Origin of the sequence: Flavobacterium helocola (genome assembly GCF_038289885.1) — a bacterium.
GTDB lineage: Bacteria > Bacteroidota > Bacteroidia > Flavobacteriales > Flavobacteriaceae > Flavobacterium > Flavobacterium cheniae.
The window spans coordinates 115344-173014 of the sequence record NZ_JBBYHT010000002.1; the positions used below are offsets into that span (position 1 = coordinate 115344).

The 57671-nt window shown below is 32.4% G+C and carries 58 protein-coding genes, 3 tRNA genes and 1 riboswitch (2 of these 62 cut by a window edge); of the genes, 22 read left to right on the top strand and 39 right to left on the bottom strand.

Going from position 1 to position 57671, the window contains the following annotated elements:
* The 5 genes from AAEO58_RS05435 to AAEO58_RS05455 all read left to right on the top strand — a co-directional run.
* On the top strand, positions 1-422 hold the 3' portion of the coding sequence (locus AAEO58_RS05435; protein ID WP_341682550.1) for a hypothetical protein. 154 nt of this gene lie to the left of the window's left edge; the window shows 422 of its 576 coding nt (coding positions 155-576); its start codon lies off the left edge, out of view; its stop codon occupies positions 420-422.
* A 124-nt stretch (positions 423-546) separates the two neighbouring features.
* On the top strand, positions 547-2400 hold the full coding sequence (locus AAEO58_RS05440) for a DNA topoisomerase IV subunit B (protein WP_291138803.1): 1854 nt from the start codon (positions 547-549) through the stop codon (positions 2398-2400).
* Positions 2401-2403: 3 nt separating this feature from the next.
* Positions 2404-2958 carry a hypothetical protein gene (locus AAEO58_RS05445; RefSeq protein ID WP_341682551.1) on the top strand — a complete coding sequence of 185 codons (555 nt, stop codon included), beginning with the start codon at positions 2404-2406 and terminating at the stop codon, positions 2956-2958.
* Positions 2959-2988: 30 nt separating this feature from the next.
* Positions 2989-5703, top strand: a complete 2715-nt coding sequence (locus tag AAEO58_RS05450) for a DNA gyrase/topoisomerase IV subunit A (protein ID WP_341682552.1) — start codon at positions 2989-2991, stop codon at positions 5701-5703.
* 115 nt (positions 5704-5818) lie between these two features.
* Positions 5819-7492, top strand: coding sequence for a formate--tetrahydrofolate ligase (locus AAEO58_RS05455; protein WP_341682553.1), 1674 nt, complete (start codon positions 5819-5821; stop codon positions 7490-7492).
* A gap of 67 nt (positions 7493-7559) precedes the next feature.
* On the opposite strand, the gene AAEO58_RS05460 is transcribed toward AAEO58_RS05455, so the two are convergent.
* From AAEO58_RS05460 to AAEO58_RS05500, 9 genes are all read right to left on the bottom strand, one after another.
* Positions 7560-8330 (bottom strand): TerC family protein, encoded by a 771-nt coding sequence (locus AAEO58_RS05460; RefSeq protein ID WP_341682554.1) that lies wholly within the window; start codon positions 8328-8330, stop codon positions 7560-7562.
* Between the two features lie 33 nt (positions 8331-8363).
* Positions 8364-8750 carry a DNA topoisomerase IV gene (locus AAEO58_RS05465; protein ID WP_133607770.1) on the bottom strand — a complete coding sequence of 129 codons (387 nt, stop codon included), beginning with the start codon at positions 8748-8750 and terminating at the stop codon, positions 8364-8366.
* Between the two features lie 18 nt (positions 8751-8768).
* On the bottom strand, positions 8769-9005 hold the full coding sequence (locus AAEO58_RS05470) for a DUF6095 family protein (protein WP_133607768.1): 237 nt from the start codon (positions 9003-9005) through the stop codon (positions 8769-8771).
* Complete coding sequence (locus AAEO58_RS05475) at positions 9005-9469, bottom strand: hypothetical protein (RefSeq protein WP_341682555.1); 465 nt, start codon at positions 9467-9469, stop codon at positions 9005-9007. The genes AAEO58_RS05470 and AAEO58_RS05475 overlap by 1 nt, the downstream gene beginning before the upstream one ends.
* Before the next feature lie 8 nt (positions 9470-9477).
* Entirely contained in the window at positions 9478-10296 is an 819-nt protein-coding gene (gene murQ / locus AAEO58_RS05480) for an N-acetylmuramic acid 6-phosphate etherase (RefSeq protein WP_341682556.1), read from the bottom strand.
* Positions 10297-10300: 4 nt separating this feature from the next.
* Positions 10301-10681, bottom strand: a complete 381-nt coding sequence (locus AAEO58_RS05485; protein WP_324068856.1) for a PH domain-containing protein — start codon at positions 10679-10681, stop codon at positions 10301-10303.
* A 170-nt stretch (positions 10682-10851) separates the two neighbouring features.
* Entirely contained in the window at positions 10852-11316 is a 465-nt protein-coding gene (locus tag AAEO58_RS05490) for a hypothetical protein (RefSeq protein WP_341682557.1), read from the bottom strand.
* A gap of 68 nt (positions 11317-11384) precedes the next feature.
* Positions 11385-12119, bottom strand: coding sequence for a ZIP family metal transporter (locus AAEO58_RS05495; protein WP_341682558.1), 735 nt, complete (start codon positions 12117-12119; stop codon positions 11385-11387).
* On the bottom strand, positions 12119-12862 hold the full coding sequence (locus AAEO58_RS05500; protein WP_341682559.1) for an SAM-dependent methyltransferase: 744 nt from the start codon (positions 12860-12862) through the stop codon (positions 12119-12121). The genes AAEO58_RS05495 and AAEO58_RS05500 overlap by 1 nt, the downstream gene beginning before the upstream one ends.
* Positions 12863-12972: 110 nt before the next feature.
* Between AAEO58_RS05500 and AAEO58_RS05505 the strand changes: the two genes are divergently transcribed.
* Complete coding sequence (locus AAEO58_RS05505) at positions 12973-14136, top strand: THUMP domain-containing class I SAM-dependent RNA methyltransferase (protein WP_341682560.1); 1164 nt, start codon at positions 12973-12975, stop codon at positions 14134-14136.
* A gap of 83 nt (positions 14137-14219) precedes the next feature.
* On the top strand, positions 14220-14453 hold the full coding sequence (locus AAEO58_RS05510; protein WP_133607754.1) for a hypothetical protein: 234 nt from the start codon (positions 14220-14222) through the stop codon (positions 14451-14453).
* A gap of 38 nt (positions 14454-14491) precedes the next feature.
* On the opposite strand, the gene AAEO58_RS05515 is transcribed toward AAEO58_RS05510, so the two are convergent.
* Complete coding sequence (locus tag AAEO58_RS05515) at positions 14492-14671, bottom strand: hypothetical protein (protein WP_341682561.1); 180 nt, start codon at positions 14669-14671, stop codon at positions 14492-14494.
* 66 nt (positions 14672-14737) lie between these two features.
* On the bottom strand, positions 14738-15205 hold the full coding sequence (locus AAEO58_RS05520) for a hypothetical protein (RefSeq protein WP_341682562.1): 468 nt from the start codon (positions 15203-15205) through the stop codon (positions 14738-14740).
* A gap of 401 nt (positions 15206-15606) precedes the next feature.
* Here AAEO58_RS05520 and AAEO58_RS05525 point away from each other — a divergent pair, with 401 nt between their 5' ends.
* Entirely contained in the window at positions 15607-19647 is a 4041-nt protein-coding gene (locus AAEO58_RS05525; protein WP_341682563.1) for a choice-of-anchor L domain-containing protein, read from the top strand.
* A gap of 73 nt (positions 19648-19720) precedes the next feature.
* Here the strand turns inward: AAEO58_RS05525 and AAEO58_RS05530 are convergent, their stop codons facing one another.
* The 4 genes from AAEO58_RS05530 to rlmD form a co-directional block, all read right to left on the bottom strand.
* Positions 19721-20287: an outer membrane protein gene (locus tag AAEO58_RS05530; RefSeq protein ID WP_341682564.1), complete on the bottom strand. Its 567-nt coding sequence runs from the start codon at positions 20285-20287 to the stop codon at positions 19721-19723.
* Position 20288: 1 nt separating this feature from the next.
* Entirely contained in the window at positions 20289-20996 is a 708-nt protein-coding gene (locus tag AAEO58_RS05535; RefSeq protein ID WP_341682565.1) for a DUF6048 family protein, read from the bottom strand.
* Positions 20977-21480, bottom strand: coding sequence for a DUF6452 family protein (locus tag AAEO58_RS05540; RefSeq protein ID WP_341682566.1), 504 nt, complete (start codon positions 21478-21480; stop codon positions 20977-20979). The genes AAEO58_RS05535 and AAEO58_RS05540 overlap by 20 nt, the downstream gene beginning before the upstream one ends.
* A 74-nt stretch (positions 21481-21554) precedes the next feature.
* On the bottom strand, positions 21555-22967 hold the full coding sequence (rlmD, locus tag AAEO58_RS05545; protein ID WP_341682567.1) for a 23S rRNA (uracil(1939)-C(5))-methyltransferase RlmD: 1413 nt from the start codon (positions 22965-22967) through the stop codon (positions 21555-21557).
* A 122-nt stretch (positions 22968-23089) separates the two neighbouring features.
* Between rlmD and AAEO58_RS05550 the strand changes: the two genes are divergently transcribed.
* The 3 genes from AAEO58_RS05550 (at position 23090) to rocD (ending at position 25785) form a co-directional block, all read left to right on the top strand.
* On the top strand, positions 23090-23788 hold the full coding sequence (locus tag AAEO58_RS05550; protein WP_341682568.1) for a DUF1003 domain-containing protein: 699 nt from the start codon (positions 23090-23092) through the stop codon (positions 23786-23788).
* A 31-nt stretch (positions 23789-23819) separates the two neighbouring features.
* A complete protein-coding gene (locus tag AAEO58_RS05555) occupies positions 23820-24359 on the top strand; it encodes a DUF1697 domain-containing protein (RefSeq protein ID WP_133607736.1) in 540 nt (179 codons plus the stop codon).
* 145 nt (positions 24360-24504) lie between these two features.
* Complete coding sequence (gene rocD, locus AAEO58_RS05560) at positions 24505-25785, top strand: ornithine--oxo-acid transaminase (RefSeq protein WP_133607734.1); 1281 nt, start codon at positions 24505-24507, stop codon at positions 25783-25785.
* A gap of 220 nt (positions 25786-26005) precedes the next feature.
* Here rocD and AAEO58_RS05565 read toward each other — a convergent pair whose 3' ends face one another.
* From AAEO58_RS05565 to AAEO58_RS05580, 4 genes are all read right to left on the bottom strand, one after another.
* Positions 26006-26875: a hypothetical protein gene (locus tag AAEO58_RS05565; protein WP_341682569.1), complete on the bottom strand. Its 870-nt coding sequence runs from the start codon at positions 26873-26875 to the stop codon at positions 26006-26008.
* Between the two features lie 319 nt (positions 26876-27194).
* Positions 27195-27866, bottom strand: a complete 672-nt coding sequence (locus AAEO58_RS05570; protein ID WP_341682570.1) for a hypothetical protein — start codon at positions 27864-27866, stop codon at positions 27195-27197.
* Between the two features lie 43 nt (positions 27867-27909).
* The gene (locus AAEO58_RS05575; RefSeq protein ID WP_341682571.1) at positions 27910-28449 is read right to left on the bottom strand and encodes a YceI family protein; all 540 of its coding nucleotides are present in this window, start codon (positions 28447-28449) and stop codon (positions 27910-27912) included.
* Between the two features lie 15 nt (positions 28450-28464).
* Complete coding sequence (locus tag AAEO58_RS05580; RefSeq protein ID WP_341682572.1) at positions 28465-28821, bottom strand: c-type cytochrome; 357 nt, start codon at positions 28819-28821, stop codon at positions 28465-28467.
* A 26-nt stretch (positions 28822-28847) separates the two neighbouring features.
* Between AAEO58_RS05580 and AAEO58_RS05585 the strand changes: the two genes are divergently transcribed.
* From AAEO58_RS05585 to AAEO58_RS05600, 4 genes are read left to right on the top strand one after another with little or no spacing between them, the layout of a single operon-like run.
* Positions 28848-29252 carry an OB-fold protein gene (locus tag AAEO58_RS05585; RefSeq protein WP_341682573.1) on the top strand — a complete coding sequence of 135 codons (405 nt, stop codon included), beginning with the start codon at positions 28848-28850 and terminating at the stop codon, positions 29250-29252.
* A gap of 11 nt (positions 29253-29263) precedes the next feature.
* On the top strand, positions 29264-29779 hold the full coding sequence (locus tag AAEO58_RS05590; protein WP_341682574.1) for an ankyrin repeat domain-containing protein: 516 nt from the start codon (positions 29264-29266) through the stop codon (positions 29777-29779).
* 3 nt (positions 29780-29782) lie between these two features.
* Entirely contained in the window at positions 29783-30550 is a 768-nt protein-coding gene (locus AAEO58_RS05595) for a T9SS type A sorting domain-containing protein (protein WP_341682575.1), read from the top strand.
* 10 nt (positions 30551-30560) lie between these two features.
* Complete coding sequence (locus tag AAEO58_RS05600; protein ID WP_341682576.1) at positions 30561-31439, top strand: DUF5777 family beta-barrel protein; 879 nt, start codon at positions 30561-30563, stop codon at positions 31437-31439.
* Positions 31440-31474: 35 nt separating this feature from the next.
* On the opposite strand, the gene AAEO58_RS05605 is transcribed toward AAEO58_RS05600, so the two are convergent.
* From AAEO58_RS05605 to AAEO58_RS05640, 8 genes are all read right to left on the bottom strand, one after another.
* Positions 31475-33619, bottom strand: coding sequence for a DUF3857 domain-containing protein (locus AAEO58_RS05605; RefSeq protein WP_341682577.1), 2145 nt, complete (start codon positions 33617-33619; stop codon positions 31475-31477).
* Between the two features lie 9 nt (positions 33620-33628).
* A complete protein-coding gene (locus AAEO58_RS05610) occupies positions 33629-35536 on the bottom strand; it encodes a transglutaminase-like domain-containing protein (RefSeq protein WP_341682578.1) in 1908 nt (635 codons plus the stop codon).
* A gap of 101 nt (positions 35537-35637) precedes the next feature.
* The gene (locus tag AAEO58_RS05615; protein WP_341682579.1) at positions 35638-37698 is read right to left on the bottom strand and encodes an FG-GAP-like repeat-containing protein; all 2061 of its coding nucleotides are present in this window, start codon (positions 37696-37698) and stop codon (positions 35638-35640) included.
* A gap of 31 nt (positions 37699-37729) precedes the next feature.
* The gene (locus AAEO58_RS05620) at positions 37730-38854 is read right to left on the bottom strand and encodes a hypothetical protein (protein WP_341682580.1); all 1125 of its coding nucleotides are present in this window, start codon (positions 38852-38854) and stop codon (positions 37730-37732) included.
* A 78-nt stretch (positions 38855-38932) separates the two neighbouring features.
* Positions 38933-39490: an acyl-CoA thioesterase gene (locus tag AAEO58_RS05625; RefSeq protein ID WP_290821647.1), complete on the bottom strand. Its 558-nt coding sequence runs from the start codon at positions 39488-39490 to the stop codon at positions 38933-38935.
* Positions 39491-39868: a 6-phosphogluconate dehydrogenase gene (locus AAEO58_RS05630; protein ID WP_341682581.1), complete on the bottom strand. Its 378-nt coding sequence runs from the start codon at positions 39866-39868 to the stop codon at positions 39491-39493.
* A 3-nt stretch (positions 39869-39871) separates the two neighbouring features.
* Complete coding sequence (locus tag AAEO58_RS05635; protein ID WP_341682582.1) at positions 39872-41251, bottom strand: DNA recombination protein RmuC; 1380 nt, start codon at positions 41249-41251, stop codon at positions 39872-39874.
* A gap of 49 nt (positions 41252-41300) precedes the next feature.
* Complete coding sequence (locus tag AAEO58_RS05640; RefSeq protein ID WP_341682583.1) at positions 41301-43502, bottom strand: TonB-dependent receptor; 2202 nt, start codon at positions 43500-43502, stop codon at positions 41301-41303.
* Positions 43503-43593: 91 nt separating this feature from the next.
* Between AAEO58_RS05640 and AAEO58_RS05645 the strand changes: the two genes are divergently transcribed.
* The gene (locus AAEO58_RS05645; RefSeq protein WP_262317774.1) at positions 43594-44160 is read left to right on the top strand and encodes a pseudouridine synthase; all 567 of its coding nucleotides are present in this window, start codon (positions 43594-43596) and stop codon (positions 44158-44160) included.
* 58 nt (positions 44161-44218) lie between these two features.
* On the opposite strand, the gene AAEO58_RS05650 is transcribed toward AAEO58_RS05645, so the two are convergent.
* From AAEO58_RS05650 to AAEO58_RS05670, 5 genes are all read right to left on the bottom strand, one after another.
* Positions 44219-44980, bottom strand: a complete 762-nt coding sequence (locus AAEO58_RS05650) for a dienelactone hydrolase family protein (RefSeq protein WP_341682584.1) — start codon at positions 44978-44980, stop codon at positions 44219-44221.
* A gap of 69 nt (positions 44981-45049) precedes the next feature.
* Positions 45050-45835, bottom strand: coding sequence for an ABC transporter ATP-binding protein (locus AAEO58_RS05655; RefSeq protein ID WP_341682585.1), 786 nt, complete (start codon positions 45833-45835; stop codon positions 45050-45052).
* An 85-nt stretch (positions 45836-45920) separates the two neighbouring features.
* Positions 45921-46331, bottom strand: coding sequence for a GxxExxY protein (locus tag AAEO58_RS05660; protein ID WP_341682586.1), 411 nt, complete (start codon positions 46329-46331; stop codon positions 45921-45923).
* Between the two features lie 131 nt (positions 46332-46462).
* Entirely contained in the window at positions 46463-47488 is a 1026-nt protein-coding gene (locus AAEO58_RS05665) for a FecCD family ABC transporter permease (RefSeq protein ID WP_341682587.1), read from the bottom strand.
* 25 nt (positions 47489-47513) lie between these two features.
* Positions 47514-48644 (bottom strand): ABC transporter substrate-binding protein, encoded by a 1131-nt coding sequence (locus AAEO58_RS05670; RefSeq protein ID WP_341682588.1) that lies wholly within the window; start codon positions 48642-48644, stop codon positions 47514-47516.
* Positions 48645-48907: 263 nt separating this feature from the next.
* Positions 48908-49110, top strand: a riboswitch (cobalamin riboswitch).
* A gap of 81 nt (positions 49111-49191) precedes the next feature.
* On the opposite strand from AAEO58_RS05670, the gene AAEO58_RS05675 reads away from it, so the two are divergent.
* The 5 genes from AAEO58_RS05675 to AAEO58_RS05695 all read left to right on the top strand — a co-directional run bounded on the left by AAEO58_RS05675 (position 49192) and on the right by AAEO58_RS05695 (position 53258).
* Positions 49192-51132 (top strand): TonB-dependent receptor plug domain-containing protein, encoded by a 1941-nt coding sequence (locus AAEO58_RS05675; RefSeq protein ID WP_341682589.1) that lies wholly within the window; start codon positions 49192-49194, stop codon positions 51130-51132.
* A gap of 114 nt (positions 51133-51246) precedes the next feature.
* Positions 51247-51762, top strand: a complete 516-nt coding sequence (locus AAEO58_RS05680) for an RNA polymerase sigma factor (protein WP_341682590.1) — start codon at positions 51247-51249, stop codon at positions 51760-51762.
* Entirely contained in the window at positions 51743-52186 is a 444-nt protein-coding gene (locus AAEO58_RS05685; protein WP_341682591.1) for a hypothetical protein, read from the top strand. Before AAEO58_RS05680 ends, AAEO58_RS05685 begins: the two co-directional genes overlap by 20 nt.
* 7 nt (positions 52187-52193) lie before the next feature.
* Positions 52194-52721, top strand: a complete 528-nt coding sequence (locus tag AAEO58_RS05690) for a DUF4252 domain-containing protein (protein WP_341682592.1) — start codon at positions 52194-52196, stop codon at positions 52719-52721.
* A gap of 3 nt (positions 52722-52724) precedes the next feature.
* Complete coding sequence (locus AAEO58_RS05695; protein ID WP_341682593.1) at positions 52725-53258, top strand: DUF4252 domain-containing protein; 534 nt, start codon at positions 52725-52727, stop codon at positions 53256-53258.
* 25 nt (positions 53259-53283) lie between these two features.
* Here the strand turns inward: AAEO58_RS05695 and AAEO58_RS05700 are convergent, their stop codons facing one another.
* The 7 genes from AAEO58_RS05700 to AAEO58_RS05730 all read right to left on the bottom strand — a co-directional run bounded on the left by AAEO58_RS05700 (position 53284) and on the right by AAEO58_RS05730 (position 57528).
* Positions 53284-53727: a sterol desaturase family protein gene (locus tag AAEO58_RS05700; protein ID WP_133607679.1), complete on the bottom strand. Its 444-nt coding sequence runs from the start codon at positions 53725-53727 to the stop codon at positions 53284-53286.
* A gap of 93 nt (positions 53728-53820) precedes the next feature.
* On the bottom strand, positions 53821-54660 hold the full coding sequence (locus AAEO58_RS05705; protein ID WP_341682594.1) for a phytoene/squalene synthase family protein: 840 nt from the start codon (positions 54658-54660) through the stop codon (positions 53821-53823).
* Positions 54661-54662: 2 nt separating this feature from the next.
* Positions 54663-56123: a phytoene desaturase family protein gene (locus AAEO58_RS05710; protein ID WP_341682595.1), complete on the bottom strand. Its 1461-nt coding sequence runs from the start codon at positions 56121-56123 to the stop codon at positions 54663-54665.
* Between the two features lie 55 nt (positions 56124-56178).
* Complete coding sequence (locus tag AAEO58_RS05715; protein ID WP_341682596.1) at positions 56179-57078, bottom strand: MerR family transcriptional regulator; 900 nt, start codon at positions 57076-57078, stop codon at positions 56179-56181.
* A 144-nt stretch (positions 57079-57222) separates the two neighbouring features.
* Positions 57223-57305: transfer RNA gene (locus AAEO58_RS05720), tRNA-Leu, on the bottom strand.
* Between the two features lie 46 nt (positions 57306-57351).
* Positions 57352-57424 (bottom strand) — tRNA-Lys (locus tag AAEO58_RS05725).
* A gap of 31 nt (positions 57425-57455) precedes the next feature.
* Positions 57456-57528 (bottom strand) — tRNA-Lys (locus AAEO58_RS05730).
* Positions 57529-57657: 129 nt separating this feature from the next.
* On the opposite strand from AAEO58_RS05730, the gene AAEO58_RS05735 reads away from it, so the two are divergent.
* On the top strand, positions 57658-57671 hold the beginning of the coding sequence (locus AAEO58_RS05735; RefSeq protein ID WP_341682597.1) for a shikimate kinase. It continues 502 nt past the right edge of the window; only the first 14 of its 516 coding nucleotides appear in the window; it begins with the start codon at positions 57658-57660; the stop codon falls past the right edge of the window.

Below are 57671 nucleotides of genomic sequence, written 5' to 3' on the forward strand. Positions count from 1 at the left end.
CAGATACAATATACCGAGTTTATCCTCAAATGATAAATGTTACAGCTGATTATGACGGAGATTGTGTAAATAATGCTTGTGAAGTTACTTTTAAGTTTTCGTTTACAGACCAACAAATTGTAATATATAATGCGATTGGTGCAGGAATTGAGAATTTAGGTGATATTAATAAAGATGGTTTTTCAGAATTTTCTATTTTTCCACATTGGTACATCGGTTGTTGGGGAAAGATTCAATATTTTACTTTCAAGAATAACGAATGGAAAAATTTCGGTTTTGCTCGTGCAAACATATGTGAAGAATTTACTTTTGAGAAACATTTGAAAATTATTTCATCTAAGAAAATTAAAGTTATGGAAATCTATCCAAACAAAGATTATTCTGAAATGATACAAAGATATAAAACACTAAAATTGGATTAATTTTTTTCTTTTTTCTTTCCTCTTTTTTCTATCTTCTTAACCATATTTTGTCAATAACTTCTCGGTTTCTGGCTTCCAATCTTTGGAGATATGTGCTATATTGCACAAAATCCAAAATCTGTCTATGTTAGAGCAAAATCAATATACTGAAGACAATATACGTTCCCTCGATTGGAAAGAACACATTCGTATGCGTCCCGGTATGTATATCGGAAAACTAGGTGATGGTTCTTCGCCCGATGATGGTATTTATATTTTATTAAAAGAAGTATTGGATAACTGTATCGATGAATTTGTCATGGGTGCAGGAAAAACCATCGAAGTTACCATTAAAGACAAACTCGTTACGGTGCGCGATTATGGTCGAGGCATTCCGTTAGGGAAAGTCGTTGATGTAGTTTCCAAAATGAATACAGGTGGAAAATACGATTCCAAAGCCTTCAAAAAATCCGTAGGTTTAAATGGTGTCGGAACAAAAGCTGTAAATGCACTTTCTAATTATTTCCGAGTAGAATCGGTACGTGATAACCAACAAAAAGCAGCGGAATTCTCTGCCGGAAATCTAACTTTAGAAGAAGACGTTCAAGAAACAACCAAGCGTAAAGGAACTAAGGTTTCGTTTATTGCCGATGAAGCGATTTTCAAGAACTACAAATACCGAAATGAGTACATCATCAAGATGCTCAAAAATTACTGTTATCTAAATACGGGATTAACCATTTATTACAATGGCGAAAAGTATTTTTCAGATAACGGTTTAAAAGATTTATTAGAGGAAGCCATTCACGAAGACGATATGGTGTATCCAACGATTCATTTGTTGGGCGACGATATCGAAGTAGCTATTACACACAGTAAATCACAATATTCAGAAGAATATCATTCGTTTGTCAACGGACAAAATACCACACAAGGAGGAACGCATTTAGGAGCTTTTCGCGAAGCAATTGTAAAAACCATCAAAGAGTTTTACAACAAACCTTTTGAAGCTTCTGATATTCGTAAATCGATTGTTTCTGCAGTTTCGGTTAAAGTGGAAGAACCTGTTTTCGAATCGCAAACCAAAACCAAATTAGGTTCAACCGATATTGGTCCGAATGGGCCTTCGGTACGTTCGTTTGTGAATGATTTCATCAAAACGAAGTTAGACAATTTTTTACATAAAAATCCGGAAGTTGCTGATGCGTTATTGCGTAAGATTTTACAAGCCGAACGCGAACGTAAAGAGCTTTCAGGAATTAGAAAATTAGCCAAAGACCGAGCTAAAAAAGCCAGTCTTCACAATAAAAAATTACGCGATTGTCGTGTGCATTTAACTGATGCTAAAAACCCAAGAAGTTTAGAAAGTACCCTTTTTATTACCGAGGGAGATTCGGCTTCGGGTTCCATTACGAAGAGTCGTGATGTTAATACACAAGCGGTGTTCAGTTTACGTGGTAAGCCTTTGAACTCGTATGGAATGACTAAGAAAATCGTATACGAAAACGAAGAATTCAATTTATTACAGGCCGCATTAAACATCGAGGAAGACATGGGCGATTTACGTTACAACAATATCGTAATTGCAACCGATGCCGATGTCGATGGTATGCACATTCGCTTGTTGTTGATTACGTTTTTCTTGCAGTTTTTCCCTGAGTTGATTAAAGACGGACATTTGTATATTTTACAAACGCCTTTGTTCCGTGTGCGAAATAAAAAAGAAACGATTTATTGCTACAGTGAAGAAGAACGAGTAAACGCCATAGAAAAGTTAAAGCCAAAACCAGAAATCACCCGATTCAAAGGATTAGGAGAAATTTCGCCAGATGAGTTCAAACATTTCATTGGGCAAGACATTCGATTAGATCCAGTCATGTTAGATAAAGCCACTTCTATTGAAACCTTGTTAGAGTTCTACATGGGTAAAAACACCCCAGACCGACAAGAGTTTATCATTAACAATTTGAAAGTGGAGTTGGATGTTGTTGAAAAGTAGGTTATGAGATATTTAGTTTTGTTATTTATACCCATTTTCTTTTTTTCGTGTAAAAGCGAAAATGAAGAAGCAGTTGAGTTTTTTGCAAAGGAGGTTACGAAAGTGAAAATTTGGTCATATCCTGCAAGAGGTTTGTGGGACGTTGAAGATGGTAAAGAAAGACAAGGAATAAAGATTTTAAACAATAAAATTCAATTAGATACAACAAAAATAATTGACAACATTGAATTGAATAGCAATCAAAAAAAGGAATTTTTTGCACTTTTAAAAAATGATATTTGCGGTAATTCAGGAACTCATGCAGCATGTTATATTCCTAGGCATTTAATTCATTTTTACGATAAAAATGAAAAATTAATTGGGTTTTATGAATTTTGTATTGAATGTGGTGGAAGTGTTGAATCAGAAACGCTAAAAAATATTCCTGCTTTTTGTATAGAAAAGGGAACTGAAATGGAGCAATTGTTAAAAAGTTTTGGTTTAAAAATTACAAGTGATAAATCACGTGAAATCAAAGCGATTGAAAAAGAATTAGGAAACCAATTACTTGGTAAATAAATAATATACTGAAAATAATTCAGCATAAAAATGAAAGACGAAGAAGAAGATAACATCATTCCAAACGAAGACGAAAATTTCGATAATCAAGACAATTCTCCTAACGAGGAAGGTTTTGAAGATATTCGTGTTTCAACGGGACATCATTTTTACGAAAACAACGAAAACCCAGAAGACACCATTACCAAAGTTACAGGAATGTACAAAGATTGGTTTTTGGACTATGCTTCGTATGTAATTCTAGAACGTGCAGTTCCTGCGATTGAAGATGGTTTTAAACCGGTGCAACGTCGTATCATGCACTCCATGAAAGAGTTAGATGATGGTCGTTACAATAAAGTGGCGAATATCGTGGGTCACACCATGCAATATCATCCTCACGGAGATGCGAGTATTGGTGACGCCATGGTTCAAATTGGGCAAAAAGACCTAATCATCGACATGCAAGGAAACTGGGGAAATATCTTAACAGGAGATAGTGCCGCAGCTTCCCGTTACATTGAAGCCCGAATTTCAAAATTTGGTCACGATGTGTTGTATTCGCCAAAAATCACCGAATGGGGAATGTCATACGATGGTCGTCGTGCCGAACCAATTAATCTTCCAGTAAAGTTTCCATTGTTGTTAGCTCAAGGCGCAGAAGGTATTGCCGTAGGTTTATCGACCAAAGTGTTACCTCACAATTTTAACGAATTAATAGATTCGTCTATCAAAATATTAAAAGGGAAACCTTTTACCTTGTTTCCCGATTTTCCAACCGCAGGTATTGCTGATGTTTCCAATTATAATGATGGATTACGTGGCGGTCGTGTGCGTGTGCGTGCAAAAATTGGTCAATTAGACAAACAAACATTAGTGATTACCCAAATTCCGTTTTCAACCAATACGTCTACGTTGATTGATAGTATTTTGAAAGCCAACGAAAAAGGGAAAATCAAAATCAAGAAAATTGAAGATAACACGGCTGCTGAGGTTGAAATTTTAATTCATTTGCCAGCTGGTGTTTCACCTGATAAAACTATTGATGCGTTATATGCGTTCACGGCTTGTGAAACTTCGGTTGCGCCTTTAGGATGTGTTATTGAAAACCACAAACCGTTGTTTATTGGGGTTTCTGATATGTTAAAAATTTCGACTAACCGAACGGTTGATTTGCTGAAACGCGAATTGGAAATTCAGTTGGACGAATTAGAAAATAAATGGCATTTCTCTACGTTAGAAAAGATTTTCATTCGTGAAGAAATGTATATCGACTTCAAATTGTATTCCGACAGAGAATCGTTGTACAAATATATGTATGACCGATTTGAACCGTTTTTAAAATCATTTGTTCGTGAAATTAACGATGATGATTTGCAAAAATTAACGCAAATTCCGATGATTCGTATTACACGTTTCGACTCGGATAAAGCGGATGAAGCGATTTCAAAATTGGAAGCCGAAATGGAACAAGTGAAACATCATTTGGATCATATTATTGATTATACAATTGATTTCTTCCAAAAGCTAAAAGACAAATACGGAAAAGGGCGCGAGCGTCAAACCGAATTAAGAAGTTTTGATAATATTGAAGCTACGAAAGTGGTTTTACGAAACACAAAACTTTATGTAAATCGTGAAGAAGGTTTCTTTGGAACCGGTTTAAAGAAAGACGAATACGTTGCCGATTGTTCGGATATCGACGATGTAATTGTTTTCCTTCGCGATGGAAAAATGATGGTGGCGAAAGTAGATGATAAAAAATTCGTTGGAAAAGACATTATTCACATCGCTGTTTTTGATAAAAACGACAAACGAACCATTTACAACATGATGTATCGTGATGGTAAAAACGGTTCAACTTTTATCAAACGTTTTAATGTTTCGGGTGTAACTCGTGATAAATTTTACGATTTAACACAAGAAAAGCCAGGTTCAATGGTGTCGTATTTCTCTGCCAATCCTAATGGCGAAGCCGAAGTAGTTACGATTTTATTACGCCAAGTAGGAAGCGTGAAAAAACTGAAATGGGATGTTGATTTCTCAGATATTGCTATCAAAGGAAGAGCTTCACGTGGAAATACGGTAACCAAATATCCAATCAAAAAAATCGAGTTAAAAGAGAAAGGAATTTCGACTTTACGTCCAAGAAAAGTTTGGTTTGATGATACGGTTCAACGTTTAAATGTCGATGGAAGAGGTGAGTTGTTAGGCGAATTCCGACCAAATGATCGTTTGTTGATTGTGAATCAATCCGGAAAATTGAAAACCATTATTCCAGAATTAACGACACATTTCGACGAAGATATGATTGTGTTGGAAAAATGGAATCCAAATAAACCAGTTTCTTGTATTTATTACTGTGGCGAAAAAGACCGTTATTTTGTAAAGCGTTTCTTAGTTGAAAACGAAAACAAAGAGGAAATTTTCATCACCGAACACGAAAAATCGCAATTAGAAATTGTTTCTACCGATTGGCGTCCGGTTGCTGAGGTAATTTATGCTAAAGTAAAAGGTGTTCAAAAAGAAAATCAAATCGTTGATTTAGAACAATTTATTGCGGTAAAAGGAATAAAAGCTTTGGGTAACCAATTAACTACTGACAAGTTGAAACAGATAAACTTGTTAGATCCATTACCTTATGAAGAAATTTTGGAAGAACCTGAAGCGCAACCAGATGCTACTGATGAAAGTGAAGGCGCTGATATAACAGATTTCAACATAGAATTAGATGACGACGGACAGATAACACTTTCCTTAGAATAACCACAACCTGCGAGACTATTTTTGTCTTGCAGGTTTTTTTTGAAACATGATTTTTGTCGTGTTTTTTTCAGCCAAATAATACTAATTTCGAATACCAATTATAACACAACAACTAATGTCAAATTTTCCATCAGACATTGAAATTGCGCAAAATGCAACGATGTCTCACATAAAAGAAATCGCAAAAAAAATCAATATTGAAGAAGACGATTTAGAATATTATGGCAAGTACAAAGCCAAATTACCTTTACACTTACAACAAGAAAATCCTAAAGGAAAACTAATTTTAGTTTCTGCCATGTCGCCAACCAAATATGGTGAAGGGAAAACTACGATGTCAATCGGTTTGACTGACGGTTTGAATTATATCGGTAAAAAAGCAATTGCCGTTTTACGCGAACCTTCATTAGGACCTGTTTTCGGTTTAAAAGGTGGAGCAGCTGGTGGCGGTTATGTTCAGGTGTTACCAATGGAAGACATCAATTTGCATTTTACTGGCGATTTTTCGGCAATTGAAAAAGCTAATAACTTGTTATCGGCTGTGATTGATAACAACTTGCAAAACACGAAATATTCATTAAATCTCGACCCAAAATCAATTGCGTGGAAACGTGTGATGGATATGAACGATCGTTCACTTCGTCAGATTATTATTGGTGTTGGAGCGAAAGCTAATGGAACCATGCGTGAAGATGGTTTTAATATTACGCCAGCTTCGGAAGTGATGGCGATTTTATGCTTGGCAAAAGATTTAGAAGATTTGAAATTCCGATTAGGAAATATATTCGTTGGAAAAACGTTAGATGGAAAAGCTATTTTCGCTAGAGATTTGAATGTAGTAGGAGCGATGGCAACGTTATTGAAAGATGCTATTAAACCTAATTTAGTACAAACCATCGACGGAAATCCAGCAATTTTACATGGCGGACCATTTGCCAGTATTGCGCAAGGAACTAACACTGCAATTGCAACTAAAATGGGATTATCGTTAGGAGATTACGTAGTAACAGAAGCAGGTTTTGGTGCTGATTTAGGAGCCGAAAAGTTTCTACATATCAAATGTGAACAAAGTGGTTTAAAACCAGATGCGGTCGTTTTAGTAGCAACAATTCGTGCCATTAAACATCATGCCGGATTAGCTGCAGAAGATTTCAAAACTGAAAATGTAAGTGCGATTGAAAAAGGTTTCTGTAATTTAGAAAAGCATATTGAAAACATTCAAAAATTTGGCATTAATCCTGTGGTTTGTGTGAATGCTTTTCCAGATGATACACAAGCAGAATATGATAAATTAAAAGCATTGTGTGCTACTAAAGGAGTTACAGCAATTGTAAGCACAGCTTTTGTTCATGGTGGAAAAGGTTCAGCTGAAGTGGCTGAAAAAGTCGTAGAAGAAATTAATAAAGGAAATGCCAATTACAAACCGTTATACCAACCTTCGGATAGTATTGAGCATAAAATAAATACGGTTGCTAAAGAAATTTATGGAGCGAATTCAGTAGAGTTTTCTCCAAAATCAAAATCACAGTTAAAAATGATTAACGATTTAGGTTTTAGTCATTTTTCGGTTTGTATGGCCAAAACGCCAGCGAGTTTTTCAGACAATGAAAAGTTAATTGGTCGCCCATCGAATTTTGATATAACCGTTCGTGAATTTGAAATTGCAAGTGGTGCCGGATTCATTGTGCCGTTATTAGGCGAAGTAATGAGAATGCCTGGTTTACCAGCAGTTCCAAATGCGGAACGAATTGATATTGATAATAACGGTGTGATTACTGGATTGTCTTAATACTTATATTCTATAAATAAAAATGTCCCGAAAATATCGGGACATTTTTTATATAATAATTTTATAATTAATTTTTCTTACGCATTTTCATATTGATGAATTCAACGCCTAGCGAGAAAGCAATTGCAAAATACAAATAACCTTTTGGAACAGCTCCTACGTGTTGTCCTGCTAATTCAGCGTGTGATAAGTGCATACTTTCTGTAATTAGCATGAATCCGATTAAGATTAAGAATGCTAATCCTAGGATTTGAATCGAAGGATTTGCATTTACGAAATTCCCAACAGGAACCGCAAATAACATCATAACTCCTACAGAAATTACAACTGCTGTAACCATAATAACTAATGCACCTTCGATTCCATTCGTCATACCTACCGCAGTTAAGATACTATCTACTGAGAAAATGATATCGATTAATAAAATTTGACCAATTACGCTTGCAAACGATTTGGTTGCAGAAGTTTTTAATTCTTTTTCTTCTTCGCCTTTATGGTCTACTTTTTCGTGGATTTCTTTTGTACTTTTATAAATTAAGAACAAACCTCCTAATAATAAAATCAGAGCTTGTCCAGTAATTTCGGCTGAGAACCATCCAAAATCAAAGCTAAACCATGGCGCTTTCATAGCAATTAAAATGGTGATTCCAAAAAGCAAAGCAATACGCATGAACATAGCTAAGAATAATCCAATTCGGGTTGCTCTTTTGCGTTTTTCTTGAGGTAATTTTCCGGTAACAATCGAAATAAAAATGATGTTATCGATACCTAAAATGATTTCTAAGAAGGTTAAGGTTAACAATGCTATCCAAGCATCTGGGTTTAAGAAAACTTCCATTTATTTAGTGTTTTAAATTGTATTTTACGTTGGTTACTTCAGTTTTGTTACAGTTCCGCGCTGTTTTTTTGAGTCGCCAACAAAAGAATATTCAAAAGTGTATGAATCTGAGTCAGTTGTCAAAATTTTCATTTGAACTGGTTTTTTCTCTTCGCGGTTTTTTGGATTTGTATTTTGAATGATGTATTCGCAATCATTTGTCCAACGAACTTTAAAAGTATCTATTTTTCCTTCGTAGCTTTCAATTTGAATCGAATCGTTTCGTTCAAAAGTACTGGTGTATTTTTTGCCTTCAATTTCAGTTTCTGAAGTAAATTTACCAGTTTTAAAATCAGTACAATTGCGTTCTTGATTGTAGCAAGAAGTTAGCAATGTAAGTAGTAATAAACTACAAATAGAATATTGTATTTTGAATTTCATATTTGATTTTTGAAATTGTTATTGCCCTTGTTTATCTCCATCAAACATACTTTTTACCAAGGTAGTAATGCCTTTAAAAATTAAAAACATAGCCGCTAGAGCAATTATGATTCCTAATCCTAAAACATAAGGATATAATGGGCTCTCTTGATTTTTAAAAGCACTGTTTATAATTATTGGACCAAGAAATAATAAAGGTAAAGCACCTGAAAGATATTTTACTCCTTTTGCTAATATGTTTTTATCTGTTGCCATTAGAAATTAATTCGAAGTCCAACTCCATTAGAATTATTCACAATATTCAATTCAAAATTATCGCCTAATGTTTTATTTTGCTCATTTAATCCTGCATTATAAATATCAACACTTTCTTGAACCATTTTCTTTCTTCCAGATAAAATAGGAATAGAAACTGCCATTAATCCAACACCAGCATATGTAATTGCTGTTGGATATTTTACATCAGAAGTCAGTCCCATTACTAAATCGGCAACAGTTCCTCCAATTCCTAATCCTAGAATAAAACCTCCAACTGATTCTTTAGTTTTAGCCTTCTTAAAAATACGTAATGCTTTTAAATCGGTTTTCATTAGGTTCTTGGTTTCAAAAGAAGATAATTGTTCTCCATCTTGAAATATTTTACCGTCTGTATACTCTAATTTTTGAGCAAATGATATTGAAAAACCGAATATTGCTAAGATTAAAAATAATTTTTTCATGCTTATTTCTATTTGTTGTTATTGTAAAAATCTACTGCATTTCTTACACTTCCGTGTGTATTTAATAATTGATTGGCTTCTTTATAGCTTACTGGAATTTCCTCCATAATCATTCTCGTTCCTCTATCAATTAATTTGGTGTTGCTTAATTGCATATCAACCATTTTGTTGCCTTTTACTTTACCTAACTGAATCATAGTTGCAGTCGAAAGCATGTTTAAAACCAACTTCTGAGCCGTTCCAGCTTTCATACGAGAACTTCCTGTTACGAATTCTGGTCCAACTACCACATCAATTGGAAATTTAGCCGTTTTCGATAGCGGACTTTCGGCATTACAACTAATACTTCCTGTGCTAATATTGTTTTGATTACACATTTTTAATCCACCAATCACATAAGGCGTTGTTCCCGAAGCGGCAATTCCAACAACTACATCATTTTCGTTGATATTCCATTGTTGCAAGTCTTTCCATGCTTGTTCACGGTCGTCTTCTGCAAATTCTACGGCTTTTCTAATAGCTGTATCGCCACCTGCAATAATTCCAATGACCAAATCAAATGGAACACCAAAAGTAGGCGGACATTCTGATGCATCTACAATGCCTAATCGTCCCGAAGTGCCTGCACCAATATAAAACAAACGGCCTCCTTGTTTCATTTTCGAAACAATTTCAGTCACTAATTTTTCAATTTGAGGCAATGCTTTTTCTACAGCTAACGGCACCGTTTTGTCTTCGTTATTTATATTCGTCAACAAATCAGTAACCGACATTTTTTCTAAATGTTCGTATTTGGAAGCTTGCTCGGTGGTTTTGGTAAAGTTCATGTGATTATTTTAGAACATGGTGTGCTAAAACATTTTGCACATCATACACATTAACAGATTTATTGAATTGTTTCACAACGCTAGGATGTGCTTCACTGGAAACCCAAATCTTCAATTCAGCTTCTAAGTCAAAAGTTCCAGCTGTTTCTATACTGAAACGTGAAATGCTTTTGTAAGTAATCGATTTGTATTCTATTTTGCTACCTGTAATTCCTTGTTTTTCAACTAAAATTAATCGTTTATTGGTAAAAATGAAGGTATCGCGAATTAGTTTGAAACCCAACTCTATTTCTTCACCTGTAATTAAAAGTTTACCATACTCTTTTACTAAAGTTTCCTGATTTACAGCACCTGCATTGCCAAGAAGCGCAGAAAATAATCCCATATCAATTGTTTTAAATATTGTTCAAATTAAACGTTTTGAGGCTTATTTTTAGTCGCATTGTACAAATATTAAGCCATTACAAATATAACGAAACATTCTATTAAGGAGTGAATTTTTCTTCTGAAAATCCGGAAGTAGTCATTGAAGTAAGCAGCGGTTAAAGCCAATGCTTAATCTTCAAATCTTTTTAATACTTTTCTGTCTGAATAAGCTTCTTTCCATATTTCTATTTTATAAGAATCTTTAGGGTTTTCTTCGTAAGCAGTATTCAAATTTATCGAGTAAACACGTACTCTGTATTCTCCGTTTTCAATTTCTGTTTCCATTTCAACTTCTGAATAAGGACAATCTATTATTTGTAAAATTCCAGAATGAATTTTTAAACTTGCTTCTACTACATGGTCAAAGTCAGTGAAATTATCTATTAAGCTTTTAGAGTTTAAAATTTCAAATTCACATTCCACTTTACCTTCATCATTTTCAATTCCAATCCCCAATACTCCATCTTCAATTGCGAGTTTGTCTGCAAATGCGCTTTCTGACCAAAAATTTTCAGAACCTGTATTCCCATTTGCATTTTTGTCATTCAAGTAAAATTGTCTGTAATCTGTTGCGAATTTTAAATTTAATTTCATTTTTCTAATATGGTTTGCGGTCTTTAGCTAGGATTATGCACTTCATACATTTTATTTGATAAAATCTTTTAATGCGAATGCCCCATTTCAATTATGTATGCCAAAACAAAACCAAATACAATCATGGTGATTTTAGCCAAATTGAATTTATGCCCCTCGTTGCTTTCAAAAATAATAGTAGACGAAATATGAAATAAAATCCCTACTACCACAGACGAAATTTCCTTTGAGTAATGTTGGGCAAAATGCATTTGTTCTGCTAATAAAGTTCCTAGCGGCGTCATTAATGCGAATGAAAACATAAAAGCAAAAATCATCATTTTATTCATCTTTGCATTTATGAAAAACAAGGTCAAAATAATTGCGATAGGGAAGTGGTGAACCGCAATTCCATACGCTAAATTGTTGTTTTCGTGAATTGGGAAACCTTCTAAAAGTGCGTGAATACACAAACTGATAAATAATAACCACGGAATGTGATGCAATTCGTTATGCTCGTCAGTGTGTACGTGAACGTGACCATGTTCTGCACCTTTTGAGAAAAATTCCAATAAGATTTGGAATAAAATTCCAATCATGATGAATACACCAACTGGTAACGTGGCATGTGCTTCTTCGCCTTCGTGAAAGTGATTGTGTCCTTCGCTAAATAATTCAGGAAGTAAATGTAAAACGGTAAGCGATAATAAAAAAGCACCACTAAATGCCAACAATAACTTGATGTTTTTTTTCTTTTGAGGTTTTAAAAACAAAGCGATTAAAAACCCTAAAATAACGGCTGAAAAGGTGATGATATATTGCATTATTTAAAAATCATAATTAAACGTTCTGACTGTGTTTTAAAGAATTTTCGCAATTTATAATCGCCAAAAATATCCAAAAGATAAATACCCGCTTCTTCCATGATTTTTTCGAAATCTTCTAAGCGAAGTGCTTGTACTTTTTCGGTGAAATGAAACTTTTCGCCTTTATCTTCAAAATCAATTTCTTTGTAAATGTGTCCGTCTTTCAAATAACGTTTGATGTGAAAATCAATTCCGTCTACCGATTTTACTTCATCGGCAACCAAATTTTCCAAAACATAATCCACGTTCATAAAATCGATTACTGCAAAACCTGTTTCGGTTAAACTGTTGTGAATGGCTTTGATGGTTTTAAAATTGTCGGCATCGTCTTCAAAATAGCCAAAACTGGTGAATAAATTGAAAATCGCATCGTACTTTTCGTTACACGTTTCGCGCATATCGTGCACTTTGAAATGCAGTTTTTCATTAGCAAATTCAGATGCTTCTTTAATACTGTTTTCAGATAAATCAGCACCTGTAACATCAAAACCTAAAGAATTTAAATAAATCGCATGACGCCCTTTTCCACAAGCTAAGTCTAAGATTTTAGCGTCTTCTGGAAGGTTTAAATAATGCGTTAAATTGTCCATTAACAATTGCGCTTCTTCGTCGTTGCGTTCCTTGTACAAAATGTGATAATATTCGGTATCAAACCAAGATTCGAACCAATTTTCTGATACAGGCTTTTGAATTTCTGACATTTATTCTTTTTCTGGCAAATTAATCTTGCAAATTTAATGTATTTTTGCACAAGAATACCTTAATTATTGCGATTGCAATTGATTTTTGCAATTGAACTTGAAATTGAAGAATGGAAAATTATAAAATGACTGCCAAAACCTTCTTTGGTTTTGAAGAAATATTAGCTAGAGAATTACAAATTCTTGGTGCACAACAAGTGGAAATCGGTACACGTGTGGTGAGTTTTAAAGGCGATAAAGGATTTATGTACAAAGCCAATTTGGCTCTTCGTACGGCTTTAAAAATCTTAAAACCGATTAAAACGTTTAAAGCTCATAACGATAAAGCCTTGTATGAAGGTATTAGAGCGATTGATTGGTCGGATTATTTGACTGAACACAATACGTTTTTAGTAGAAACTACATTGCATTCTGAAAACTTCAATCACAGTCAGTTTGTGGCTTTGAAAACCAAAGATGCAATTGTAGATCAATTTAGAGATTTGAACGGAAAGCGTCCAAGTATCGATAAAGATTTCCCAGATTTACAAATTCACGTGCACATTGATAGAGATAATGTAACGGTTTCGTTAGATTCTTCAGGCGCTTCGTTGCACCATAGAGGTTATAGAACGGCTACGAATATTGCTCCAATAAACGAAGTTTTAGCAGCCGGAATGTTGATTTTATCAGGTTGGGAAGGAAAAAGTCATTTTTTAGACCCAATGTGTGGTTCGGGAACTATTTTGGCAGAAGCTGCAATGATTGCTTGTAACGTACCAGCGAATATTAATCGTAAGGAATTTGGTTTTGAAAAATGGAAAGATTGGGATGCCGAATTGTTTGATAACATTATGGAATCGTTATTAAAGAAAACACGCGAATTTCATTATACTATTAAAGGGTATGACAAAGCGCCAAGTGCGGTTTCAAAAGCAAAAGATAACGTTAGAAATGCCAATTTAGACGAATACATCACAATTTCAAATGAAAACTTCTTCGATTCAAAAAAAGAAACCGAAGGGCCATTGCACATGGTATTCAATCCGCCTTATGGTGAGCGTTTGGATATTGATATGGAGCGTTTTTACAGAGAAATTGGTGACACTTTAAAACAAAATTATCCAAATACCAACGCTTGGTTTATTACTGCGAATTTAGAAGCATTGAAATTCGTAGGCTTGAAACCAAGTAGAAAAATTAAACTTTTCAACGGAAAGCTTGAAGCACGTTTAGTGAAATACGAAATGTACGAAGGCAGTAAGAAAGGAAAGTATATTAATACTGAAGAGTAAAAGTAAAAAGTGAAAAGTGAAAAGTGAAAAGTCATTTTGACAATTTAACAGTTCAACAATTTATCAATTAAACATTTTAAACAATGAATAAAAAAGTAAAATCTTTCTTATATAACTTCTTAGGATTTGTGGTGATTTATTTACCAACATTATATTTAGTGGACGAATTCACGCATTTGAATGGACTTTGGATACCAATGACCGCTTTTATGGTAGCTTTAATTTTAGCTCCTAAATTTCAAGCGATTAAAACCCACAACGGTGAGAAAATCTACATGAAGTGGTTTTTTATAAAAGGTGTGAAAGAAATAGAATAAAAAAATCCCGAGTGTGAGCTCGGGATTTTTTATTAAGATTATTTTTTCTTGTTATTTACAAAAAGTGTTAATCCGTAGTAGGCTAATCCCATAAATAATAAATGCAATAGGATTTTTGGGAAGTTATAACTTGGATTTTCAAACAACAAGGCAATTGCCATATTGGCTAAAAAAAAGCTTAATAGGATTCGAATTCCAGTAATTCTTAAATATCTCATTTTATTGTTTTTAATATTATGTTCACGAGCGTGACGCTCGCGCTAGCTGGGAGTTATGGGCAGTATTTATTTTAAATCAGTAAATTTCATTTTTGCAATGTCTAAAATCATATTGACCACATTTAAAAAATCTTTCCAAGCAGTTTTGTCATCTTGGCTGCTCAAACAATGTACAGAATACTTTACCTCGGTATTTCCGACAACACTATTTGAAAAACTTATTTCAGTATCACTGCCATCGAGACACATTCTATTCTCCTTTATGATATCGCTTGGTGATATTTTTATAATAGCTTCTTTCAATTCTAACATTTTTTTATTTTCTATTGAATATTTCTTTTGCGATTCAGATGTTATCACAGAAACAAAAAAATGATTTTTATTTGGAGAATCTTTATTGATAAATATATCAATTTTGCTTTCACTTATTGCTGAATGACTATATGATAATCTTATAAAGTTAAGATTACTATCTTGGGAATAAAAATTCGTTGTGAATGATAAAATAAGTATTGACGTTAAAAAATATCTCATAATAGTACAGTGTTGTTCAAATATTGCTCATAACTTGTTTATATGTATGATAACCATCATACTTTTTTGTTTTATCAAATATAATAAAATAGTTACAACATTATAAATTCCACGCACAAAACAAAGTGCCACTTTTGTAACACTTTTTTATTATATTTTTTTGCTGTTGTAGTTTTGTTCTTCTTGTAAATTGTGATGAAATAACTTTGCGAGTAATTAAAAAGCAAGCTTTATTTGTTGTAAAATAGTACTGTAATTGGTAACCTTGTTTATGATAAATTTAGATTAACTATAAAAAGTATTTTTTTTAATTTTTTAAGGAAAATTCTTAAAGAAAGGTTTTGTGCTTGTGAAATTTAGTAATAATTTTACATAGTTTTTGTTAATCAATAATTACTGTAATGACATTCCAGAAAAAGCTATTTGCACTACTAATTTTACTTTTAAGTTTTCAGTTAAAAGCCCAAATTACAATTAATAATACCATTTATACTCCAAATCAATTAATTAATGGAGTCTTAGTTCCTCCAATGAGTGGTGTTACGATTTCTAATGTAGCTTACAGAGGTGTTTATGGTGATAATAGCAAATATCAAGTAGGTTATTTTTCAACAGCTACAACAACTTTAAGCCAGATGGGTTTTGCTAATGGAATTGTTTTAACCACTGGAAAAACCTCAGATATTCCAGCACCACTTGGAACGCCTACAACTCCACCTCCTTTGATGGATGAGTTTTATGCTGACTGTACTCCTGGATTAGTACAACAAGATGGGACATGTTCTACTTTTGTTAATGATTTAGCCGTATTAGCAGATGCTCAAGGGTATTATAATGCCACAATTTTAGAGTTTGACTTTGTAACTGTTCATACTTCAGTTACTTTTAGATATGTTTTTGGTTCTGAAGAGTATAATAACGGTGTTGATTCCAATTATCAATGTACCGAATTCAATGATAAATTTGGATTTTTAATTAGTGGCCCTGGTATTTCAGGAGGTCAAGGTTTTAGTAATGATGCTAGAAATATGGCTGTTTTACCAAATGGTTCTCAGGTTTCTATTAATTCTGTAAATGATGGCGTTATCGGTCCTGATGGAGATTCTTCCGCTTGTTTGCTTTCCAATCCTAATTGGGTTCAAAATGTAGTTTCACCTGAATTTTCGGGAAGAATTGATGGAACGCATTTAAATGGTAATACTCAGATTTTAACCGCTTCTCAATCTAATTTAACACCAGGACAAACGTATCATATTAAGTTAATTATTACTGATGTTTCCGACGGAAGTTTAGATAGTGTAGTTTATTTAGAAGGAGGTAGTTTTACTCCTCAACAATGTGATGCTGGTGTAAATCAATCGATATGCAATTCTACATCTACAAATTTAGCGGCAAATTCACCTGCAACTGGAACTTGGAGTGTTGTTTCTGGAACTGGAAATTTCACATCGAATACTTCTCCTAATACACAAGTAAGTGGATTGTCAGCAGGAGCAAATGTTTTTAGATGGACATCAAGTGATTTGAGTTGTTTTGATGATGTTACAATTACAGTCAATACTTCACCGGTTGTTCCAATTGTTAATGTTACTGCACCAACATGTACATCAAATGGCTCAGCTACTATAACCAATTATGTAACAGGTCAAACTTATACTTTCAATCCTGCAGGTCCAACAATTGCTTCAACTGGCGTGATTTCAGGAATGCTATTTGGAACACCTTACACTCTTACTACTGGAAACGGAAGTTGTGCTTCAGCAAATACAACTCCATTTAGTGTAAATTCGATTTTACCTACACCAGCCGCTCCAATTGTTAGCGTAACGGCACCAACATGTTCAGCAAACGGATTTAGTACAATCACTAATTATAATCCAACTTTAAATTATACTTTTAATCCATTAGGACCTACTATTAATTCTTCGGGAATAATTCAAGGAATGGTTTTAGGAACTAGTTATGAAGTAACAAGTACTAATTCATCATTATGTACTTCAGCAGTTTCAAATAGTTTTGTTAATAATCCAATGTTACTAGTTCCAGCTGTTCCATTAGTATCAGTTACTGCTCCAACGTGTTTAGCGAATGGATTTGCAAGGATTACCAATTATGTAGCAGGTCAAAGTTATATTTTTGACCCAGTTGGACCTTCAGTTGATGCATCTGGACTAATTTCTGGAATGACATTTGGGACATCTTATTTTGTTTCGGCTGGAAATGGAAGTTGCGCATCTGCAAATTCTACTTCTTTTGTAATAGCGCAACAATTACCTTTGCCAACAATAGTTAGCGTTACTAATAACGGACCAATATGTTCAGGTTCAACAGTAAGCTTTACTATAAATGCAAGTCCAAATACACAAGTAAGTTATTCTATTGATGGAAATCCTGCCCAAACCGTTGCAATTGATGCTTTAGGTGAAGGAGTTGTGAATGTTTCAGGAATAACAAGTAGTACAACATTAAGTACAATTAGTGTTTTTGATGGAATTTGTTCGTCGAATGTCGTGTTGAGTTCTACCGCTAATTTGTTTGCGGATACCACTATAACATTGGTTTCAGCAGCTAGTACAGCAAATCAATCAAGATGTGCAGATACGACAATTGATCCAATTCAATATCAAGTTACTGGCACTGCAACAGGTGTTTCTGTTTTAGGATTACCAGCAGGAATTACACACAGTTATGATGCTACAACTGGTTTGTTAACTATTTCTGGCGCTACAAATGTAGCTGGAGTATCAAGTTATTCCATTGTAACTACAGGTGGTTGTAATCCACAAGCAACAGCTTCGGGAACCATTACAATTACAGGACGTCCTGTTTTAACTTACACAGTAACTAATTCTATTTGTGATGGAAGCCCTTTAGATTTTATTTTAAGTAGTAATTTACCAAATACGACATTTATATGGAGTGCTACCATATCTAATGTTTCAGGAACTTTCGTTACTAGCGGAGATGAGTCGAATATTAATCAAATAGTCACACTTAATAATTCTGAGACTATTGGAACTGTTACTGTTAAAATTACACCTTATGCTAACGGATGTGCTGGTGATGAATCTGAAGCGATTACAATTACTATTAATCCAAACCCAGTTGTAGAAGTAGTAGCCGTTACAGATACTTCTGTGTGTTCAGCAACAAATGGTAATAATAATGTTCATGTTGAAATTTCAGGTAATATTAGTGGAATTACTTATAATTGGACTGCTATTACAAATGGTGTAACTGTTGTAGGAGGAACGACTTCAGGAACAATTACTGCTATATCAACCACAACAGGTTTTGATTTACAAATAATTACAAGTGATCCACTTGTAGCAGGAACAATTTATTTTGAAGTATCAGCCGTTAAAAATGGATGTGTTGGAAATACGCTTCAAAGCGCAATTGTAACGGTGAATCCAAATCCAGGAATTGCTGTTCCATCACCAGATAAAACCATTTGTAGTGGACAACCTACCAATTTAATGATTGATGTGTCGCCCTTGATAGCAGGAACAGAAATAGAATGGGAAGTACTAACTGTTGTAAATGTATCAGGAGCCAATATAGGTTCAGGAATTGCACCGCAGCCTATCAATGATATTTTGACCTCTACCCAAGGTGGATATGTAATTTACCGAGTTCGAACAAGTCTAGGCGAGTGCGAGGGTAGTTATACCGATTATAGAGTGAATGTAAATCCAGCACCATTACCAAAATTAGTAGATGGTAATATTTGTATTACAGCTGATGGAGAAGTTTATCAAACCTACACTTTAAATACAGGTTTAAATGATATTGATTATGACTTTGAATGGTTTGATAGTAATGGAGATACCATTCCAGGTGAAATAAATGCAACATTAGTAGTTGATGAAGCAGACACTTATAGTGTTATAGCTACAAATTGGTTAACAGGTTGTTCATCATCAATGGTTACAGCTACAGTAAGTGAAACAATGCCAGCAACTTCAATGACAGTAGTTCAAAGTGAATATTTTAGTGATAATGCTACTATTACCGTAACAGTTCCAGATGGAACCGGAACCTTACTATATTCGTTAGATGAAGGTTCGTTACAATCTTCTAATGTATTTACAGGTGTAAGTACAGGGCAACATTTAGTAACCGTTCTTGATACAGAGGGTTGTACATTTATGACACAATTAGTTACCATAATAGATTATCCAAATTATTTCACACCAAATGGAGATGGAATAAACGATACATGGAATATTATCGGACTGAACCAACCAGGAGCTAAATTGTACATTTTTGACCGTTATGGTAAATTGTTAAAACAGTTAAGTGCTACTGATGATAGTGAAGGTTGGGATGGAACGTATAACCAAGAACTGCTTCCATCAACCGATTATTGGTTCTCATTAGATTATACAGAAAATGGAGTCGCAAAACAATTTAAAGCACACTTCTCTTTGAAGAGATAAAATAATAAAAAAGGCAGTCTAAATGACTGCCTTTTTTATATATCATATTAATTTTTTATTATTGAAAGGACCATTAATTAAATTGATAACCTAATCCTATTTTTAATAAATTTACATTTGTATTGTATTTTGTTCTAGGGATTTCATCTCCAACATTAAGTACTATGTAATCATATTGAATTTGAATAAAAACATTTTTTAAAGCCTTGTATTTTAAACCAATATTAAAATCAATTCCACTTTGTGTGTCACTTTCATTGCTAATATCAAATCCATTGTTGCTTCCTTTGTAATTAAAAATCATTGAGGTATATCCTATGCCAATAAAAGGTTGGAATTTTTGAATATTAAATTCACCAAATATTTTAGGTTGAAGCATATAGTTGGTTACTTTATAATCTTGAAAGTAACTTTTATTATCAAAGTATAAAACCCCTGCGTTAAATGCTACCCCAACATTGATAACTTTTGAATTAATGAAACGGTATTTTACTCCAACATCAACGATGCTTTTATAATTTTCTGCAATAAAATTATTGTCAAAAGGTATTGGGTAATTTAATTCTACACTAAGTTTTGAATTTTGGCTGAATAAATTTAAACTGAATAATGTAGTAAGAACTAGAAATTTAATTTTCATTTTATTTTTTCTCAGTTGTAGTTTTGTTTTTCTTGTAAATTGGAATAAAATAACTCAAGGTGTAGTTAAATCCTGCTCCAAATTTTCCGTCATACGTTCGGTTGTAACCAGGTATGAAAAGGTTGTCAAAATTATCTGGTTTTTTGTTGGAAACCAAATAGTTCAATCGTACCGAAAAACCCATATAAAGGTTATTAAATAACTCAGCTTTGATACCACCTACAACTTCTAACCAACTTGCATTTAAGCCATCGAATTCTGCTCCTGAAATTATGGTGTTTTCTCCGTAATAGTTCGTTGGGTCATAAATGGTGTAGCTGTTTAAAGTTTGGCTAAAACTACTAACTCCATATCGCATTCCGGCGTAAATCATGTTTTCCATGTCGAGCCAGTTTTCAAACGAATTGTAATCAAAACCTACTTTAAAATATGTTCCTTTTGTAGTAAAGTTCAAGCGGTCATCGTCCACGGTTTTGTCTTCGTTTCCAATTTCACCTGCTATGTAAAAACGCTTGGTTAAACGATAATCTCCTACCACTTCAAAACCTCTATAGTCTTTTTCGTAAAACGAACGTGCTATTTTGTGTAAATCAACTCCCAAGCGCAAACCATAGCGTTCAGGATACATAACTTTTGCGGTGTCTTTAGTTTGTGCATTTCCTAATAACGAAATACAAACCAAGCTCAGACTAAAAATAAATCTTAACATGTACTTCATTTTCGGTTTCTATATTAGGTTGTATTACTTCAATGTTTTGAATCCAGTTGTTGCCATCAGCAGTTAATACAATTGGATTGATGTCATTTAAATAAAATAGTGTTTTATAGCCACAAGCACGAGAAACATATTCATTGATTCTTTCATAGTTAAAAGTAATCGCATCAATATTATCATTTGTAGAATTAGTGTCGCTTCCGTTTTGTGTAAAATTCAAAGTAGTAATATCAGCCGTTGTTCGCAATGGAACTTGAATTTTAGAAACTCCATTAAAAGGAATACCTTCTGTGAAAGTAGGTTCAATTACTCCTAAATTCGTAACATTCTTCAAAACGGTAGGATTAGCCGCATCGTAAAACTCAATTATTAAACGAGGTGTTACGGGCGTTCCTTCGGCACAAATATCATCTTTTTCGCAGTTCCAAAATGAAAGTGCTAAAAGTAAGGATAGGGTTATAACAACTATTTTTTTCATATTTATTTTATTCTGTCAGACTGAGCTTGTCGAAGTCTTTTTGTAACATTTCGACAGGCTCAATGTGACAAGTATTATCGTTTTTCTAAAAGAACCACGTTTTCCACATGATGCGTTTGCGGGAACATATCCACAGGACGCACACGAACTACTTTGTATTTTTCGTCCATTAAAGCTAAATCACGGGCTTGTGTTGCCGAATTACAGCTTACATACACAATTTTTGGTACATCAGTTTTTAATAACATTTCTACCACATCTTTATGCATTCCATCTCTTGGTGGATCGGTGATGATGACATCTGGTTGTCCGTGTTGGTTGATGAATTCGTCGTTGAAAACGTTTTTCATATCACCTACATAAAACTCACAATTCGTAATGTTATTGCGTGTTGCATTGGCTTTTGCATCAATAATCGCTTCTGGAACGGCTTCAACGCCAATTACTTTTTTCGCTTGTTTGGAAACGAATTGCGCAATAGTTCCTGTTCCGGTATATAAATCGTAAACGGTTTCGTTTCCGGTTAATCCAGCAAATTCTCTAGTAATTTTGTACAATTCATACGCTTGATCCGAATTGGTTTGATAGAACGATTTCGCATTAATACTAAAATGCAAACCTTCCATTTCTTCCAAAATATAATTACGACCTTTAAACAAAATAATGTCTTGGTCATACAACGTATCATTCAATTTCTGATTGATAACATATTGTAACGAAGTAATTTGTGGAAAACGCTCTGCCAAGAAATTCATCATCAATTCGATTCCGTTTTTATCGTTTTCATAAAACTGAATCAACACCATAAGTTCTCCGGTTGAAGCAGTACGAATCATTAACGTTCGCAATAAACCTTCCACAGCTCTTGCATTGAAGAACGTAAGATTATTTTCGTTTGCAAAACGTTTGATTTCGTTACGAATTTCGTTCGATGGATCTTCTTGTAAATGACATTTTTCAATATCTAAAATCTTATCCCACATTCTAGGAATATGAAATCCTAATGCATTTTTATTATCAAATTCAGTTCCCGATTGAATTTCCGCATCGGTCATCCAACGCGCATTCGAGAAACCAAATTCCATTTTATTTCTGTAGAATAATTGTTTTTCTGAACCTAAAATTGGCTCGAATTCTGGTAATTCAATCTTACCAATTCGTTTTAAATTATTATAAACTTCCTGATTTTTATAGAACAATTGTTGGCTGTATTTCATGTTTTGCCATTTGCAACCACCACAAGCACCAAAATGCTCGCAAACTGCATCAATTCTATGTTCTGAAAATTCGTGGATTTTAATTGCTTTACCTTCATAGTAAGCTTTTCTTTTCTTCATGGTTTGTACGTCTACCACATCGCCTGGCACTACATTTGGAAGAAATATTACTTTGCCATCAGGAGCTTTTGCTACCGATACACCTTTTGCACCTGCATCAAGGATTTTTACGTTTTCGAATACGATTTTGTCTGTTTTCTTTTTTCCCATGAGGCAAAAATAAGAATTGTTAGGTGGATTTGATAGGATTTTTTTGTTTTCTACTATTTTTAAAATCAATTTGATTGAATCCAATGGTTTTAATCGTAAATTAGCTAAAATGTTTTTGAATTATGAGAAGCAATAAAACTTTTATAAGTGCTATTTCAAATATTGAATTTCCTCTACAAGATCAGGTTTTTGGAAAAACCATAAGAACCTCTATTTTAAACCTAATTTTAGAAGATTATCCTAATTTTGACGTGAATGATTCTATTTCTATACAAGAATTGAATGTGTATCGTGAAAAATACATTTCAAAATACTTGCAAACCGAAATTAGAGAACTTTCTAATCTTGAGAAAGATGTCATCAAATCATTAGGAGACGATACTTCGTTTGTAGCCAAAATAGAAGATGAAGCAGATACTAGAAACTACGGACAAATAGTGGCTGATAAAGTGGCATCTTTTGGTGGAAGTTGGACATTTATTATCTCTTTTTTTATTTTTATTACCATTTGGATTGGTTCCAATGTAATTATTTTTACGAACAAAGAATTTGATCCGTATCCATTCATTTTATTGAATTTGATTTTGTCTTGTATTGCAGCATTACAAGCCCCTGTGATTATGATGAGTCAAAACCGTCAGGAAGAAAAAGACCGTGAACGTGCCAAGAAAGATTACATGATTAATTTGAAATCAGAACTTGAAATTAGAATGTTAGATGATAAAATTGATCATTTAGTTATGCACCAACAACAAGAGTTAATTGAGATTCAAAAGGTACAAATCGAAATGATGAACGATATTTTGAACCGAATTAAGTAGGAAATTCTATTTTTGCATCAAATTACACCAAATGAAAACCCACTTAGCCTTACTTCGCGGAATTAACGTTTCCGGACATAACATGATAAAAATGGACGTTTTGAAATCGCTTTTAGAAAATGCCGGATTTCAAAATGTACGCACTTATATTCAATCGGGCAATGTTTTTGTGGATTCGGAAGAAGAACATGGCGCCAGTGTTGGGTTTAAAATCAAACAAGAAATTTTCAAAGAATTAGGATTGGAAGTTCCTGTGGTGGTAATTGGTAAAGAAGATTTGGAAGCATGTTTCAAAAACAATTCTTATCTAAAAGAGAAAGAGTGCGATACTAAAAAATTGTACGTCGCTTTTATTTCGAAAGAATTGTCAAGTGGCGCTTTAAATGATTTAAAAATAAGTCAATTCAAACCCGATGAAGCCGCTATCGATAAAAGTAGAATTTACATCAAATACGCTGTTGGAGCAGGAAAAACCAGATTGGATCAAAAATATATTGAGAAAAAATTAAACGTTGTCGCCACAATTAGAAATTGGAATACGGTTACGACGTTGTTGGAAATGTTTGAATAAGAGTTGGGAGTTCGAAGTTGGGAGTTTGGAGTTTTTTCTTCCAGCATCCAAGTTCCATCTTCCAACAAAATTTACTACTTTTGTAATCGGTTGATTTCTCACCATAAAGAAGGAATTGCGATGTAACAATCAATAACAAAATTTTATGTCAGTTTTAGAAAAAATGAGTTCGGCTGAAGCTATTGCATTAGAAGACAAGTACGGTGCACACAATTATCATCCACTACCAGTAGTTTTGAGTAGAGGAGAAGGAGTTTATGTTTGGGATGTAGAAGGAAAGAAATATTACGATTTTCTTTCGGCTTATTCTGCGGTAAATCAAGGACATTGTCATCCAAAAATTGTAGGAGCAATGGTGCAACAAGCCCAAACTTTAACGTTAACATCAAGAGCATTTTACAATGATAAATTAGGGGTTTACGAGCAATTTGTAACCAACTATTTCGGATTTGATAAAGTATTACCAATGAACACGGGAGCTGAAGCAGTAGAAACCGCTTTAAAATTGTGTAGAAAATGGGCATACGAGAAAAAAGGAATCAACGAAAACGAAGCACAAATTATCGTTTGTGATGGTAACTTCCACGGAAGAACTACCACAATCATTTCATTTTCAAATGATGAAAACGCACGTAAAAACTTCGGACCATATACTGCAGGATTTATTAGCATTCCTTATGATGATATTGAAGCTTTAGAAAAAGCCGTAAATTCCTCAAAAAATATTGCTGGATTCTTAGTAGAACCTATTCAAGGGGAAGCAGGCGTTTACACTCCATCAGAAGATTTTCTTAAAAGAGCAAAAGCAATCTGTGAAGCCAATAACGTTTTATTCATTGCTGACGAAGTGCAAACAGGAATTGCAAGAACGGGTTCGTTATTAGCAGTTTGTGGCAATTGTACTTGTGAAGCAAAATGCGAAAAACAAGCTACTTATACTCAACCAGATATTTTAATTTTAGGAAAAGCATTATCAGGTGGTGCTTATCCAGTTTCGGCGGTTTTGGCAAATGATAGCATTATGAATGTAATCAAGCCAGGACAACATGGTTCTACTTTTGGAGGAAATCCGGTGGCGGCTGCGGTTGCTATGGCGGCTTTAGAAGTAGTTTCGGAAGAAAGTTTGTCTCAAAATGCTAGAAAATTAGGAAAAATCTTCCGTGAGGAATTAGCAAAGTTTATCGAGACTTCAAACATTGCTACTTTAGTAAGAGGAAAAGGATTATTAAATGCTGTGGTAATTAACGACACAGAAGAAAGCGACACCGCTTGGAACATTTGTGTTCGTTTAGCAGAAAACGGTTTATTAGCAAAACCAACACACGGAAACATCATTCGTTTTGCTCCGCCGTTAGTAATGACAGAAGAGCAATTGAGAGACTGTGTTGCGATTATCATCAATACTTTAAAAGAGTTTGAAAAATAAAAAAGAAAATCCCAATTGAAAGATTGGGATTTTTTTTCTTTATACTTTAAGAATGGCGAGTAGCCATAAACTGCTATTTAACGTTCCCAGGCTTTGCGAGGTTGCGGACTAAAGAAGCCGAAAACTTTCGGTTAAACACTGAACTTAAAGATACAAAACAAACTTTAAATTAAGCCCAAAACCCGCAATCTTGCAAAACCTGTGTTAGCAGAAGATTTAATTAATCAAGTTGTTTCCAATCAGGATTTTTTTCAGTTACCCAAGAAAAAGCCTCACCATCTAATTTTTCAACATCGTGTTTCCAATTATCATTTTCAGATTTTGGGTTATCATACAAGTAGAATATTTTGTTATTCTTTAGGTTACAAGCTATTATTAAATTATAAATTGGACGAAAACTTTCTATTTCTCCTTCAGCATAAGCAGTTGTTATATAATCTTCACCATTAATTTTAGCGGAACCATAATTTAGACAAATGGGATTTGCGAAAGTAAATTTTGTTTTTAAATTACTTTGTAATTTTTCAATTGCAGGTTTTGTTTTTTTGTCAATGTAACTTTCTCCTAAAATAAAATCTTTAGTATTTTTTTCATTATCAGAAATTAATAAATACTTATCACAATCACCAGCACCACTTCCACATACTCTTCCATAAATTGCATAAGCTTGTTCAGTTAATTTAATTAACTCGTAATTTCTAATTCCTTCTTCAAGTTCAGGGTCATCAAAAAATGATTTGTTCTCACTTATTTCTTTAATCAATTCTTCTTTTGAATTACATTTTTTTAAAACTTCAAGAACTTTGTTTTTATCTATTTCAATACAAGTAAAATTTTTATTATCCTTAATTATTTTGTTAAATTCTTTTATAAGCTCAATTTTTTTAGGACTATTATTTTGGAATTCTTCAACTACGGAAACTACATAGAAATGTTTTAAAAAATCTACAGAATTTGTTTCATTAATTGAACTTTTAAGTTCAAAAAGTTCATCTGTCGAATTAACTTCAGTAAAATTTTTAATTTCTTCTTTTTTAGCACAAGAAACTAATGTAATTGTTAATAGTGAAAATAATAAAATCTTTCTCATAATAAATTAGATATTTTAGTTGACCTACTTTTATTTTTATAGTCGTTTTTTCGGCTTTCTCGACTTTATAATTCCTTAATAACGTTGTTTTTCCTTTTTATTGTCAAAATTTTCTGCTAACTTGTATATATGTCTGACAAAATCAGACTTATCTACCCAATTTTGGGTGTATATGTCTGACAAACGTCAGTTTTATCTTTGTTCAAAAATAATAAAAAAATCTTACAAATAATAAAAAGACTTTCTACATTATCAGATTGTAACAAACAAAAAAAGCACCGATTTCTCAGTGCTTCTTATATCATAAATGAAGTTAGTATTACATACCGCCCATTTGTTTTTGGAATTCTTCCATAGTTGTTTTTGTGTAACCTTCACCAACTTTAAAAGCTTCGGCAGGAACTTCTTTTGAAAATTTAGTGGCTTTCATAACCATTTCTCCTTGAGCAGTTTGTGTTGTAATTTCTAAAGGGTAACCAGCAAGTTTTAATTTAGATTCTGTTGCACTTATTTGTGGTACAATTGCTTCAGTAATGTAGAAAGTACTTTTTGTACCATCATTCATATTTACCGTAGCTTTGTAACATTTAAAACCTGCAATTTCTTTTGTGTCTTTTTTATCGTAAACAATATCTTTTGCATTGTCTAAATTTGTAATGCCATTTGCGTTCTTTGAAGCTTCTTCTCCAGCATCAGTAATTTCATATTTCATACCCATTACTTCAACCGTCATTTTCGAATCTTTTTTATTCTCATTAGGAACGATGGTTTTCATTAACATCATACCACCCATCATACTCATATCGGTAGCTTGCGTTTTTTCATCAAAGTGAACTGTTATAGTACTTTCACCCATAGCCGCCATTTCTTCGCTAACATTAGGCATTGTCATACTGTAAGTTACAGAACCTTTTTTTAATTGTGTTTGAGCAGTAGCTGTAATTCCTACAAATAATAAGGCAGTTAATGCAATTTGTGTAAGTTTTTTCATTTGAATAGTTTGTTTGAATAATATTGGTAAATATAATAAAATACTATTTCAATACAAATTCAAAACGAACATTTACTTTTTTGGTAACTTTTTTGCTAACCACACTTGGAATTTCAATGTCGAAATCGTCTGTATTGACACTAAAGTCTGATACAATTTCTATGCCATCTTTACCTTTTTTAATTTTTGCTGTAATGGCAATATCTTTTGATTTTCCATGTAGTTCTAATTTACCTTTAATGGTATAGTTGTTTGGAGTTGGAGTTAGTTTAGATAAGTCAAAATTCTCTATTTTTCCTTTAAAAGTTGCTTTGGGAAATTTGTCGCTTTCCACATAATTTTCATTAAAATGTTCTTCCATTAAAGCGACTTTAAATCGGAATCCCTTCAGTAAAGCTAAAGAAGCTATTTCACCTGTTTTCGTATTTAATACACAAGAAACACCTGAATTTTTGGCTTTTACTTCTTCAAATGAAGGTACCGAAGCTTCAAAAGTTATGGTTCCGGTTTTCGTAATTAATTTGTCTTGTGCAAAGCTGAGGCTACTAATTAAAAGTAAAGCCATAATTATTTTAGTTTTCATAATCTTAAAATTTAGTTATTGAGGAAAATCGGCATTTTGCCATGCTATAATAATATTTATATCATTTTGAGATAATCTAGGACCACCAAGCGGCATGGCTCCAGATGTTCCTTCTGGTCTTGAAATTCGGTCAATTAAATTATTTAAAACCGAAGCCTTCACATTTTCGTAAGTAGTTAAAGAATTGGGCGCGCCAAAATTGGTTGGATTTCCATGGCAATTCAAACAGTTGTTTTGAATTATGGGTCTCACATCATTTTGATAACTTATTGAAGTTGGAATGTCGGTTTCTGTTAAGTCGGAAACACTGTCTTCGCTACAACGTGTAAACGTTACTAAAATAAGAGCTAGAATTGGGAGTTTTTGTATCATTTTTTTCATTTTAAAAAGTATTAGTTATGAATAGAAAATTAAAATTTAGATTAGGACTAGGTGTCGCTTTGGTATTACTTTCTGCCATTGTTGTTTTGTATTTTTATATGTATCAATCCCATCGCAATATTGATGCTGAAAAAGCCGCTTTTGAAACTAGTGTGAGTGAATTATCGCAACGTTTTATCAATAATCCTGATTCTTCAACGGTAACTTATGCTGACCAAACTATTTCCATATACGGAAATGTTACAGCATTGGATTTAAAACAAAACACGATTACGCTAGATAACAAGTTAATCGCTACTACTTCTAAAGATGAAATGAATAGCGCTAAGATGGGAGAATTGGTAAAATTAAAAGGACGATTTATTGGCTATGACGAATTGTTCAACGAGCTACGAATGGATCAATGTACAATAGAAGAATAAAAATGAAACGTATGAAATCAATTATTTTAATCATTGCTTTTTTGGGATTTTCTCCGGTTTTTTCTCAAGTCACTATTTTTGATGTTGCCAGAAGAGGAACAGTTGCCGAAATGACTTCTTTATTAACAGCACAACCTCAATTAATTGAAAGTAAAACCGCTCAAGGATTTACGCCTTTGATTTTAGCCTGTTACAACAGTAATGATGATGTAGCTACTTTTCTAATTCAACAAAAAGCCAATTTAAATAATGTGAGCCCAAATGGAACTGCATTAATGGCTTCGGTAGTTAAAAAAAATCAAAAATTAGCAAAACTATTACTAGACCACAACGCTAATCCCGATTTACAAGATGGAAATGGCTTTACTGCTTTGCATTATGCTATTCAATTTAGAAATTATGAAATGATAGCACTTTTAATGCAATATCAAACTCAAATTGACATAAAAGATAATTTGGGAATGACGGCAAAAGCATATGCAATCAACTTAAAAGACGAAAAAATACAACAATTATTAAAACTATAGATTATGAAAAAAATTACTTTTTTATTTTATTTTTTAGCCACTTTTTACAGTTCGGCACAAGGGTATTCAACTGGAACAATTAGTTTGAATAATGCAGCAGGTGTTGCTATGACAGCTAAGATAGATGTAAACACTTTGGTAACGCTTACTTTAACTGGACCCTCTAATCGCTGGTTTGCTTTAGGTTTTGGAGCTAGTTCAATGACCGCAGGAACAGATGTAGTGGTTTGTCATGCAAATACTGTGGCATTGCCTTCATTTGATCGATATCTAACTGGGTTTTCAGCACCAGTCTCAGATCCAACTCAGCATTGGACAGTAACATCAAATACAGTAAGTGGCACTGTTAGAACTATTATTGCTACTAGAGTATTGAGTACGGGAGACACAAATGATTATACATTCTCATCCAATCCAAATCCAATAAGTTTGATTTGGGCTTACGGAAGTACAGCAAACAGCTACACTTTATCGTATCATGGTGGAAGAGGAGTTACTTCGGCTAATTTTACTTTAGGAAACAACGATTTTGTATTATCAGAATTTAAGATGTATCCAAATCCTGCTAAAGACTATGTTACTATTGATTTATCTGATTTAACTCCTAATGCAACCGTTTTAATATATGATTACTTAGGAAGATTGGTTAAAAAGGAATCACTAAATACAACTTCTTCAAGAATAGAAACATCCAATTTACAAAAAGGAACGTATATAGTTAAAGTTGATTCTGATAATGGATTAGCTTCTAAAATTCTAATAGTTGATTAAAACAAATTTTATGAAAAAAACATTCTTTTTTGCCTTGATGTTCCCATTTTTGGGATTTGCCCAAGATGATTTATTAAGTGAAATCGATTCTGTACCTCAAAATCAAAAGGTAGAATCGGCTTTTAAATCGTTAAAAATTGTGAATTTAGAATCTACAAAATTAGCCGCAAAAGGTGATTTTTATTTTGTGGTAGCCCATCGTTTTGGATTTGTAAATAATGGATTTGACGATTTTTTTGGATTGGACAATGCCAATACCCAACTAAAATTTCTTTACGGAGTAAATGATTGGTTAACAGTTCATATAGCAAGAAGTGGTTTTCAAGAAACCTATGATGCAGCGGCAAAATATCGTTTGTTTTCGCAAGGAGAAAATAATTTCCCAGTAACTATTGTTGGATTTAATAGTGTTGCCGTTAATACCGAATTAAAAGAGGAAGATTATCCAAAATTAGAATTTGAAAATCGTCTGAGTTTTGCTACTCAAATTTTAATTTCCCGAAAATTTTCAGAAAAGTTATCTTTGGAATTAGCACCAACCCTTTTTCACGAAAATACATTACGTGATGTTTTAGATGAAAATAATATGGTAATTTCTCCAAATCCTCAAGAAAATACACAATATGCAATAGGAATTGGAGGTCGTTATAAGTTAACTAAACGTTGGTCGTTTAATGTAGATTATGTTGCTCATTTAAATCGCGCTAACGAATCTATTTATAAAAACCCGCTATCGATAGGTTTTGATTTAGAAACTGGCGGACACGTTTTTCAAATGCATTTTACTAACGCAACGGCAATGCATGAAACAGGTTATCTAGGACAAACAGTAGGTGATTGGGGAAAAGGCGAGTTTGGTTTTGGATTTAATTTGGTACGAGTTTTTTAAAGCATAAAAAAAACCGAGCTTAGCTCGGTTTTTTTTTAATTCTTCTTAAGTAATACTTTCTCTTGTGAAAATTGATATGCTGCATCTAAGAAGGCAATCATTTTTTTCCAATTGGCATTAGGTTCGTACGAATTGATGTAATTTTTTGTGGAAACAATAACTAATTTATTGTCTTTTATTTCGGCTTTGCTCACAAAACTTCCGGTTTCATTTTCCACTTTTACGTTTAGTTTTTCTAAACCACTAACAGTATATCCCTCAGGAATATCTAAGTTGATAGTATATTCAAAAGAACGTGGGAAAATGGTATAAATATTATTAGTTCTTTCGTATTCTTTTTCTTCAATATCTACTTGTGAACTGATGAATTTTCCAATATCTAAAATATAATTGTTTCCTGCTTTTTTGATAAAATTTGAAGTAATAGTGAAGTTTTCTGTAATCACTAATGGTTCATTGATTGCAAATCTTCCTGTTTTATCAACCTTTAAATCATGTTTGTCAACTTTAATGTCGTATTCTTCTTCAATTTCCTTTTTGAATTTTTCAACCTGATTTTGTTTGAATTTTTCAATTAAAGCAGCGTATTCTTTTTTGTATTTGTCTTTGTCTTTTTGTTTTCGAACTAAATCTAAAACTGGACTAGTTCCATATTTTTCATAATCTTCACTAATATAATCATAGAAGAAAATTTTGCTATTGTGCTCAAACTCTTTATTATGACCATATAATGAAGAAATTTTTGTGGCATTTGCAGTTGTAAAATCTTCATTTACTGAAAGATTAGTTGTCACTTTTGTGACGTTGTCTTTATAGGTTAAACCTGGAAGTTTTATTTCTTCAATATCACTTACTTTTTTACTTTTTGAAACTTTTAAAGCATAAGCTTTTGTGTTTTCTAAAGTACTGTCAAATTGATTTGGGATAGAAAAAGGATCAAAAATTCCGAAATAAATAGGACTTTCTGTATTTACTTTTAAAAGAATTCTAATGTTTTCCTGAATTAATACATCACTTATTGGTCCATTTTCTCTTCCCGTAGCAACTATGATATCAAATTCGATTTTTTGCTTTTTTAGAAATTGCATGAAATAATTAATGAACTGCTCCTCTTTTGTAAAGAAAACAGGATCATAACCATAAAGTCCAAAAGGATTCATAATATTAGCATCGTTAATTACAAAAGCTTCAATGTATCTTGTGTAAAATTGATGACGCATAAAATAATATACAGCGTTTACTTTTTCTTCATTAGATTTAAAGTTTTTACCTTTTAAAAAGTTTTCTACATCATTTAAATTGCCTGATGGATAAAATTTGGTATCATAATAATTAAAAATATCTTCTTTAGAAACTGTTCTTTTAATGATGCTTTCTTTTTCAGGTAAAAAAGCGGCAGCTCTTTGTTCAAATTTTCCCGAACGCGCAAAATAAACTTGAAATTTATAACAAGGAAGTTCTACTAATGGTAAAAACCATCTTGGAAAATCATTTTTTGGAATATCAGTTGCTACAATTTCATATTTACGTTCGCCACTTTTATCTAAAGGAATTTGTTTTAATTCGGGACCATTATTGTAAGTGTTGAAGTTAACAAAGAAATCATTTTCGGTTTGAAAAGTTAATTTGTAATTTAAAATGGGATAACTTTCACCAAGTGTTCTTTCTACTACATCAAATCCAAATTCATAAGTAGAACTGAAGGTTTCTGTACTATAATTATAGAAATCAATAATGTCGCCAATTTCTAAATTTGGAACCGCAATTTTTTTCTCCTTGTCAACGGTAACGGCTTCTTTTTCAGTATTAATAATGTTTTCGGTTCCGTTTGGTTTAATAATTTTTATACCAATAACTGTTTTTATTACTGCTCCATATCTTGGATTTAATTTTTCAGAATAACTAAATTCTGAAAAACTTGTAACGGCAGCTTGATCGTTTAGTTTTACTCTTTTTCTGTATGCCGATCTAAAAGTTACGCTTTTACCAAATTTATGAAAATCATAATCTTCATATTTGTAAATTACTACTGCAGATTCGTTTTTATACTTATCTGGAACAGTATTTTGGCTTTTGTATTCGTCGTTTTTGCCCCAAAAGAAATCTTTAATTTCGTCTTTTGTTTGCGCTTGTGAAAGACTAACCCAAATAAAGGTTAGTAGGAATAATTTGAATTTCATTTTGGATTTTTATTTGGTTAAAACAACTTGTTCTGAATAGTTTTTTTGAATTGTTGCGTAATGATTTTTCCAATCATTAAATTTTGATGACTTGATGATTCCGTTTTTAAATTGGAATTGTTTGGTGTATTCTAACGTATTTCCCTTTACTTCATATTTCATTGAAATGGTATAATCATCTGTAATTATCGAAATATTTTGAGGCATTTTTGTTACTTTATAACCATCAGGAATTTGTAAACTAATCGTAATGTCGTCAAAAGATTTGTAGCTCAACATGAAATCGGTTTTACGTTCTTTAAAATCGAATGAATTGAATTCTTTGTTGTAATTCAAATCCACATAAATTTCATTGTCAAAAGAAGAAACATGATTGGCAATGGAAACATCATAATCCAACGTTAGTTTTTGATCTCTATTTAATAAATCGGAAGTCTTAATGTTAGTTACAGTACAATTTTTATCTCTCGAATTTAAATACCATCGTAATGCATCTTCTTTTTTATCGTTTTTTATAGAGTTATAGCTGTATAAAAAAGAAGCTCTACTTTCGCCAAGATATTCTGCTTTTACTTTTCCTTTTAAGCTTTCGTTTTCAATTACGTAGTTAATTACACTTTTTTCTGTGTTTGAAGCTGCTTTTTGTACTGGAATTCTATCTAAAATAAATTTATCGCCATCTTCAATTAATACTTCTTTTCCTTGAATTCTTTGAGCGTATTCTCCAAACGAATTATATTTTTCTGTTCCATCTAAGAAGTATTTTTTACCATCTTTAATCAAAGCACAAATCATGTGATTGTCTACAGATAGGGAAGGTGTACTATAATCATAAGCAATATGGTTGGTTCCAATCCAACACAATTTTGCATCAAAACCTGCTAGTTTTAGCATTTGCTTTGTTAAGTTGGCCATTCCTTTACAATCGCCATATCTTTTTTGGAAAACATTCTGAGAATCATCGGGTTTAAAACCTGCAATTCCGTCTTCAAAAGCAATGTATCGGATGTTATCTTGAACCCAATAGTAGATGTTTTTTATTTTTTCTTCGTCGGTTTTAGCATTTGCAGTTAGTTCTTTTACTTTTTCAGCAAAAATAGTAGGATCATCTTTCATTGAATTTACAAGCGATTTATACCATTTATATAAATCAGCTGAAGAACTAAAAAGAGGTTTTTTGTCATTTTTAACCGAAAATGATTTCGCAACAAATAAGATATGTGGATATAAAAAACTTGGTCCTGGACTATAATTTTCTTTTGGATTTCCGTTTAAATTTTCAATGGTATAGGTGTAAATGGTGGTTTCTGCATTTTGCGTTATTGCTTTTTTGATTGCAAAACCATCAAAGTTAAATTCTTTAATTTCTAGATCTAACCATTTTGGAATTTCAATAATTACCTTTTTTTCAATAACTGGAAATTCATCACTAAAATAAATACTTGTAAAATATTTACTGTCTTTGATTTTCTTTTCCATTTGGTATTTGTAAGTATAACCTTGAACGGGAAAATCAACTTGCATGAATTTTACTCGTGCATCATTGTAGAATAAGTCATCGCTTTTATAAAATTCATCATTTACAAAAAAATTGGCTTGTTTGTCAGTTTTGTATTTTAAAGAGAAATTTTCAATACTAGATTGGCTGTCATAAAACTCATATTTTTGAATATCAGCTCTATGGTTAATGTTCATTAAGTGTTCTTTTACATTGTAATTAACTTCAACAAGATCGTTTGTTTTGTTAATATTAAAAGTTACTTTTTCGGTACTGTTAAGAATTGCGATATCAAATTTATCGTACTTTTCTCGTATCGATTTTGCAGTTTTAATTTCTTCCGGAGATGGATCTGCATTTTTTTGGGCAACAGATGAAATACAAAAGAAAAGGACAAATAAAAATGGAGAAATTTTCATGTTAAAATAATTTGCAATAATATAAAAAAATAGTTTACATATTAAAATAAAAACTGCCTTTAATAAAAGGCAGTTTTTATTTTTTAATCAAAACAATGGTCTTATTTTTTTAGAAAACTTTCCGAATATTTTTTACCGTCTTCCGTTTCAATTAAAAGAATATAAAAACCTTCAGACAAATCTGAAACCGAAATACTTGAATTAGAAAGTTGTACATTTTTAACTACTTTTCCTAATGTTGAAATGATAGAAATATTTTTAATAGTTAACATTTCGATATTTGAAAGTGTAAGAATATCAGATGTTGGGTTAGGATATAATTTAATTTTTGAATTACCGTTATCAACCAAACTCAAAGGGCTTGAGCCTTCAATAATTGTTAAAGCTTGATTAACGTTAGGGTTATTGATAACATCAACTACACCTGATGGCCAAATAACCACAACTTGTGTTACTGCTGTTTCTGTACCAATTCCAAAATGAGCATTCAAAGTACTCATGTGTCTGAATCCTTCACCACTTCTAATGTCTCTAATTTGTTTTCCCCAAGCGCCATGAATTTCTACTCTTGCGCCAATTCCGTTTCTATTACTTTGAACACCTTGAAGATTGAATTTTATCCAGTTGTTTCCATTTGGAACGGCATATCGAATAGTTGTACCGCTTTGAAAATCTAAGAAGCCATCATTGTTTAAATCACCTACTGAAGAAACCCCTAATCCAGTGTATGTAACTGGAGCAAAAGTATTATTGCCTTGATTAAACATGATTTTATTTCCACCTCCAATTACATCTACTTTACCATCATTGTCGAAATCATAAGCAATGTTGTCAGTGTTTGTTGAAATATTGGTGTCCCAACCTGAACCTACAGTAATATTAGAGTAAGCTTCTTCAGTTCCATTAGTAGTGTCTAAATTATTTCTGAAAAAATTATGTGCTCCAGAACTTGCAGTTATTATAATGTCCATATCACCATCGTTATCAAAATCAGCTACTGCAGATGACCAAGTTTGTATAGGTGTGATGTTAATTCCAGCTAAAGCAGAAATATTAGTGTAAACTCCATTTCCGTCATTTCGGTATAATTCACAAGGAGGACCAGAACATTTAGATACAAAAACATCAGAATCACCATCGTTATCAAAATCTGTAAATAGTGAAGCGTAATTTCCTGTTGTTGTTGCAATACTCATTGCACCTGGAGTTACTGTAGATTGATAAAATGTTAAAGCGCCAGTTCCATCATTTAAATAGTAGCAACTTGGAGCAATATCATGACAAACAAAAACATCTAAATTTCCATCGTTGTTTAGGTCAGTAAAATTAGTTCTTTGTGAAAAAATGTATTGACCAGGAGTGTTTGTGCCATAAGCAGTTCCAGTACTGTTTGATGTTAAGATTGTAGCTCCACTACCATTTCCTAAAACAATATCGTTAAAACCATCTTTGTTATAATCTCCAGCAGCTAAACTCCAATTAGGTTGTAAAACGGTTCCAGATAATGGGTAATCAGTAACAGTATAAGTTCCTGGAGTAGAAGTTTGATAGTGAATTCTCATATTAGCTGCACTTATACCAACAATGTCATCTTTGTAGTCTCCATTCATGTCAACAACGCAAATATTGTAACCGCTATTAATTGTAGCTACGGTTTGTGTAGTATATGAAACAGGTGTTGTAGGTACTAAAATTGTACTTTCAGATAATTGAAAACTGAATCCTGTATTGTTTGTGGTATTTAACCATCTGTTGTCCCATGCAATGTAATAGGTTGTTCCAGCAACTACATTAAAATTAACAATAGAAGAATAGCTTGAACCCGTATCATCATCTCCTGCAAAACATGTTAAAGCAGCACAATTTCCTGTGTAAATGTGAACACGAGTGTCTTTTCTTGGCGTGTTTGCGGCAATATCAGATGTTATTGTTACCGAGTAATTTTGAGTTGGAGTATATGCATACCATTCACCAGCTGGAATATTTCCTGTAGGAATAGCATTATTAGGTGCACAAAAAGTGCTAGGCTGCGTTCCGTTGATAACCCCAACCGTGTAAATTCCAGGACCTGAAATTGGTAAGGCAGTACCGCAATTGTCCTGGGCATGTATTCCTAAAGTTGAAAATAATGAAAATAGAAAATAAAAAGTAGTTTTTTTCATAGTTGAGATGTTTTAGTTGGTAGGTTTGTTTTTAGTTGCAAGGTGTTGTTAATGAATTAATCCATTCTTCAATAAGAAGTACACCTTCTTCATGAATTACTGTTCGCCCATGTAAAGGCATTCTGTATGTTTCATCTATTGTATTAAGTCTATGGTAAAGCATAGATCTGTAAATGTTTCCAGGCGTAACAAGTTTAGAAAGTGCAGGCTCAAAATTTTGCATATCCTGAGTATCTACACAAACTCCCATGTTTGTTAAATTGTTATAAGTTTCCGAAAAAGCAAATTTCATAGGTCTATAATCACAATGACCGTGTTCTTTATGACAATGAGCGCAATTGATATCAAAATAGGAGCGAACTCTTTTTTCAAGAGGTTTAGTACCGTCATTATAATCAACAATGGTGTTTGTTTCTGAAGGTAAAGTGAAATTATTTGTTAATAATCCAGCGTCAATCCATTTTGTTAACTGGTTTTTAGTTTCGTTTCCATAATTAAACAAACTATTTAGATTTTGAGGTTTTATACCAATAGGAATGTTTTTTTGAACATAATTTCCGTTTTCATAGCTCTTAGTTTTATGACAAACGATACATTGCGATTCATTTGGAATACGATAATCCACAGTTCGGGTTACATCATTTTCATCTTTAAATGTGATATTTTTTGTGCTTCCATTCAAATCTAAATAAGCTTCAGTTTGCTCGTCATTCCAAACATAATCAGCAAAAATCCATCCTTCAGATTTTCGAATCATAATTCGTGTTTCAATGATTTTTGTAGTATTAGTAGGTTGCACATTGTCATAATAGAAAGTTTTAATAATGGCAGCACCTACAGGAAGATCTAGTATTTGATCATCACCATTATAAGTTGCTTTCATCCCATTTGGTAACCAAACAAATCTTTTTTTATGCGCATAATCGGTAAATAAAGAAGAAATTGGTTCGTAAGGTAAAACATTTAATGAAGGAGCTTGATTCTTCATTTCTCCGTCAAAAAAATGATAGTCAGATAATTTAGGATATGGAACCTGTGTTAAATCTACAGTTACTGGTGAAACAGGAGTATATTCTTCATCATCATTGTCAGTACAAGAAAAAAATATAAGAAGCGAAATAGCAAAAAACGATAGAATTGCGTATTTTTTTGTCATATTAGTAGGTTTTGTTTGTTTTTGTAAAAACAAATATAACTTTTTTTTTAAAATGACAAATTTTTATGAGTTCAATAACTAATTATTTAACAGTTTTTCTGAAATTTCAACATTATAATTTTTTAAATTATTTAAGGCATCTTCTGAATGATAATCAAAAGTCATTTCCAATTCTTTGTATTTCTTTTTGTTTTCAATGCGATTGATGCTGTCATAAAAACGACGCACTTCTTCCATATTAGAAATAATCAACTTTGGAACTTTTACATTATTTCCCGATTCGTCTTTGGCAACCATCGTAAAATAACTCGAATTACAATGTTTTTTAATTCCTGTCTGAATATGTTCCGATGTTACTCGAATGCCCACAACCATCGAAGTTTTTCCAACGTAATTTACGGAAGCTTTTAAAGTAACCAATTCACCAATTTCCACAGGATTTAAAAAATCAACCGTGTCAACAGAAGCTGTGACACAATAGCATCCAGAATATTTTGATGCACATGCAAAAGCAATTTGATCCATTAATTTTAACAAATAACCACCATGGATTTTTCCGCTAAAATTAGAATGCGAAGGCAACATTAATTCCGACAACGTAATTTTGGATGCTTTAACTGTATTAGCTGTTTCCATCTATTTACTATTAAAATAGGGTGATTGTTCAGGAGTTACTTTTACAATAAAATAATGTGTATCTCCCCACCAAGGTAATGTTTTTAATCGTTCTTTATATTCCAATTTCACATATTGGCCTTGGTATTTTTTTAAATCTTCTATGACTTTTTCTTCACCATCTTCAACTGAAAATGGAAAAAATCGTGTAGCTCCAAAACCTTCATTTAGTTCGCCTTCCCAAGTTTTGAAAATAACACCTTTATTACTAAATTTCGATAAAACACCACTTCTAACACCATCACTCAAGGTAAAATTGTAAATAAACAATGTATAACCTATTAAACCTATAGTTACCACTAATAGGAAGTAAACCAAAATTTTTCTTAATGTATTCATGTGTTAATTATTTTCTTCTGTTAGTAAATTTTCTTCGTTTTCTGCTCTTTTCAAAACCGATTCAGGTAATGCTTTTTTAGCTTTAGCACCCATTTTCTTTAATTTTTCAACGCTGGTAATTAAATTTCCTTTTCCGTCAACTAATTTGTTCATGGCGTTACCGTATTCGATTTTGGCCTCATCCATTTTTTTACCAATTTTAATCAAATCGCCAACAAAACCTTCAAATTTATCATATAATGCGCCTGCTTGACGCGCAATTTCAATCGCATTTTCTTGTTGCTTTTGATTTGTCCACATACTATCAATCGTACGTAAAGTTGCCAAAAGGGTAGAAGGTGTTACAATCACAATATTTTTCTCGAAAGCTTTGTTGTACAAGGTCGTATCTTCATTTAACGCCACAGCAAATGCAGATTCAATAGGAATAAACAATAACACAAAATCCGGACTTTCCATATGGTATAAATCCTGATAATTTTTATTGCCCAATTGCTCTACGTGACGATTAATCGAAACCACATGTTCTTTTAAATACTGACTTTTCACGTTGTCATCTTCTTCGTTTATGTAACGTTCATAAGCGGTTAAGGTTACTTTTGAATCGATAATCATTTTTTTACCATCAGGAAGATTGATGATAACATCAGGAAAAACACGACTTCCATCTTCAGTAGTGTGACTTTGTTGCACGAAATATTCTCTATCCTTCTCTAATCCTGATTTTTCTAATACGCGTTCTAATACCAATTCACCCCAATTTCCTTGCATTTTACTATCACCTTTTAAGGCTTTGGTTAAATTGATGGTTTCCTTACTCATTTGTTCGTTCATTTCGCGAAGTCCCAAGATTTGTTGGCGTAAAGCAGCGTGATAATCAATGCTTTCTTTGTGGGTGTCTTCGACTTTCTTTTCAAAAAGTTGAATTCTATCTTGCAAAGGCGACAAAATATTTTTAAGATTTTCCTTGTTTTGCTCGGTGAATTTTACCGTTTTTTCTTCCAGAATTTTATTAGCTAAATTTTCAAATTCTTTTGTGAATTTTTCTTGAAGTTGTTCTACTTCTTGCTTTTGTTCTGTGTTGCGTTCCCAAAGATTATCAAAATCGTTTTCTTTTTTTGCTAAATGAATCGCTAATGATTCTTTTTCTTTTTGAACATTTTCTTTTTCGGAAGTGAGTTGGACAAATGATTTTTCAAACTGATTTCGATCGGTTTGAAATTGAATTTTTAATTGTTCAATTTGACCTAAAAGTCCGTTAATTCGTTCTTCTAAACCTGATTTTTCGGATTGTGATTTGGCAGTAAAAAGCAACTTTCCAAGGAAAATTCCAATGGCAAGTGCAACAATAAATGTAACTAAAATAAGCATTGATTCTGGCATAAATAATTTAAATATCTGAAGTTAAAAGTACTACTATTTTTCGGAATAATTAAAATTTATAACTCAAAACCGTTCTAAAATTAAATGGAGTTCCTGGCGTAAAATGAATTTCAGTAACTGATGAAGTTTCTCCTTGTAGTTGCGATTCGGTTTCAAATTGGGTTTCGTTCCATTTAGTATTAAAAATATTTTCAATTAATATTCCTGCAGTGAAATTTTTAAATGTATAATTCAAATTCAAATCGGAAACAAAATAACCTTTTGCGGTTAAAGAATAATCTTCATTTGCAGGTCTATCTCCTAAATATCTGCTTTTAAATGAACCTGAAAAACGATTTTTAATCACACTCAAACTTCCCATAAAAGTACTTTTTGGTGCTAACGGAATATAATCATTTCCACTTGGTTCTTCAGTACTTTTGGCATCAGTATAAGTGTAATCAGCATTTAAGAATAACCAATCCGTAAATTGATATCGTAAACCTAAATCGATTCCTCTTCTTGCAGTTTTTCCACTTGGTTCTACGATTCCTGCATCGCCAACGTAAACAAATTCTTGTTCCAAAAACAAATACCAAACTGCGGAATTGAAAATTAATTTTGACGTTGGTTTCCATACAAAACCTAAATCAGAACCATAAGAAGCAGGTAATGTTTTTCTTCCACCATTTGCTACGTTTACACGTGTATCGTTACTGTGAAATCCTTTTCCTGATTTTAAAAATAGTTGAAGTTTGTCATTGTGTTTGTAAAGAAAGTTCAATTTAGGACTTAAAATTCCTTTATTTACAGCTTCATTTGAATAGGTTGGACTCAATTTATCATAGTAATCAAATTTAAAATAATCATAACGAAGTCCTGCATTAAGAATTAATTTGTCGAATTTGAATTCCGTATTTGCATAACCTGATAAATTAGTTTCATTAACATCGCCAAGCATAATGTTTTGTAGTGTTGTAACTCGATTTGCAGTATGAGAAAGTTCAATATCATCTACTTTATCTTGTCGTAAACCAATTCCTAATTGATAGTTAAAAGGTGTGTTCTTGATTGAAGTACGCTTTTCAAATTCAGAATTTAAACCGAAAGTAGTACGCTTTTCTTTTTGTCTAATTTGGTCACCATTAATTGGATCTTCCAAGAAAAAAGTAAAATTAGAATATAATTCAAAATCATATAACGAAACATAAGCATTGGTTTTCAAACTCGAGTTTTCAGACAATTGTTTTTCATGTTTCATGTTTACAATACTTCGACTCGTGTTTCCACCTTCTGTGTCATCAATAGCACCAAATCTTCCAATTATACCTTGATCAACAGCTCTTTGTGGAATTTGCCCTGAAGCATTCCATTTGCTGTCAAAATGAAAAACAGAAAACGATAACTTAGAAGTTTCGTTATACAAAGTGTATTTGGAAAATAGATTAGTTCGATTGAAATTTTGAGGCGAATCAAAATAACTATCTGTTTGTAAAAAAGAACCTGAGAAGTACAAACTTTCCTTGTCAGAAGACAATAAATTGAACATTCCTCGAATACGTTGTGTATTAAATTGTCCAATTTCTATTGCCACTTCATCACTTTTGATTCGTTCTTTTGTATTGAAATCTACATATCCAGCGGTGGCTAAATTGCCTTTGTTTGCAAAATAAGAACCTTTGTCAAAATCAACATTATCTACGGTTTCCGGTTGTAAAAAGTGCAAATCAGCATAACCTTGTCCGTGTCCATGAGAAACCATGTTTACTGGAACTCCGTCAACATTGATGGCAATATCAGTTCCATGATCTATATCAAAACCGCGTAAGAAAATTTGTTCTGCTTTTCCACCACCAGCATGTTGTCCAATGAATAAACCTGGAACAATACGTAATAATTCCTGTGGTGAATTTACTGGATTTGTTTTTAAATCTATTTTAGAAATTTCGTGTAAATGATTTAATTCATTTGTAATAACTACTTCTTTCAAACTGACAGCTTTTGGAATTAATGTGTAAATTCCAACTTCTGAAAGAACAGTTCGCTTTTCGTCAAAATTTTTGTGAAACAAACTAATACTATCACCAATTTTTGAGCTTTCTAAATTGAATTCTCCTTTATAATTGGAATGCGCATGCGATTTGTTTTGGATATTTTGTATGTAAACATCAGAAATAGCAATTCCCTCTGAATTTATTATTTTTCCTTTAGAAGTTTGTGCTTGAACCAACATTGATAAAACGATAAAAAGTAATGTGTAATAGTATTTCATTTATTTTTGATTTAAAGAAGGCAAAGATATTACTTGTTACATAATTTTATTGTTAAATTTGACAGCAGAAATTACAATTTATAAAAACCTGATGCATCATCATTTCCTTATTCATAAGCCTTATGGCTATTTGTCGCAGTTTATTTACCAATTAAAACGTAAGAAAAAGTTGTTGGGCGAATTATATGATTTTCCCGAAAACACTATGGCAATTGGTCGTTTAGACGAAGATTCAGAAGGTTTACTTTTGTTAACCACTGACGGCATGATGAGTGAAATTGTCAGAAGCAAAAAAGTAGAAAAAGAATATTACGCTCAAGTTGACGGATTAATTACTGAAGAAGCCGTTGAACAATTGAGAAACGGAGTTGAAATCGGTTTACATGGTAAAAAATACAAAACCAAAAAGTGCAAATCTTTCAAATTAGAATCTATTCCCAATTTAGGCGAACGAGGAAAAAAGATTCGAGATGAACGTCACGGACCAACGTCTTGGGTTTCGATTACTTTAACCGAAGGAAAATTTCGTCAAGTGCGAAAAATGACTTCTGCAGTTGGTTTTCCTACGTTGCGATTGGTTCGTGTACGTGTCGGAAACATTCACTTAAATGATTTAAAAGCAGGTGAAGTTTTAGAAGTGAGTGGTTTTGATGTGTAAAAAAAAACAGCTATTTCCGACGAAATAACTGTTTTAGTTTTTTGAAATACTATAACTTTTACTTGAAAATTTCCGTGAAAAAGATTTTCATTGCTTCCCAACTTCTTTTATCGGCTAATTCGTTGTAGGCAGCGCCTTTGCTGTTATCGCTTCCAGCATCTTTGTGTGTAAAAGCATGAACCGAATTTGCATAATAAATCATTTGCCAATCCGCTTTAAAAGTTCTCATTTCGTTTTGGAAGGCTTCTATTTCTTTTGCAGGAACATAAGGATCATCCGCACCATGTAACACTAAAACTTTAGCCTTAATTTCATTAGTTGGACTATTCGCAGCTTTTCCTAAACCGCCATGAAAAGAAACCACTCCTTTTACATTTAAGTTACCACGAGCCGCTTCGATAGCACCAGTTCCACCAAAACAATACCCAATTACCGCAATCTGATTTTTATCAGCACCGGCTTTTACTAATTGGTCAATCGCCAATTGAATTCTTTTTTGATATTCTGCTGGATTGTTTTTGTAGAAACCTGCATTTTTTCCAGCTTCGCCTGTGTTTTTTGGATTGTTTCCAACTCCGTAAATATCTGCTACAAAAGCATGATAACCTAATTTAGCTAATGCTTCCGCTGATTCTTTAGCATGTGCATCTAAGCCCATCCAAGCTGGAAGAACTATTACACCTGCTTTTTTAGGATTAGCTTTTTGTGCTTTAGCAAAATAACCTTCTAATTTTTGATTACCATCGGCATAATCTACTTTTACTAATTGTCCAAAGCTATTCATTGTTGCTAAGAGTAAGGTAATGTAAATGTACTTCATAACTTTTTTTAGTAAAATTATGAAAATTGAAGACACTTAGCGTTAAACAAAAGGTAAAATTGGGATAATTTATTTGATTTTGAACTTACCAATAGTAGCATCAAAAGTCAAATGTTCCGTATCAAATAAGGTATTAAAAATCCCAGTTTGAATCAAATTACAAGGTTGGTCTTGTACAATTTGAGTTGGTGTAAATACAATCATTTCGTCTGTCATTTGAATCGCTAAATCAATATCATGCGTAGAGTAGAGGATGGTTTTTCCTGTTTCGTGGGTTAATTTTTGCAATAATTTCAACAAAGTAGCTTTATGAACCAAATCTAAATGCGTTGTAGGTTCGTCTAAAATAATAATCGAAGTATCTTGCGCCAAAGCACGTGCAATTAGAGCAATTTGCAACTGACCATCGCTAATTTCATCGTGTTTTTTATGAACTAAATGTTGGATTTCGGTTAACGAAATAGCTTCTTCAATTTTGATTGTATCTTCTTCGGATAAAGTACCTAACCAATTGGTATATGGTTGTCTTCCTAAAGCGATGATTTCGTAAACGGTTAAATTACTTGGAGGCAATTTTTCAGTTAACACGATGCTTAATTCTTGCGCTAAATCAAGTGGTTTATAACTTTGAAGCGACTTATGGAGTAAAGAAACTTCACCTTGTAAAGGAGGAATAATTCCAGTTATTGTTTTTAATAAAGTAGATTTCCCAATTCCGTTTTCACCAATTAAAGCGATTAATTTACCTTTTTCTAAACCAAGATTAATGTTTTTAGCAATAGTAATCGTTTCCGATTTGGATTTATAACCAATCGAAAGATTATGGGTTTGTATGGTGAAGTTTTGTTTAGTCATTATGAAATACAAAAATTGGTTTTACCACATAGAAACATAGTTTTTTTTATATAGTTTTATTTAGAAACTAAAGTTTTATATAGTTTTATTCTTTTTCTAACTTTTTGAAATATTCGTTTACAAAAGTTTTTTGACCTTCTCTGAAAATATTGAAACAATTAAAATTAATAATAATTCCTTTTGGTACTTTTAATAAGTTCATATAATTTAAAACTTGAGCGTCATGAATTGGTTTTATTTCTGAAACTGATTTCAATTCAACTATTAAACAATTTTCTACGAATAAATCACAACGAAATTCAATATCTAGTTCTTTTCCTTTATAAACAACAGGAACTTTAAATTCGGAAATAAAATTTATATTTCTATTGGATAATTCCTCTATCATACATTGTTGATAAACACTTTCCAATAATCCACTTCCCATGTTTTTATGTACTTCAATAGCAGCTCCAATAACATTAAATGTCAGTTCGTCTAAATATTTCTGTGTCATATTTTTTTTAATTTACCACATAGAAACATAGATTAATATTATTTCATTTACTCTATCTGTAAAAACAAGTTTTCTATAATAATCTCAACATAAAATATACCTATGTTTCTATGTGGTTTTATTTTTTTTATCTAAAATCGTTTCTTTCTAACTAACAACCAAATCACAACTGGTGCTCCAATCACTGAGGTTATCGCATTTATTGGTAAGGTTATATCATTTCCTGGAACTTGAGCAATCGTATCACAACAAAGCATGACAATCGCACCAAGTAAAAGCGTACTCCAAAACAACACAAAATGATTACTCGTTTGAAACAACAATTTCGCCATGTGTGGCACCGCCAAGCCAATAAAAGCAATCGGACCAGCAAAAGCGGTGATACTTCCAGCTAAAATACTGGTGGCTATGATAATTAAAAAACGCGTTTTTTTATAGTTGATTCCGATGCTTTGTGCATATTTTTCTCCTAAAAGTAATGCGTTTAAAGGTTTGATAACCATAAAACTAATTCCGATTCCGATGATAACAAAAACGGATAAAAGCGAAATTTCATTCCAGGATAAATTTGAAATGCTTCCCATCGACCAAAACGTGAATTTCTGCAATTTTTCAGCCGAAGTAAAATAAGATAAAACCGATACTATGGCACTAGTGAAACTTCCAAACATCAATCCGACAATCAAGATTGCCATTGTGTCTTTTAACTTTTGGGAAACCAATAAAACTGCCATCAAAACTAAAAAACTACCTAAACTAGAAGCTAAAACCAATCCGTAATTCGATAAGAAGAAAGATGAAATGAATGTTGGTAAAAATCCAGTTCCTAAAATAATGAAAGCAACTCCCAGACTTGCACCCGAACTCAATCCTAATACATAAGGTCCAGCTAACGGATTTCTGAACAACGTTTGCATTAAAAGTCCACTCATTGATAGTCCGATTCCTACTAAAATTGCGGTAATAGCTTTTGGAAAGCGGAAATTCCACAGAATTATTTCCCAACTTTCCTTACTCATTTTTTGCGATAAAAGTCCGTTAACGACTTCTTTCAAAGGAATTGACACAGAACCTAAGCTAATATTCACCAAAAACAAAAACACCATTACTAAAAGTAAGATGATAAAAAGAAAGTTTTGTTTTTTGGTAAACGGCATGAATTGAATTTTTGGCTAAATTACGTTATTTTAATTTCTCAAAAAAGAACAACTCATAATCAGGTAACACTTCAGGATGTAAAATTTTCACAATATCTTTCAAAACCAAATCTGGTCGATTTTGCGCTAATTCGTAATAAATTACGCCACCTGTTTTGCCTTTTTTTGTACTAAATGAGTATACGTTTTTGTTTGCAACCGCTTTGAAATGAATGTAATTTGGATTATTATCTAAAATTTGTTGAATTGAACCAAATTGTCCTGGACCAATCCAAAAATCAGCATCTTTGGCTTTGTCTAAAACACTTTCGAACGATAAAGCTAAACTTCCCGTTCCTTTGGAATCTTTCCATAGATAATTTCCGTTGGCTTCTTTTAAGAAATAGGCTGCCCAACTATCGCCTTGTGGTAAAAACCATTGATCTTCGTAGATAGCACCTGCAAAAATTGTAGGTTGGGTTTTGGCATTTTTCGCTAAAGCTAGTACCGAATTGTATTCTTTTTCAATTGAGTTAAAAATTTCAGTTGCTTTTTCGTCTAAATCATAGAGTGCGCCGAAAAACTTAATCCATTCGGCTTTTCCAAGAGGTGTTTTTTCGGTCCAATCGCCATTGAAGATGATTTTTTGACCGATTTTTTCTAAGTTTTTGTAGGTTTTCAAATCGCCATCCACGCTAAAACCAACGATTACATCAGGTTGGATGTCTAAAATGACTTCGGTATTTAATCCTTGATTAGAACCTAAATCTCTTACTTTTCCAGCATCGATTAAAGCTCGAGTTTTTTCAGAAGAAATATATTGTGTGGTTGGAAAACCTATTAATGTATTTTCTACTCCTAATGATTCTAAAGCAGGAATATGAGTAGTTGAGGTTACAATTACTTTTTTGATTGGGATTTCAATCGCAGTAAATTGTTGTAAACTATCTGGAATTTGAACGCCTTTTTTATGAAGTATGTAAGTGTAATCATTTTTAGCTTCAGGATAAGCGTTAGAAACTTTTACAACCGAAAAACCATCGTATTTTTCAATAGAAAATCCTTCCGCATGTTGAATGCTATTTTGTGCAGAAGTATTCAGATTTGCAGAACTTTCTGATTCTTTACATTGGATAAATCCCAAAAATAAAACGACTAACAAGAAATAATGGCGCATGAATTTTTTTTTGCAAAAGTAGTACTTTACATTCAAAAACAGATTATATGTAACAAATGATGCCAAACGATTTATCAAAAACCACTAAATTTGTCATAAAAAAAACATGAGAACAGATTCAAACGCTTTCCTTTATGCAGTAGCAACCATTATTTTGGCACACTTTGTAATTGGATTTATTTGGTTGTGGCGTAAAATGAATAAGAAGAAGTAGTTTTTTGAAAGATGATTAGTAAATATTGCATTTTTATAAAAATATAATACCTTTGCCCTCGAATTTTGGTTGTTGTTTCTGAATTTTTCAAAACAACATTAAAAGGGAATTAGGTGTAAGACCTAAGCTGTACCCGCAACTGTAAGCTATAAAGCTTGTTATTATCTACATTACCATTGTTCCGATGTATCGGAATGAGAAGGTTTATAACAAGACGCAAGCCAGGAGACCTGCCACATTCATTGAGTAACAAACTTTCGGGAAAAAAAGTTTGAGTATGGGTAAATTCTGTGCTTTTCTCCCCAATTTATTAAAATTTTTATTAACCTTAAAATGAACAAAAAGTTTATTGGCTTAAGTGTATTTACACTAGCTACTGTTTTTGCGTATGCTCAAGAATCAGATACGCTAAAAGTTACTAATTTAAAAGAAGTTGTCGTTTCCGACACTAAATTTGCGCAAAGCAAAGAAAAATCAGGTAAAATTATTGAAGTGATTACCGCTCAAGACTTAGAAGCTAAAAAAGGTCAAAATTTAGCAAATGTTTTGAGTCAAGTGGCTGGAGTTGAAATTAATGGAAATCAATCTTTCAACGGAAAAAACTTAGGTTATTACATTCGTGGTGGCCGTAATCGTCAAGTAGCCATTTATATTGATGGTGTTCCGGTTTCTGATGCTTCAGGAATTAATATCGAATACGATTTGCGTTTGATTCCAGTGGAACAAATCGAAAAAATTGAAGTAATGAAAGGTGCTTCAAGTACGTTATACGGAACTGGAGCTGCAACCGGAGTTATCAATATTACTTTAAAAAAATCCGTTAAAAAGGAAATTTCTGGGAATGCGTACATCAATATGGGAACGCAAAATACTTCGAATACTTCAAAAACGAGTGCGCAAGATTTCAATCAAGGTTTATCGGTAAACGGAACTATCAATAAAGTTTCGTACATGACGACTTTAAATAGCACCGAAACCAAAGGAATGTCTGAAGCAGCTGGAGAAGATTTTGAAGAAGATACGTTTTCGAGAGTGAATGTGTTGCAGAAAATTGGTTTTAAAGCGAACGATAAATTAAGTTTTGAGTTTTTTGGAAATTACGACCGAATCAAAAACACGTTTGACAATTCTTTTGACGGAATTATCGCTAATGCTGATGATTTGAACAACAATGGTTTTTCGGAACAATTCAGAATCGGATTCTTGCCAAAATATAAATACAATAAAGGAGAATTTGCAATCAATGCTGGAGCTTCAACTATTGATAGAGTTTTAAATATTTCAAATTCGTGGTCGGGAACGATTGATAATTATAATTATTCAGGACGAAGTGCTTCGATTGATGCTTTCAATAAATACAATTTCAGCAAACAAGTATATTTAGTTTTAGGTGCGCAATATCAATATTTCGATATGTCACAAAACACAAATGGAGTAGTAGATGTTATCAAAGAAAATGCTAAGTTCAACTTATTAGATCCGTATGCAACGGTTGTATTTAACTCTGAATTTGGTTTGAACATTAACGCTGGAGCTCGTTACAATACACACAGCGAATACGGAAGTCAAGCAGTTTACAATTTTAATCCGAGTTATTCATTTGAGAACTTACCTTTGAAAGTGTTAGCTTCATACAGTACGGCTTTCATCACGCCAAGTTTGTACCAATTATATGGTCCTTACGGAAACTTAGACTTAACGCCAGAAGAAAATGCTACGGCAGAATTTGGTTTCGAATCGCAATTATTGGATAAGAAGTTGACTATTAATGCGGTTGGTTTTTATAGAGAAGAAGAAAACACATTCGGATTCTATTACAATTCAGCAACATTTGAATCCTATTATATTAATATTGACGGAACTTACAATGCAAAAGGAGTTGAAGCAAGCGTTCGTTACACATTATCTGAAAGATTCAATATTGGTGGAAATTATACATTTACTCAAGTGGAAGAGCAATTAAACCGTTTGATTCCAAAGCACAAAGGAAATGTAGATTTGAATTACAAATTCAAAAGAGGAACATTCGGAATCAATTATCAATATGTAGATCACAGAAGTGATGCGTATTATGATTCGAATATTTGGGCAACTCAAGCTGTTAATTTAGGTGCTTATCAGTTGGTTAATTCGAATATTTCGTATGAATTATTACCAAATCGTTTGCATATTTTTGGAACTGTAACGAATATTTTAAACGATGATTTCCAAGAAGTAATTGGATATAATACAAGAGGAAGAAACTTTAAATTAGGTTTGAATTTTCTGTTTTAGATAAAGTTTAATTATTTGATTTTAAAAGGTTTTGGTATTTATTTATCAAAACCTTTTTTCATTTTGTAACAAAATTAAATTACATTCGTCTTCATTATAAACCAACCAATTAATATGAACCAAAACGAGTTTGTACAAATAATCACTCCTTTTAAGGATAAGTTATTTCGTTTAGCGAAGCGAATGCTCGTAAGTACCGAAGAAGCAGAAGATGCTACTCAGGAAGTGTTGGTAAGGTTGTGGAATAAAAATAGTGCTTTAGAGCAATATAACAGTGTAGAAGCATTAGCAATGACGATGACCAAGAATTATTGTTTGGATCAACTAAAAAGTAAAAGAGCTTCGAATTTGCAAATTGTACATAACAATTATCAAGACAAGCAAGCTAGTGTTGAAACACAAATAGAACATCAAAACACGTTGCAATGGGCAGAAAAGTTAATCAATGATTTACCTGAACAACAACGATTGATATTACAATTAAGAGAGATTGAAGAATACGAATTTTCGGAAATAGCTCAAGTATTAGAAATGAATGAAACAGCGGTTCGAGTAGCTTTATCAAGAGCACGAAAAACCTTAAGAGAACAAATAGAAAAAACACATAATTATGGAACTCAAGTTAGTTGAACAATTATTGGAAAAATACTTTCAAGGAGAAACTACAATAGCAGAAGAAAAACAATTAAAGGCCTATTTTTCTTCAAACGATGTGGCGCCACATTTGGCAAAATATCAATCGCTGTTTGGTTACTTTGAAATGCAAAAAGGAACGCAATTTGAGCAAAAACTTCCATTACAACCTAGAAAACAAAGTACTGTAAAATGGATTGGTATTGCAGCAAGTTTTGTAGTGCTTTTTGGATTGGCCACCTTCTATTTTTATCCATCAGAACCTAAGCATGAAGATTTAGGAACGTACGATAATCCAGAAGAAGCTTTTGCCGCTACACATAAAGCTTTGTTAATGGTTTCAGAACAAGTAAATGTTGGCATGGAAAGTGTAGTATATTTAGAAGAATACGAAAAAACAAAAAAAACAATTTTTAAATAAAATAGACATGAAAAATTTAGTAGTAGTTATAGCATTTTTAATGGCATCAACAGTTTCTTTTGCACAAGGAGCGTTTGATAAATTTGAAGACAAAGAAGGAGTAGCATCTGTTGTTGTTAACAAGAAGATGTTTGAAATGATGAGTAAAGTAAAAGTAGATGCAAAAGATAAAGAAATGCAACAATACATGAACTTGCTTAAAAAATTAGACAACTTAAAAGTGTTTACAACTAGCAATACAAAATTAGGTGCCGATATGAAAGCAACAGTGAATGGTTACTTGAAATCGAATCCTTTGGAAGAATTAATGCGTGTGAATGGTGATGGTAAAAATGTAAAGATTTACGTAAAATCAGGTGCGAACGAAAATATTGTTAGAGAACTTTTAATGTTTATTGAAGGAGCTAATATGAAAGATGCTAGCACTATTGTTTTATCATTAACAGGTAACTTTAGTTTAGATGAAATTTCTATGTTAACAGAGAAAATGAATTTACCTGGTGGAGATGATTTGAAAAAAGCTTCTAAAAAGTAAACTATGAAAAAGTTAGTATTACTTGTTTCAAGTGTGATTTTACTTTGGAGTTGCAATGACAAACCAACACTTCAAAAGTATTTTGTAGAAAATACCGAATCTTCCAAGTTTATTGCAATTGATTTAGCGTCAAATATCATTAAAACCGATAAAGTTGCGTTATCTGAAACAGAGAAAGCAGCTTTAGAATCGTTCGAAAAAATGAATATTTTAGCTTTTAGAACTGATTCTACAGATATTACTGGTTATGATAAAGAAATCAAAGAAGTAAAGGCTATTTTGAAAGACGAAAGCTATCAGCAATTAATGAAAGCAGGTTCTGGAAATGATGGTGCAGCCATTTACTTCGTTGGAAATGATGACGAGCACATTGAAGAATTTGTTGTTTTAGCTGGAAAGAAAGAAAATGGTTTTGCAGTAGTTCGCGTTTTAGGAAACGATATGAATCCGACGCACATCATGAATATGCTGAGTTTACTCCAAAAATCACAAGTAGATATGGAGCAATTAAAACCTTTACAACAACTTATGAAATAAAAAAATCCCGCTGATGCGGGATTTTTTAGTTCTTATAGTATTTCAAAGGAACGATTAACATTCCAAAACATTCTCCATGTTCTTTTCCAATATGTTTGTGATGCATTTTGTGAGCGCGTCTTACGGCTTTAGCATAACGATTGTTTGCATTTCTGAACAACTTAAAGCGTTGGTGAATAAAGATATCATGTACTAGGAAATAAGCTAAACCATAAGCGAAAATTCCTAATCCAATAGCTAATCCAATTTCTAAAATGTTATTTTGCCACAATAAAAAACATCCAATACTAACTACTGCATAAAATATGAAAAACGCATCATTACGTTCAAACCATGAATCGTGGTCTTTCTTGTGATGATCGGCGTGCAAACTCCATAAAAATCCGTGCATAATGTATTTGTGACTAAACCAAGCCATAAATTCCATAAAGAAAAAGGTTGTAAAAAAAACTAAAACGTGTAACCACATAATATTTTAAATTTTAAAAATTAAATTTAATTTAAAGATGCTGAAACGTAGTTCAGCATGACAAAACATCCATCATCCATCATCAAACACCCATCAAATAATATTTAATCTGTATTTGACATAGCATCTTGCTAATAATTCTACTTTTTGATAATCAGAAACTCGTATACGTGTATTTTTGATTTCTAAAGAAGGTGTTTTTTGAAGTTTTTTTAATAACTTCTTGTAATATCTGTAAGCGGTGTAAACTCCAAATTTAGCCTCTAAAGGTAAGTTTTTAATACCTTCATATGCGGCTTCAAAATCACTTTCAATATCCGCAATAATTTCTTGTTTCGATTTTTCGTCTAAATGATTCAAATCGGTATTTGGAAAATAAGTTCTACTTAATTCTTCAAAATCTGCTTTCAAATCGCGTAAGAAATTCACTTTTTGAAAAGCTGAACCTAATCGCATAGCCGAATCTTTTAATTCATTGTACTTTTCTTCATTTCCGTTAACGAAAACTTTCAAGCACATTAAACCTACTACATCAGCAGATCCATAAATGTATTCTTGATATTCTTCTGTGGTTTTGTATTCACTTTTACTCAAATCTAATTTCATGCTTTTCATAAAAGCATCAATCATTTCCTGTGGAATATTATATTTATTCACAGTATGTTGAAATGAATTTAAAATCGGGTTTAAACTTATTTTATGCTCTAATGCATCTACCAAATCTTGTTCAAATTTTGAAAAAAGGAATTCTTTATCATAATCATGAAATGAATCCACAATTTCATCTGCAAAGCGAACAAAACCATATATGTTATAAATATCTTGTCTAATACTTGGTGCTAACATCTTCACAGCACTAGAAAAAGATGTACTGTAAGCCTTTGTGACTTTTACACTGCAATCATTAGAAACTTTGTCAAATAGTGCCTTCATTCTTATTGATATTTTTCTATTAAATCTGAAACTAGTTTTCCTGAAATTAAGGAAGGAGGAACTCCTGGTCCTGGTACAGTTAATTGTCCAGTAAAATATAAGTTCTTGACTTTTTTACTTTTCAATTTAGGTCTTAAAAAAGCAGTCTGCAGTAAAGTATTTGCCATACCATAAGCATTCCCTTTATATGAATTATAATCTTTAATGAAATCATTTACACAAAACGATTCCTTAAAGATAATATTATTTTTTACTTTTTGATCAGTTAATTGCTCAAGACGTGAAATTATTTTTTCAAAATACAGTTCTCTCAACTCTTTTGTATCTTCTAATCCCGGTGCTAATGGAATTAAAAATATACCCGCTTCTTTTCCTTCTGGAGCACAATTTTCGTCTGTTTTAGATGGAAAACTGGCGTAGAAAAGTGGTTCTTCTGGCCATTTTGGATTGTCATAAATCGCTTCGGCATGAATATCAAAATCTACATCAAAAAATAAAGAGTGATGTTCTACATTTTCTATTTTCTTATCAAACCCAACGTAAAATAGGAGTGAAGATGGTGCAAATGTTTTACTCTCCCAATAATTTTCTGAATACTGACGGTAATTTTTATCTAGTAAAGTTTCAGAATGATGATAATCAGCACCACTTAAAATCACATCGCCTTTTACAATTTGATTATTAACTAATATGCCTGTGGCTTTTCCGTTGGTTACATCAATCTTCTCTACATTAGCATTGGTTTCGATTTTAACGCCTAATTCTCTAGCTAATGTTTCCATAGCCAATATAACAGAATACATTCCATTTTTTGGATGCCAAGTTCCTAATCCAAAATCGGCAAAGTTCATAAAATTATAAAAAGAAGGTGTATCACTTGGTTTAGCTCCTAAAAATAAAACTGGGAATTCTAAAATTTGAACCAATTTCATGTTTTTGAATCTTTTTCGAACATCTTTTTTAATGTTACTGAAAAACTGATTCACTTTTTTTGCTGTTTCCAATGTGATTAATTCCATTGGAGATTCTCCTGGACGATACACTAAATCTTTAATGGCAATATCATAATTACTTTTAGCTTCTGCCATGAACTGTTCTAATTGCTTACCGCTTCCTTTTTCAATAGATTCGAAAGTGGTTACAATTTCTGGTAAATTATCAGCAATAGTTACAAAATCTAAATGGCCAAAGTATACCTGATAAGCTGGAGAAAGTTTTATTAGTTCGTAATAATCAGATGGCTTTTTATTAAAATCACCAAAAAAGCGTTCAAAAACGTCTGGCATCCAATACCATGTTGGACCAATATCAAAAGTAAATCCCTCTTTTTTAAGTTGACGAGCTCTTCCTCCTATGGTGCTGTTTTTTTCAAAGATTGTTACATCATTTCCCTGTTTTGCTAAATAACACGCTGCAGACAATGATGAAAATCCAGAACCGATTATTATAATTTTTTTATGCACTTGATTTAGTTTTGTTTAACAAAAATAGTAAAAAAGTTAAACAAAACAAATATTTTTACAAAGTATTTGAAAGTTCTTCTATGCTATTGTAAATATGTACGTTGTTTGGTAGTGTTTTGGATGTAATAAATTGAGTCATTCTACCTAATAATAAAACTTCATGGTTTGTATTTTCAAGTAACTTAGCTTGCATGTCAACAATATAATTATCAATTTCTTCTTGATTAGGTTCTACGGTTAAATAACTTACAAAAGTTATCTTTTCGTAAGAGTTTTTTAAATCTAACAAACTTTCAGTTGGAATGCTTTCCCCTAAATAAATGGTTTGATAGCCTTTCAATAGAATTTCGTAATTCAAATACATTAAACCAAGTTCATGAACTTCGTTAAGTGGAAGAAATAAAACAAATACACTGTCGGTTTTTGTAGGTTCTAATATTTGAACTTTTTCTGTATTAATTAAAAGTTTTTGTTTGATTAGATAACTTATAAAATGCTCGTGAGCAGGAGAAATGGTTTCAGTTTGCCATAAGAAACCGATTTCCTGCATTAGCGGAATAAATACAGTATAGAAAACTTCTCTAAAAGATTTTTCGCTCAATAATTCATTATAAGTATTGAAAAATAAAGATTGATCAAAATTCATCATTGCCATTTTAAAAGTACTTATGGCATGAGTTTTTGCACTTTTTTCGGAAATAATATCGTTGGCAAGTTTATTTATTTGCTCTTGATCTAAGGTTCCTATCTTTGAAATTTTATAACCGTAATTATGAAGTAATACAATGTTTAATAACTTCTGTAGGTTTTTTATATCGTACGAACGTATGTTAGTATCAGATCGCATAGGTTCTAAAACATTATAACGTTTTTCCCAGATACGAATGGTATGTGCTTTTATGCCAGAAAGATTTTCTAAATCTTTGATACTAAATACATTTTTAACGTTGTTCATCTTTTTCTTTATTTTGTTTAACAAAAGTAATAAAAAAAGTAAACAAAAAAATTTTTACGATAAAAAATGTTTAACTAATGAGAAAAATAATCAAACAAATTTTTTTAAAGAATAAGAAAAGAGTTTTTAGGAAGTAAATATTTGTGACCATGGAGGGATTTGAACCCTCACGCCCTTGCGAGCACCACCCCCTCAAGATGGCGAGTCTACCGTTTCTCCACATGGCCTTAAAAAAATAAAGACGTTGCACTGCAACGTCTTTTAGATTTTCTGTGACCTGGCTGGGGCTCGAACCCAGGACCCCATCATTAAAAGTGATGTGCTCTACCAACTGAGCTACCAAGTCGTAGCAATCAAGAAAAGTTTTTTTGTTTTTGTGACCTGGCTGGGGCTCGAACCCAGGACCCCATCATTAAAAGTGATGTGCTCTACCAACTGAGCTACCAAGTCATTTTCTTTTCTTGAATGCGGGTGCAAATATATAAACATTTATTTATTTTCCAATGAGAATTTATTATAAATTTGTCTTTTTTTATAATTAATTTCTTAACCCTTTAATTTATAGAGGATTATTTAGATATGAAAGTAGTGCT

What these genes read in the sequence shown, in the direction of transcription:
- AAEO58_RS05440 (WP_291138803.1), top strand. Translation starts at nt 547, where the DNA reads ATGTTAGAGCAAAATCAATATACTGAAGACAATATACGTTCCCTCGAT.
- AAEO58_RS05445 (WP_341682551.1), top strand. Translation starts at nt 2,404, where the DNA reads ATGAGATATTTAGTTTTGTTATTTATACCCATTTTCTTTTTTTCGTGT.
- AAEO58_RS05450 (WP_341682552.1), top strand. Translation starts at nt 2,989, where the DNA reads ATGAAAGACGAAGAAGAAGATAACATCATTCCAAACGAAGACGAAAAT.
- AAEO58_RS05455 (WP_341682553.1), top strand. Translation starts at nt 5,819, where the DNA reads ATGTCAAATTTTCCATCAGACATTGAAATTGCGCAAAATGCAACGATG.
- AAEO58_RS05460 (WP_341682554.1), bottom strand. Translation starts at nt 8,330, where the DNA reads ATGGAAGTTTTCTTAAACCCAGATGCTTGGATAGCATTGTTAACCTTA.
- AAEO58_RS05465 (WP_133607770.1), bottom strand. Translation starts at nt 8,750, where the DNA reads ATGAAATTCAAAATACAATATTCTATTTGTAGTTTATTACTACTTACA.
- AAEO58_RS05470 (WP_133607768.1), bottom strand. Translation starts at nt 9,005, where the DNA reads ATGGCAACAGATAAAAACATATTAGCAAAAGGAGTAAAATATCTTTCA.
- AAEO58_RS05475 (WP_341682555.1), bottom strand. Translation starts at nt 9,469, where the DNA reads ATGAAAAAATTATTTTTAATCTTAGCAATATTCGGTTTTTCAATATCA.
- murQ (WP_341682556.1), bottom strand. Translation starts at nt 10,296, where the DNA reads ATGAACTTTACCAAAACCACCGAGCAAGCTTCCAAATACGAACATTTA.
- AAEO58_RS05485 (WP_324068856.1), bottom strand. Translation starts at nt 10,681, where the DNA reads ATGGGATTATTTTCTGCGCTTCTTGGCAATGCAGGTGCTGTAAATCAG.
- AAEO58_RS05490 (WP_341682557.1), bottom strand. Translation starts at nt 11,316, where the DNA reads ATGAAATTAAATTTAAAATTCGCAACAGATTACAGACAATTTTACTTG.
- AAEO58_RS05495 (WP_341682558.1), bottom strand. Translation starts at nt 12,119, where the DNA reads ATGCAATATATCATCACCTTTTCAGCCGTTATTTTAGGGTTTTTAATC.
- AAEO58_RS05500 (WP_341682559.1), bottom strand. Translation starts at nt 12,862, where the DNA reads ATGTCAGAAATTCAAAAGCCTGTATCAGAAAATTGGTTCGAATCTTGG.
- AAEO58_RS05505 (WP_341682560.1), top strand. Translation starts at nt 12,973, where the DNA reads ATGGAAAATTATAAAATGACTGCCAAAACCTTCTTTGGTTTTGAAGAA.
- AAEO58_RS05510 (WP_133607754.1), top strand. Translation starts at nt 14,220, where the DNA reads ATGAATAAAAAAGTAAAATCTTTCTTATATAACTTCTTAGGATTTGTG.
- AAEO58_RS05515 (WP_341682561.1), bottom strand. Translation starts at nt 14,671, where the DNA reads ATGAGATATTTAAGAATTACTGGAATTCGAATCCTATTAAGCTTTTTT.
- AAEO58_RS05520 (WP_341682562.1), bottom strand. Translation starts at nt 15,205, where the DNA reads ATGAGATATTTTTTAACGTCAATACTTATTTTATCATTCACAACGAAT.
- AAEO58_RS05525 (WP_341682563.1), top strand. Translation starts at nt 15,607, where the DNA reads ATGACATTCCAGAAAAAGCTATTTGCACTACTAATTTTACTTTTAAGT.
- AAEO58_RS05530 (WP_341682564.1), bottom strand. Translation starts at nt 20,287, where the DNA reads ATGAAAATTAAATTTCTAGTTCTTACTACATTATTCAGTTTAAATTTA.
- AAEO58_RS05535 (WP_341682565.1), bottom strand. Translation starts at nt 20,996, where the DNA reads ATGTTAAGATTTATTTTTAGTCTGAGCTTGGTTTGTATTTCGTTATTA.
- AAEO58_RS05540 (WP_341682566.1), bottom strand. Translation starts at nt 21,480, where the DNA reads ATGAAAAAAATAGTTGTTATAACCCTATCCTTACTTTTAGCACTTTCA.
- rlmD (WP_341682567.1), bottom strand. Translation starts at nt 22,967, where the DNA reads ATGGGAAAAAAGAAAACAGACAAAATCGTATTCGAAAACGTAAAAATC.
- AAEO58_RS05550 (WP_341682568.1), top strand. Translation starts at nt 23,090, where the DNA reads ATGAGAAGCAATAAAACTTTTATAAGTGCTATTTCAAATATTGAATTT.
- AAEO58_RS05555 (WP_133607736.1), top strand. Translation starts at nt 23,820, where the DNA reads ATGAAAACCCACTTAGCCTTACTTCGCGGAATTAACGTTTCCGGACAT.
- rocD (WP_133607734.1), top strand. Translation starts at nt 24,505, where the DNA reads ATGTCAGTTTTAGAAAAAATGAGTTCGGCTGAAGCTATTGCATTAGAA.
- AAEO58_RS05565 (WP_341682569.1), bottom strand. Translation starts at nt 26,875, where the DNA reads ATGAGAAAGATTTTATTATTTTCACTATTAACAATTACATTAGTTTCT.
- AAEO58_RS05570 (WP_341682570.1), bottom strand. Translation starts at nt 27,866, where the DNA reads ATGAAAAAACTTACACAAATTGCATTAACTGCCTTATTATTTGTAGGA.
- AAEO58_RS05575 (WP_341682571.1), bottom strand. Translation starts at nt 28,449, where the DNA reads ATGAAAACTAAAATAATTATGGCTTTACTTTTAATTAGTAGCCTCAGC.
- AAEO58_RS05580 (WP_341682572.1), bottom strand. Translation starts at nt 28,821, where the DNA reads ATGATACAAAAACTCCCAATTCTAGCTCTTATTTTAGTAACGTTTACA.
- AAEO58_RS05585 (WP_341682573.1), top strand. Translation starts at nt 28,848, where the DNA reads ATGAATAGAAAATTAAAATTTAGATTAGGACTAGGTGTCGCTTTGGTA.
- AAEO58_RS05590 (WP_341682574.1), top strand. Translation starts at nt 29,264, where the DNA reads ATGAAATCAATTATTTTAATCATTGCTTTTTTGGGATTTTCTCCGGTT.
- AAEO58_RS05595 (WP_341682575.1), top strand. Translation starts at nt 29,783, where the DNA reads ATGAAAAAAATTACTTTTTTATTTTATTTTTTAGCCACTTTTTACAGT.
- AAEO58_RS05600 (WP_341682576.1), top strand. Translation starts at nt 30,561, where the DNA reads ATGAAAAAAACATTCTTTTTTGCCTTGATGTTCCCATTTTTGGGATTT.
- AAEO58_RS05605 (WP_341682577.1), bottom strand. Translation starts at nt 33,619, where the DNA reads ATGAAATTCAAATTATTCCTACTAACCTTTATTTGGGTTAGTCTTTCA.
- AAEO58_RS05610 (WP_341682578.1), bottom strand. Translation starts at nt 35,536, where the DNA reads ATGAAAATTTCTCCATTTTTATTTGTCCTTTTCTTTTGTATTTCATCT.
- AAEO58_RS05615 (WP_341682579.1), bottom strand. Translation starts at nt 37,698, where the DNA reads ATGAAAAAAACTACTTTTTATTTTCTATTTTCATTATTTTCAACTTTA.
- AAEO58_RS05620 (WP_341682580.1), bottom strand. Translation starts at nt 38,854, where the DNA reads ATGACAAAAAAATACGCAATTCTATCGTTTTTTGCTATTTCGCTTCTT.
- AAEO58_RS05625 (WP_290821647.1), bottom strand. Translation starts at nt 39,490, where the DNA reads ATGGAAACAGCTAATACAGTTAAAGCATCCAAAATTACGTTGTCGGAA.
- AAEO58_RS05630 (WP_341682581.1), bottom strand. Translation starts at nt 39,868, where the DNA reads ATGAATACATTAAGAAAAATTTTGGTTTACTTCCTATTAGTGGTAACT.
- AAEO58_RS05635 (WP_341682582.1), bottom strand. Translation starts at nt 41,251, where the DNA reads ATGCCAGAATCAATGCTTATTTTAGTTACATTTATTGTTGCACTTGCC.
- AAEO58_RS05640 (WP_341682583.1), bottom strand. Translation starts at nt 43,502, where the DNA reads ATGAAATACTATTACACATTACTTTTTATCGTTTTATCAATGTTGGTT.
- AAEO58_RS05645 (WP_262317774.1), top strand. Translation starts at nt 43,594, where the DNA reads ATGCATCATCATTTCCTTATTCATAAGCCTTATGGCTATTTGTCGCAG.
- AAEO58_RS05650 (WP_341682584.1), bottom strand. Translation starts at nt 44,980, where the DNA reads ATGAAGTACATTTACATTACCTTACTCTTAGCAACAATGAATAGCTTT.
- AAEO58_RS05655 (WP_341682585.1), bottom strand. Translation starts at nt 45,835, where the DNA reads ATGACTAAACAAAACTTCACCATACAAACCCATAATCTTTCGATTGGT.
- AAEO58_RS05660 (WP_341682586.1), bottom strand. Translation starts at nt 46,331, where the DNA reads ATGACACAGAAATATTTAGACGAACTGACATTTAATGTTATTGGAGCT.
- AAEO58_RS05665 (WP_341682587.1), bottom strand. Translation starts at nt 47,488, where the DNA reads ATGCCGTTTACCAAAAAACAAAACTTTCTTTTTATCATCTTACTTTTA.
- AAEO58_RS05670 (WP_341682588.1), bottom strand. Translation starts at nt 48,644, where the DNA reads ATGCGCCATTATTTCTTGTTAGTCGTTTTATTTTTGGGATTTATCCAA.
- AAEO58_RS05675 (WP_341682589.1), top strand. Translation starts at nt 49,192, where the DNA reads ATGAACAAAAAGTTTATTGGCTTAAGTGTATTTACACTAGCTACTGTT.
- AAEO58_RS05680 (WP_341682590.1), top strand. Translation starts at nt 51,247, where the DNA reads ATGAACCAAAACGAGTTTGTACAAATAATCACTCCTTTTAAGGATAAG.
- AAEO58_RS05685 (WP_341682591.1), top strand. Translation starts at nt 51,743, where the DNA reads ATGGAACTCAAGTTAGTTGAACAATTATTGGAAAAATACTTTCAAGGA.
- AAEO58_RS05690 (WP_341682592.1), top strand. Translation starts at nt 52,194, where the DNA reads ATGAAAAATTTAGTAGTAGTTATAGCATTTTTAATGGCATCAACAGTT.
- AAEO58_RS05695 (WP_341682593.1), top strand. Translation starts at nt 52,725, where the DNA reads ATGAAAAAGTTAGTATTACTTGTTTCAAGTGTGATTTTACTTTGGAGT.
- AAEO58_RS05700 (WP_133607679.1), bottom strand. Translation starts at nt 53,727, where the DNA reads ATGTGGTTACACGTTTTAGTTTTTTTTACAACCTTTTTCTTTATGGAA.
- AAEO58_RS05705 (WP_341682594.1), bottom strand. Translation starts at nt 54,660, where the DNA reads ATGAAGGCACTATTTGACAAAGTTTCTAATGATTGCAGTGTAAAAGTC.
- AAEO58_RS05715 (WP_341682596.1), bottom strand. Translation starts at nt 57,078, where the DNA reads ATGAACAACGTTAAAAATGTATTTAGTATCAAAGATTTAGAAAATCTT.